Annotated in this window: 47 protein-coding genes (2 of these 47 running past the window's edge); 28 read left to right on the top strand and 19 right to left on the bottom strand. The window is 72.5% G+C overall.

The window, feature by feature from the left end:
- Both V6D49_RS04370 and V6D49_RS04365 read right to left on the bottom strand, forming a co-directional pair.
- On the bottom strand, positions 1 to 692 hold the 5' portion of the coding sequence (locus V6D49_RS04370) for a universal stress protein (RefSeq protein WP_340557274.1). 190 nt of this gene lie to the left of the window's left edge; only the first 692 of its 882 coding nucleotides appear in the window; the start codon lies at positions 690 to 692; the stop codon falls past the left edge of the window.
- A 103-nt stretch (positions 693 to 795) separates the two neighbouring features.
- Positions 796 to 1,548, bottom strand: a complete 753-nt coding sequence (locus tag V6D49_RS04365; protein ID WP_340557273.1) for an SDR family oxidoreductase — start codon at positions 1,546 to 1,548, stop codon at positions 796 to 798.
- A gap of 277 nt (positions 1,549 to 1,825) precedes the next feature.
- Here V6D49_RS04365 and V6D49_RS04360 point away from each other — a divergent pair, with 277 nt between their 5' ends.
- The gene (locus V6D49_RS04360) at positions 1,826 to 2,443 is read left to right on the top strand and encodes a peptidoglycan-binding domain-containing protein (RefSeq protein ID WP_340557271.1); all 618 of its coding nucleotides are present in this window, start codon (positions 1,826 to 1,828) and stop codon (positions 2,441 to 2,443) included.
- Between the two features lie 15 nt (positions 2,444 to 2,458).
- Here the strand turns inward: V6D49_RS04360 and V6D49_RS04355 are convergent, their stop codons facing one another.
- Entirely contained in the window at positions 2,459 to 3,823 is a 1,365-nt protein-coding gene (locus tag V6D49_RS04355) for a sensor histidine kinase (protein WP_340557269.1), read from the bottom strand.
- Positions 3,820 to 4,497, bottom strand: coding sequence for a response regulator transcription factor (locus V6D49_RS04350; protein ID WP_340557267.1), 678 nt, complete (start codon positions 4,495 to 4,497; stop codon positions 3,820 to 3,822). Before V6D49_RS04350 ends, V6D49_RS04355 begins: the two co-directional genes overlap by 4 nt.
- 457 nt (positions 4,498 to 4,954) lie before the next feature.
- Here V6D49_RS04350 and V6D49_RS04345 point away from each other — a divergent pair, with 457 nt between their 5' ends.
- Positions 4,955 to 6,673, top strand: a complete 1,719-nt coding sequence (locus V6D49_RS04345) for a glycoside hydrolase family 6 protein (protein WP_340557265.1) — start codon at positions 4,955 to 4,957, stop codon at positions 6,671 to 6,673.
- A gap of 158 nt (positions 6,674 to 6,831) precedes the next feature.
- On the opposite strand, the gene V6D49_RS04340 is transcribed toward V6D49_RS04345, so the two are convergent.
- Together V6D49_RS04340 and V6D49_RS04335 are read right to left on the bottom strand one after the other, a co-directional pair.
- Positions 6,832 to 7,041 carry a DUF397 domain-containing protein gene (locus tag V6D49_RS04340; protein WP_340557263.1) on the bottom strand — a complete coding sequence of 70 codons (210 nt, stop codon included), beginning with the start codon at positions 7,039 to 7,041 and terminating at the stop codon, positions 6,832 to 6,834.
- Positions 7,038 to 7,889, bottom strand: coding sequence for a helix-turn-helix domain-containing protein (locus tag V6D49_RS04335; protein WP_340563672.1), 852 nt, complete (start codon positions 7,887 to 7,889; stop codon positions 7,038 to 7,040). Before V6D49_RS04335 ends, V6D49_RS04340 begins: the two co-directional genes overlap by 4 nt.
- A 199-nt stretch (positions 7,890 to 8,088) precedes the next feature.
- On the opposite strand from V6D49_RS04335, the gene V6D49_RS04330 reads away from it, so the two are divergent.
- Positions 8,089 to 8,541, top strand: coding sequence for an ATP-binding protein (locus V6D49_RS04330; RefSeq protein WP_340557261.1), 453 nt, complete (start codon positions 8,089 to 8,091; stop codon positions 8,539 to 8,541).
- Between the two features lie 29 nt (positions 8,542 to 8,570).
- Here the strand turns inward: V6D49_RS04330 and V6D49_RS04325 are convergent, their stop codons facing one another.
- From V6D49_RS04325 to pstS, 5 genes are all read right to left on the bottom strand, one after another.
- On the bottom strand, positions 8,571 to 9,335 hold the full coding sequence (locus tag V6D49_RS04325) for a response regulator transcription factor (RefSeq protein WP_340557259.1): 765 nt from the start codon (positions 9,333 to 9,335) through the stop codon (positions 8,571 to 8,573).
- A gap of 103 nt (positions 9,336 to 9,438) precedes the next feature.
- Positions 9,439 to 10,218, bottom strand: coding sequence for a phosphate ABC transporter ATP-binding protein PstB (pstB, locus tag V6D49_RS04320; RefSeq protein ID WP_340557257.1), 780 nt, complete (start codon positions 10,216 to 10,218; stop codon positions 9,439 to 9,441).
- Between the two features lie 49 nt (positions 10,219 to 10,267).
- The gene (gene pstA, locus V6D49_RS04315) at positions 10,268 to 11,356 is read right to left on the bottom strand and encodes a phosphate ABC transporter permease PstA (protein ID WP_340557255.1); all 1,089 of its coding nucleotides are present in this window, start codon (positions 11,354 to 11,356) and stop codon (positions 10,268 to 10,270) included.
- Complete coding sequence (gene pstC / locus V6D49_RS04310) at positions 11,356 to 12,300, bottom strand: phosphate ABC transporter permease subunit PstC (protein WP_340557253.1); 945 nt, start codon at positions 12,298 to 12,300, stop codon at positions 11,356 to 11,358. Before pstC ends, pstA begins: the two co-directional genes overlap by 1 nt.
- Before the next feature lie 113 nt (positions 12,301 to 12,413).
- Complete coding sequence (gene pstS / locus V6D49_RS04305) at positions 12,414 to 13,517, bottom strand: phosphate ABC transporter substrate-binding protein PstS (RefSeq protein WP_340557252.1); 1,104 nt, start codon at positions 13,515 to 13,517, stop codon at positions 12,414 to 12,416.
- A gap of 359 nt (positions 13,518 to 13,876) precedes the next feature.
- Here pstS and V6D49_RS04300 point away from each other — a divergent pair, with 359 nt between their 5' ends.
- The gene (locus tag V6D49_RS04300; RefSeq protein ID WP_340557251.1) at positions 13,877 to 14,329 is read left to right on the top strand and encodes a hypothetical protein; all 453 of its coding nucleotides are present in this window, start codon (positions 13,877 to 13,879) and stop codon (positions 14,327 to 14,329) included.
- 120 nt (positions 14,330 to 14,449) lie between these two features.
- On the top strand, positions 14,450 to 14,866 hold the full coding sequence (panD, locus tag V6D49_RS04295; RefSeq protein ID WP_340557249.1) for an aspartate 1-decarboxylase: 417 nt from the start codon (positions 14,450 to 14,452) through the stop codon (positions 14,864 to 14,866).
- A gap of 110 nt (positions 14,867 to 14,976) precedes the next feature.
- Here the strand turns inward: panD and V6D49_RS04290 are convergent, their stop codons facing one another.
- Both V6D49_RS04290 and V6D49_RS04285 read right to left on the bottom strand, forming a co-directional pair.
- Positions 14,977 to 16,188 carry a trypsin-like serine peptidase gene (locus V6D49_RS04290; RefSeq protein WP_340557247.1) on the bottom strand — a complete coding sequence of 404 codons (1,212 nt, stop codon included), beginning with the start codon at positions 16,186 to 16,188 and terminating at the stop codon, positions 14,977 to 14,979.
- A 161-nt stretch (positions 16,189 to 16,349) separates the two neighbouring features.
- Positions 16,350 to 17,555, bottom strand: a complete 1,206-nt coding sequence (locus V6D49_RS04285) for a trypsin-like serine peptidase (RefSeq protein ID WP_340557246.1) — start codon at positions 17,553 to 17,555, stop codon at positions 16,350 to 16,352.
- 225 nt (positions 17,556 to 17,780) lie between these two features.
- Here V6D49_RS04285 and V6D49_RS04280 point away from each other — a divergent pair, with 225 nt between their 5' ends.
- The 12 genes from V6D49_RS04280 (at position 17,781) to V6D49_RS04225 (ending at position 33,463) form a co-directional block, all read left to right on the top strand.
- Positions 17,781 to 19,736 (top strand): IucA/IucC family protein, encoded by a 1,956-nt coding sequence (locus tag V6D49_RS04280; protein WP_340557245.1) that lies wholly within the window; start codon positions 17,781 to 17,783, stop codon positions 19,734 to 19,736.
- A gap of 23 nt (positions 19,737 to 19,759) precedes the next feature.
- Positions 19,760 to 20,461 (top strand): GNAT family N-acetyltransferase, encoded by a 702-nt coding sequence (locus V6D49_RS04275; RefSeq protein WP_445330463.1) that lies wholly within the window; start codon positions 19,760 to 19,762, stop codon positions 20,459 to 20,461.
- Positions 20,462 to 20,614: 153 nt separating this feature from the next.
- Complete coding sequence (locus tag V6D49_RS04270) at positions 20,615 to 22,408, top strand: IucA/IucC family protein (RefSeq protein WP_340557242.1); 1,794 nt, start codon at positions 20,615 to 20,617, stop codon at positions 22,406 to 22,408.
- Positions 22,409 to 22,461: 53 nt separating this feature from the next.
- Complete coding sequence (locus V6D49_RS04265; RefSeq protein ID WP_340557240.1) at positions 22,462 to 24,501, top strand: ATP-dependent DNA helicase; 2,040 nt, start codon at positions 22,462 to 22,464, stop codon at positions 24,499 to 24,501.
- Positions 24,502 to 24,675: 174 nt separating this feature from the next.
- Entirely contained in the window at positions 24,676 to 25,488 is an 813-nt protein-coding gene (lexA, locus tag V6D49_RS04260; protein WP_340557239.1) for a transcriptional repressor LexA, read from the top strand.
- Positions 25,489 to 26,067: 579 nt separating this feature from the next.
- Positions 26,068 to 26,592 (top strand): transcriptional regulator NrdR, encoded by a 525-nt coding sequence (nrdR, locus tag V6D49_RS04255; protein WP_340557238.1) that lies wholly within the window; start codon positions 26,068 to 26,070, stop codon positions 26,590 to 26,592.
- Positions 26,593 to 26,713: 121 nt separating this feature from the next.
- A complete protein-coding gene (locus V6D49_RS04250; RefSeq protein ID WP_340557236.1) occupies positions 26,714 to 29,605 on the top strand; it encodes a vitamin B12-dependent ribonucleotide reductase in 2,892 nt (963 codons plus the stop codon).
- Between the two features lie 129 nt (positions 29,606 to 29,734).
- A complete protein-coding gene (locus V6D49_RS04245) occupies positions 29,735 to 30,562 on the top strand; it encodes an arylamine N-acetyltransferase family protein (RefSeq protein WP_340557234.1) in 828 nt (275 codons plus the stop codon).
- Between the two features lie 20 nt (positions 30,563 to 30,582).
- Positions 30,583 to 31,191: a DUF4937 domain-containing protein gene (locus V6D49_RS04240; RefSeq protein ID WP_340557233.1), complete on the top strand. Its 609-nt coding sequence runs from the start codon at positions 30,583 to 30,585 to the stop codon at positions 31,189 to 31,191.
- Positions 31,192 to 31,268: 77 nt separating this feature from the next.
- Positions 31,269 to 31,925, top strand: coding sequence for a histidine phosphatase family protein (locus tag V6D49_RS04235; RefSeq protein ID WP_340557232.1), 657 nt, complete (start codon positions 31,269 to 31,271; stop codon positions 31,923 to 31,925).
- Positions 31,926 to 32,033: 108 nt separating this feature from the next.
- Positions 32,034 to 32,744: a ribonuclease HII gene (locus V6D49_RS04230; protein ID WP_340557230.1), complete on the top strand. Its 711-nt coding sequence runs from the start codon at positions 32,034 to 32,036 to the stop codon at positions 32,742 to 32,744.
- A gap of 371 nt (positions 32,745 to 33,115) precedes the next feature.
- A complete protein-coding gene (locus V6D49_RS04225) occupies positions 33,116 to 33,463 on the top strand; it encodes a hypothetical protein (protein WP_340557228.1) in 348 nt (115 codons plus the stop codon).
- Positions 33,464 to 33,543: 80 nt separating this feature from the next.
- Here V6D49_RS04225 and V6D49_RS04220 read toward each other — a convergent pair whose 3' ends face one another.
- Together V6D49_RS04220 and V6D49_RS04215 are read right to left on the bottom strand one after the other, a co-directional pair.
- Positions 33,544 to 34,011 carry a hypothetical protein gene (locus V6D49_RS04220; protein ID WP_340563670.1) on the bottom strand — a complete coding sequence of 156 codons (468 nt, stop codon included), beginning with the start codon at positions 34,009 to 34,011 and terminating at the stop codon, positions 33,544 to 33,546.
- A gap of 259 nt (positions 34,012 to 34,270) precedes the next feature.
- The gene (locus tag V6D49_RS04215) at positions 34,271 to 36,445 is read right to left on the bottom strand and encodes a RecQ family ATP-dependent DNA helicase (RefSeq protein WP_340557226.1); all 2,175 of its coding nucleotides are present in this window, start codon (positions 36,443 to 36,445) and stop codon (positions 34,271 to 34,273) included.
- A 133-nt stretch (positions 36,446 to 36,578) separates the two neighbouring features.
- On the opposite strand from V6D49_RS04215, the gene V6D49_RS04210 reads away from it, so the two are divergent.
- Positions 36,579 to 37,820: a DUF4192 domain-containing protein gene (locus V6D49_RS04210; protein WP_340557224.1), complete on the top strand. Its 1,242-nt coding sequence runs from the start codon at positions 36,579 to 36,581 to the stop codon at positions 37,818 to 37,820.
- Between the two features lie 49 nt (positions 37,821 to 37,869).
- Here V6D49_RS04210 and V6D49_RS04205 read toward each other — a convergent pair whose 3' ends face one another.
- Complete coding sequence (locus V6D49_RS04205) at positions 37,870 to 39,408, bottom strand: fused MFS/spermidine synthase (RefSeq protein ID WP_340557222.1); 1,539 nt, start codon at positions 39,406 to 39,408, stop codon at positions 37,870 to 37,872.
- A 167-nt stretch (positions 39,409 to 39,575) separates the two neighbouring features.
- Between V6D49_RS04205 and V6D49_RS04200 the strand changes: the two genes are divergently transcribed.
- From V6D49_RS04200 to V6D49_RS04180, 5 genes are all read left to right on the top strand, one after another.
- A complete protein-coding gene (locus V6D49_RS04200) occupies positions 39,576 to 40,328 on the top strand; it encodes an NUDIX hydrolase (RefSeq protein ID WP_340557221.1) in 753 nt (250 codons plus the stop codon).
- A 97-nt stretch (positions 40,329 to 40,425) separates the two neighbouring features.
- Positions 40,426 to 42,315, top strand: a complete 1,890-nt coding sequence (locus V6D49_RS04195; protein ID WP_340557219.1) for an ATP-binding cassette domain-containing protein — start codon at positions 40,426 to 40,428, stop codon at positions 42,313 to 42,315.
- Positions 42,316 to 42,492: 177 nt separating this feature from the next.
- Positions 42,493 to 43,374, top strand: coding sequence for a FadR/GntR family transcriptional regulator (locus V6D49_RS04190; protein WP_340557218.1), 882 nt, complete (start codon positions 42,493 to 42,495; stop codon positions 43,372 to 43,374).
- 412 nt (positions 43,375 to 43,786) lie between these two features.
- Positions 43,787 to 45,382, top strand: coding sequence for an RNA polymerase sigma factor (locus V6D49_RS04185; RefSeq protein ID WP_340557216.1), 1,596 nt, complete (start codon positions 43,787 to 43,789; stop codon positions 45,380 to 45,382).
- A gap of 140 nt (positions 45,383 to 45,522) precedes the next feature.
- The gene (locus V6D49_RS04180) at positions 45,523 to 46,359 is read left to right on the top strand and encodes a S1 family peptidase (RefSeq protein ID WP_340557214.1); all 837 of its coding nucleotides are present in this window, start codon (positions 45,523 to 45,525) and stop codon (positions 46,357 to 46,359) included.
- A gap of 136 nt (positions 46,360 to 46,495) precedes the next feature.
- Here V6D49_RS04180 and V6D49_RS04175 read toward each other — a convergent pair whose 3' ends face one another.
- Complete coding sequence (locus V6D49_RS04175) at positions 46,496 to 46,726, bottom strand: DUF7455 domain-containing protein (protein ID WP_340557212.1); 231 nt, start codon at positions 46,724 to 46,726, stop codon at positions 46,496 to 46,498.
- Between the two features lie 423 nt (positions 46,727 to 47,149).
- Between V6D49_RS04175 and V6D49_RS04170 the strand changes: the two genes are divergently transcribed.
- The 3 genes from V6D49_RS04170 to V6D49_RS04160 all read left to right on the top strand — a co-directional run bounded on the left by V6D49_RS04170 (position 47,150) and on the right by V6D49_RS04160 (position 51,705).
- A complete protein-coding gene (locus V6D49_RS04170; protein ID WP_340557211.1) occupies positions 47,150 to 49,273 on the top strand; it encodes a DNA gyrase/topoisomerase IV subunit B in 2,124 nt (707 codons plus the stop codon).
- A gap of 450 nt (positions 49,274 to 49,723) precedes the next feature.
- Positions 49,724 to 50,110, top strand: coding sequence for a DUF485 domain-containing protein (locus V6D49_RS26180; RefSeq protein WP_445330616.1), 387 nt, complete (start codon positions 49,724 to 49,726; stop codon positions 50,108 to 50,110).
- Positions 50,107 to 51,705, top strand: coding sequence for a solute symporter family protein (locus V6D49_RS04160; protein ID WP_340557208.1), 1,599 nt, complete (start codon positions 50,107 to 50,109; stop codon positions 51,703 to 51,705). The genes V6D49_RS26180 and V6D49_RS04160 overlap by 4 nt, the downstream gene beginning before the upstream one ends.
- A 27-nt stretch (positions 51,706 to 51,732) precedes the next feature.
- Here the strand turns inward: V6D49_RS04160 and V6D49_RS04155 are convergent, their stop codons facing one another.
- On the bottom strand, positions 51,733 to 52,635 hold the full coding sequence (locus tag V6D49_RS04155; RefSeq protein WP_340557206.1) for a sucrase ferredoxin: 903 nt from the start codon (positions 52,633 to 52,635) through the stop codon (positions 51,733 to 51,735).
- Between the two features lie 96 nt (positions 52,636 to 52,731).
- On the opposite strand from V6D49_RS04155, the gene V6D49_RS04150 reads away from it, so the two are divergent.
- Positions 52,732 to 53,856 carry a CobW family GTP-binding protein gene (locus tag V6D49_RS04150; RefSeq protein ID WP_340557204.1) on the top strand — a complete coding sequence of 375 codons (1,125 nt, stop codon included), beginning with the start codon at positions 52,732 to 52,734 and terminating at the stop codon, positions 53,854 to 53,856.
- 59 nt (positions 53,857 to 53,915) lie between these two features.
- Here the strand turns inward: V6D49_RS04150 and V6D49_RS04145 are convergent, their stop codons facing one another.
- A complete protein-coding gene (locus V6D49_RS04145; RefSeq protein WP_340557202.1) occupies positions 53,916 to 56,363 on the bottom strand; it encodes a DNA gyrase/topoisomerase IV subunit A in 2,448 nt (815 codons plus the stop codon).
- 315 nt (positions 56,364 to 56,678) lie between these two features.
- On the opposite strand from V6D49_RS04145, the gene V6D49_RS04140 reads away from it, so the two are divergent.
- Positions 56,679 to 57,671 carry the 5' portion of a M16 family metallopeptidase gene (locus tag V6D49_RS04140; RefSeq protein WP_340557200.1) on the top strand. 396 nt of this gene lie beyond the right edge of the window, so only the first 993 of its 1,389 coding nucleotides appear in the window; the start codon lies at positions 56,679 to 56,681; the stop codon falls past the right edge of the window.

The raw sequence follows: 57,671 nt of genomic DNA, 5'->3' as shown, positions 1-57,671 counted from the left end.
GCGGGGTGCTCCTCCGCCCACGGCCGCAGCAGGCCGACCAGCGCCTCCTCCTTCTCCTGGTTCAGCTGGACGCGCGCGTCCTCGGCGGCGACGAGCGGCCGGACGCCGAAGGCGGGCGGGGGCTCCCAGCCGTGCACGGCGTGCAGCGCCGCTCCCCAGCGGGCCGCCGTGTCGAACGCGAAGGCCAGCACCTCCCCCGCCGGGGCGTCGAGATCCACGCCGACGACGACGCGCGCCCGGGGCGCCGTGGTGGCGGTCTCGGGGGGCGACGGCTCCGGCCGTGGGCGGACGAGCACGACCGGACCGTGCGCGCGGGCGACGGTCGGCAGCGCCACCGACCCGACGAGGAAGCCCCGGATCGCGCCCAGACCCCGCGAACCGAGCACCAGCAGCCCGGTGGGGGAGCTCAGCTCGGCCAGCACGTCGGGAGGCGCGCCTTCCCGCACCTCCGTGGTGCTGCGCAGCGTGGCGTGGGTGCGGTGGAGTTCGGCCTGGACGTCCTCGGCGGTGTGTTCGGCCCACTCGTGGGCGGCCGCCTCCCCGGGAACGCGGGCGAGCGGGTCGGGGTCGACGTCCTGCACCTGCACCAGGAGGAGCGGCGCCTCCCGGCTCACGGCCTCGCGGGCCGCCCAGCGCGCGGCGACCCGGCTCTCCAGTGAGCCGTCCAGTCCGACGACGACGTGCTGCGGCATCACGCACCTCCACGGCGGCGTTCGGCGTCACGGTGCGGGCCGCCGCCGTCGGCCGCAGGCCGTGCCGACGGCGGGAGCCCGGGCGTGCGCATCGCGTCCATGGTCATGTCTCCTCGTCGGCGAGGATGCTGCTCCCGGTGGTCGCCCCGCCGTCGACGACGAACTCGCACCCGGTGGAGTAGGTGGCGTCGGCGGCCACGAAGAGCACCATGCGGGCCACCTCCTCCGGGGTGCCGAACCGCGCGATCGGCTGGGCGGCGGCGACGGAGTCGTCCATGTCGGCGGTCATGGGGGTGCGGATGGGGCCCGGATGCACCGAGCACACCCGGACGCCGTCCGCCGCGAGCTCCAGCGCGGCCGACTTCGTCAGCCCCCGCAGGCCCCACTTGCTGGCCACGTAGGCGCCGATCCGCGCGTACCCCATCAGTCCGGCGGTGGAGGACACGTTGACGACCACCCCGCCGCCGGCCCGCCGCAGCGTCGGCACCAGGGTGTGCGTGCCCAGCCACGGCCCGTACAGGTTGACGTCCAGGACGCGCCGGAACTCCTCGGGCGCCGTCTCCTCGACCGTGCCGAAGGCCAGGACGCCCGCGTTGTTGACGAGGACGGACACGGGCCTCCCGGACTCCCCCTCCGCGCGGTCCGCCGCGTCCCGCCACTGCTCCGCGCTCGTGATGTCCAGGTGCAGGAACGTGGCGGCGGAGCCCAGCTCGTCGGCGCGGCGCTCGCCCTCCTCGTCGAGGACGTCGCCGATCAGCACCGACGCCCCTTCGGCGACGAAGAGTGAGGCGATTGCGGCACCGATACCGCGCGCGCCTCCCGTGACCAGGGCCGTGCGGCCCGTCAAACGTCCCATGGGTTTACCGCCTCACTCGGCTTTCGGTCGTCTCGCCGTCCGGCCCGCCCGCGAAGGAGCCGTGCGCCGTGCTGCGGGCTCCCTTCCAGGCTCCTCCGGGCGGGGGCGGTGCGCGAGTTGGCAGTACGCGGGGCGGCGGAACGCAGGGCTGCGGGGGTCGGCGCGAGGCTGCGGGCGCGGAGCGGTGGGAGCTAGACTCGGCCGCGACTCGTTCTGAGAGCGCTCTCAGGAGCCTTGTGGGCTTCAGGGGCTCCCGTGCGGGGAGGGAGGGCCGCCGATGCGGTGGACGGGCGCCCGGCTGGGGGTCGCCACGGCGCTTGCCGCGCTCGGCCTGTTCGCCGCCGCGCTGGTGCACTTCTTCGCACAACCCGTGACGCCCTTCGAGCCACCGCCGATCCCGACACCCGTCGTCGAGCCCCCGACGGCGTCCCCACCCGCCGTCCCCGACGCACCCGCCACCGCCACGTCCGCGCCGACGGACGCCCCGGGCGGCGGGTCCACCGCCCCCGCGCCCCTTTCCTCCCCGGGCCGGGACACGCCCCCCAGGGACGTCGGCGTCGCGGCGGAGGAGCCGACCCCCGAGTCCCCGCCCGCCCCGGCGGCCCCGACATCGCCCCCGCCCCGACCGAGCGCGCCGGAGGACGCCGCACCGGAGCCCGGGGAGACGCCCCGTGAGACCCCGGCCGTGCTGGCGCGGGGGGACCGGGGGAGTGCGGTGCTCGACCTCCAGCGCAGGCTGCGCACCGTCGGCATCCACACGACCCCGGTGGACGGCGTGTACGGACAGCCCACGGAGGCGGCCGTCCAGAACTACCAGGCGCTCAGAGGCGTGCAGGCCGACCCGAAGGGGGTGTACGGGCCGCACACGCGGGCGGCCCTGGAGAGCGAGACCTGACGGCGGCCGACCGCCTCACCCCGCCCCGTCCGGAAGCGAGGACGCGCCCCCGCGCGCGCCGTCCCCTCCCATCCGACGGCGTGCGGGCGGCCGTCCGGCCCCCAACCGCAGGCACACCCGGGCACCGCCGAGCCGGCCCGTACCGATCACCAGCCGCCCGCCCGCCGCCCCGGCCACGCGCGTCGCGATGTCCAGCCCCAGCCCGCTGGAGGCACCGCCGCTGTGCCCGCGCGCCCGCGCCGCCTCACCGGCGGGGATCCCCGGGCCGGCGTCCTCCACGACGAGGGCCGGGACGCCGTCCGACGGCCCGGCGTACACACCGCACCGGGTGCCCGGCGGGGTGTGCCGGAAGACGTTCCCGAGCAGCGCGTCCAGGGCCGCCACGACGTCCTCCTCGGGCACCGCCACCTCGACCGGCCCCGCGTCGACGGTCACCTCGCACCGCCTGCCCTGGGCCTGGGCCAGCGCCGACCAGAACGCCATGCGGGCGCCGACCACACCCGCGAGGTCACCGCAGTGCCCCCGCCCGGCCGGGGGCTCGGCCGAGCCCTTGCGGGTGAGCCCGATCAGCCGCGTCACCTCCTGGTCGAGTGCCTGCACCGCGCCGCGCAACCGCTCCGCGACCTGCCCCTCGACCCGGTCGGCCTCCAGCCTGAGCGCGGTCAGCGGCGTCCGCAGCCGGTGCGAGAGGTCGGCGGCGAACTCCCGCTCGTGCTGCATCAGCTCGGTGATCCGATCGGTCATGGCGTTGAAGGCCGTCGCGACCTCGCGCACCTCGCGCGGCCCTCCGACGCGCACGCGGACGCCGAGTTCCCCCCGGCCGACGGCCGAGGCCGCGTGCACGAGGTCGTCCGACGACCGCACCAGGCGACGGGCGATGCGGTCCGCGCCCAGCACCGCGACCAGCGTCAGCGACGCGACGGCGGCGGCGAGCACCGCCCAGGCGGCGAGCACGCCGTCGGTGCGTTCGTCCTTCCGCACGACCGACTCCACCAGGGCCGTGCCGCCCTCGGGCAGCCGGACCGGAAGCAGGATGACCTCCTCGCCCCCGGCCCGGGCCCGGACCGTGCGCCCGTCCCGCACGGCCCGCCGGGCGGCGTCCCCGGAGGCGTGGCACCGACCCACCGCCGCGGCCCCCGGCAGACGCACACAGGTGGAGGCCGCGTCCTCGCCCGTGCTGCGCCACGCGGCCCGCACCGCGTCCGCGTCGCGGGTCGCCGCGAGCACCGTCACCAGCACCGCCGCCCTGCGCTCCGACCGCTGCTGGGCGCGGTCGGCCGCCTGCTGCCGGGCCGCGTAGCCGAGGGGCAGGGCGAAGGCCAGCGCCGTGAGCAGTGCGACACCGAGGGAGAGGCCCAACTGCCAGGTGCGGAGCGTCATGTCGCGGGTATGGCCAGCCGCAGGCCCACGCCCCGGACGGTCTCCACGTAGCCCGGGTCCCCGCCACACGCGGCCAGCTTGCGCCGGAGCCAGTACACGTGGACGTCGATGGTGCGGTCGTACACGTCGCTGCCCCGCCACACCTCGGTCAGCAGCTCTCTGCGGGTGACCACCGCGCCGTCCCGCCGCGCCAGGTACGCGAGCAGGTCGAACTCCCGTCGGTTCAGGTCCACGCGCGAGCCGCCCAGCGTCACCCGCCGCCGCGCCAGGTCGATGACGAGGTCCCCGGCCGTGAGGGTGTCCGGCGGTGCCTGCCCCGAGCGGCGCAGCACCGCCTGGACGCGGGCCGCGAGCTGCTCCCCGGAGAACGGCTTGGTCACGTAGTCGTCGGCCCCGTCGCGCAGCAGCCGGATGATCTCCGACTCGTCGCTGCGGGCCGTCGCGATGATGACCGGGACCCGGCTGATCGCCCGCATCATCCGCAGGACCTGTCCGCCGTCGAGGTCGGGCAGGCCGAGATCGAGGACGACGAGGTCGGGCAGGGGCGGGACGAGCCGCCGCATCAGCTCCATCGCGGTGCCGACGGAGGTCACGCGGTAGCCGGCCGACGTCAGCGAGCGGGCGAGTGCCTCGCGGACGAGTACGTCGTCCTCGACGACGAGAACCGTGGTCATGCGTGCACGGTAGGTCAGCGAAGCCGGTCACCGGCAGGGGTCGTCGCCAGGGGCCACCGGCAGGGGTCGCCGGCAGGGGTCGCCGTCCGTCGACGGGGCGTCAGGACGCGGGGTGGCCGCGCCGGTCCGCGCGATGCGCCGAGCCCGGGGATAACCCGCGGCTGTCGCGCGGATAACGCTGCCCTAACGGTCGTCCCCGGTACCGACTCTGGCCGCGATGAACAGGCGTGCTCTACCTTTCGATGAGTGGGAGCGCTCTCAAGGCGCATGTTCCACGGTTGCGACGCCCGACAGTCCACAACGTCAAGGGTGGTGCGCCTCCGTGTGCGCTCCCACCGGTGATGCGCCGGAAAGGTCTCCGGAAGGCGTCACCGCTCTCTCCGCGCCACGCACACAGCTCCGTTCAGGCATGTCATCCGTACGGCAACACGCATACACGTAGGGGAGATCCGCACTCATGAACCGCACCAGAACCGCGCTCCTCGCCGCCATGGCGATGGTCGCCGGCGCCACCGGGACGGCGCTCGCCGTCGCCCCATCAGGCCCCGGAACGGCCGCAGTCCCCTGCACCGTCGACTACGAGGTGCAGAACGAGTGGGACACCGGCTTCACCGCCTCGGTGACCCTGACCAACAACGCCGCACCCGTGACGTCCTGGGCGGTCGGGTGGACCTACGCCGGGAACCAGACGATCACGAACGGCTGGAACGCCCGGCTCAGCCAGTCCGGTGCCGAGGTCAGCGCCACCAACGAGTCCTACAACGGCCAACTGGGCACCGGCGGGTCGGTGAGCTTCGGCTTCCAGGCCGGGTACAGCGGCAGCAACGCGATCCCCGACACGTTCACCCTGAACGGGACGACGTGCAACGTCGACTCCGGCGGGCCCACCGACCCGCCGGACCCGACCGACCCGCCCCCGGGCGACCGGGTCGACAACCCGTACAGCGGCGCCAAGGTGTACGTGAACCCCGAGTGGTCCGCCAACGCCGCCGCCGAGCCGGGCGGCGACCGCATCGCCGACCAGCCCACCGGCGTCTGGCTCGACCGCATCGCCGCCATCGACGGCGTGAACGGCGGCATGGGCCTGCGCGACCACCTCGACGCGGCACTGGAGCAGAAGGGCTCGGACGAACTCGTCGTCCAGCTCGTCATCTACAACCTGCCCGGCCGCGACTGCGCCGCACTCGCCTCCAACGGCGAGCTCGGGCCGACCGAGATAGACCGCTACAAGACCGAGTACATCGACCCGATCGCCGCGATACTCGGCGAGGAGAAGTACGCCGACCTGCGCATCGTCACGACGGTGGAGATCGACTCCCTCCCCAACCTCGTCACGAACACGGGCAGCCGGCCCACCGCGACGCCCGAGTGCGACGTGATGAAGGCCAACGGCAACTACGTGAAGGGCGTCGGCTACGCCCTCAACCAGCTCGGTGACGTCCCCCACGTCTACAACTACGTCGACGCGGGCCACCACGGCTGGATCGGCTGGGACGACAACTTCGGCGCCACGGCGGACGTCTTCAAGGAGGCCGCCACCGCCGAGGGCGCGACCGTGGACGACGTGCACGGCTTCATCACCAACACCGCCAACTACAGCGCCCTGCGCGAGGAGAACTTCTCCGTCGACGACCAGGTGGCCGGAACGTCGGTGCGCCAGTCGCAGTGGGTCGACTGGAACCGCTACGTCGACGAGCTCTCGTTCGCCCAGGCCTTCCGCCAGGAACTGGTCTCCGTCGGCTTCGACGCCAACATCGGCATGCTGATCGACACCTCCCGCAACGGCTGGGGCGGCGCCGACCGACCCACCGGCCCCGGCGCGACGACCAGCGTCGACGCCTACGTGGACGGTGGCCGCTACGACCGCCGCATCCACATCGGCAACTGGTGCAACCAGCAGGGAGCCGGACTCGGCGAACGGCCGCAGGCCGCACCGGAGCCCGGCATCGACGCCTACGTGTGGATGAAGCCGCCGGGGGAGTCCGACGGGTCCAGCCGGGAGATCCCGAACGACGAGGGCAAGGGCTTCGACCGCATGTGCGACCCCACGTACACCGGTAACCCCCGCAACGGCGGCAACCTCTCGGGCGCCCTTCCGGACGCTCCCGTCTCCGGGCACTGGTTCTCCGCCCAGTTCCAGGAGCTGATGGGCAACGCGTACCCGCCGCTGCCGTAACGGCTTCGGCCCCCGGCCCGCGTCGCACGTCGGCCGTCCGAGTCGTCGGGACCCGTCGCCCCGCTGCCCGGCGTCTCCCCGGCGTGCGGAGCGGCCCGCTGCGGCCGAACACGACCGCCCCCACCGTCCGGTGGGGGCGGTCGCGCGTGTGCTGAGCCCTATGCGGTCGCCGTGTGGCTCATGAAGGCGGCCCAGGTGTCCTGGCTGACGCGGAGGACGGGTCCGTTCGCCGCCGCCTTGGAGTCACGGACGTAGACGGCGTCGCCGTCAGCCGCGACCTCGACGCAGTCCCCGCCGCCGGAGCCGCTGTAGCTGCTCTTGAACCAGAGAAGCCTGTCGGCGTTCCGGGTTACCCGCTCCACGCTCATGTCTCTCCGATCAGCTGTTGGATGAGCTGCGCTGAATCCCTGCCGTTGAGGGCCTGCGACCGCAGCTTGCCATACCGCATCCCGAAGGCGCTGACCTCTGCCGGATCTCGGATCACACAGCCGACTTCATGCGATTCGATGTATCCGAGGTGCTGATGCTCACTGGTCTCAAGCACGACGAACGGGCCGTTTCTGCCCGGGTGTACTCCTGAACGGCCAGGCATGACCTGCACCTCCACGTTGCGCAGGGCCCCGATGTCCAAGAGCTGCCGCCACTGCCCGCGCATGACGTCCGGTCCACCCACCGGGTCACGCAGCGCCTCCTCGCTGATGATGAACGAGAGTTCCGCCAGCGGGTCGTCGCGGGTGAGGAGCTTCTGTCGGCTGAGGCGGGCCTCGGTGTGCTGGTCGATGGTCTCCTCGCTGAGCGGCGGGCAGTGACCGGCGAAGACGGCGCGCGCGTAGGCCTCGGTCTGCAACAGTCCGGGCACAAGCAGCGGGTCGTAGGAGAAGCGGCTCACGACCTCCGCCTCGATGACCGCGAAGTTGCGGAAGAACCGGGGCAACTTCGCCCGGTCCACCTCGTCCTGGAGCACGTCCAGCACGCCCCGCGCCTCCAGGACGTGCTCAGCCGCCGCCGTGAACGCGGCCTTCGCCGGACGCCGTCCCTGCTCGACCGAGGCGACCAACTCCAGCGAGTACCCGATGGCCTCACCGAACTCCTGCTGGCTGAGGCCCGCCCGCTTCCGCAGATGCTGGAGCAGCCGCCCGTACGCCGACCAGGCCCCCGGCCGCTCGCCTCCCTGGTCCTTCGTCCGCGTCGCGCGACCGTTGCGTGTATCCCGCACTTTCCTCACGCCCTTCCTCCCGGATGCCCGTGGACCCGCCGCACCAGGACCAACGGGCCCCGCCCCGGCAGGGCACGGACACCGACCCGTACAAGACCCGTACAACCACCGGGTCGGCGCCGGGTTTTCGCCGTACCTCCGGTCCGGGTACGGTCGTCGTCCCTGGTCAGGGCATGCACGGATCCCGACGCTGGGCGCTGTGACTCAACGACAGACCACCTCCCGGACCGGCCGCGTCGAACCCCTGCGACTGGGGCTGCGGCTCAGCGGCAGCCGTCGCGGTGTGCGGCTGGCGCGGCGGCTCGCCGTGCAGCAGTTCACCGAGTGGACCGGCCTTCCGCACCACTCCGACGCCGCGTACGCCGTCGCCCTCGTGACGGACGAACTGGCGGCCAACGCCGTCGCCCACGGCACCGTCCCCGGCCGTGACTTCAGGCTGACGCTGCTCCTGCCGACGGAGGGCGTCCTGCGCGTCGAGGTGACCGACACCCGGCCGGAACGCGGCCTCGTCCACCCGGTGAACGCGGCGGCCACACCGGACGCCGAATCGGGACGGGGGCTGCTCCTCGTCGCCGTCTACTCCGCACGCTGGGGGTACGCCTGCCGGGACGCCCTCACGAAGACGGTGTGGGCCGAGATCGCCTACCGGTGATCCGTCTCGTCCGGACGCCGGAGGCCGCGTCAGGCGGGTGGGACGAGGCGGTAGCCGACGCCGCGGACGGTCTGGATGAGTTCCGGGTGGTGCGGGTCGTCGCCCAGCCGTTCCCGCAGCCGCCGGACGTGCACGGTGATGGTGTTCGACCGCTGGGCCTCGTCGCCCCACACCTCGGAGCGGATGCGGGCCCGGGTGATGACCGTGCGGGGGTTGCGCATCAGCAGGTGCAGCAGTTGGAACTCGCGCAGCGGGAGTTGGGCCGTTGGCGTGCCGTGCACGTGGACCTCGTAGGTGCTCGGGTCCAGGGTGATCGGGCCGCAGCTGAGGGGCCGGAGCCGGTCACGGCCGCCCACGTCGGCCAGGCTGAGCAGCCGGGCGACCTCGCGCGGCCGGTACGGGCGGGCGACGCACGCGCTCGCGCCGTCCGCCAGCGCCGAGGCCACCAGGCCGGTGTCGTCCGGGCCGACGCCGAGCACCACCGGGGTTGCCGTGCGCCGCCGGATGACGCGGAGGACGTCCGTGCCGTCCAGCACCGGCAGTCGGGCGGAGACCAGCAGGACGTCCGGCTGCCGCAGCCCGGTCTCCAGCAGCGCGCTCGCCCCGTCGGCGCAGTGGACGACGGACACCCGGTAGTGGGCCAGGTGGGCGGTCAGGCCCTGGCGAATCCTTTCGTCAGCGTCCGCCAGCAGCACGACGGGGTCGGTGCCCAGCGCCAGTCCGCCGGGGCCCGGCCCGGGCTCGGCGGCGGGCTGCGCGCCGTCCACCGCCGGCCCGGTGCGCTTGGCTGTCACGGCACGTTCTCCCCTCGTGTCGATGCCCCGAGGGCGTCCGCCGGGCGCGGGTCAGACGCTCGGTGGACGCCCTCGGACGGACGGCGCCGGCTCGCAACCGGCGTCAGCCGAAGCGGCCGGAGACGTAGTCCTCCGTGGCCTTCTTGGCGGGCCGGGTGAAGAGGGTGGCGGTGTCCGCCATCTCCACCAGAACGCCGGGCTCACCGGCGGCCCGCAGGTTGAAGAAGCCCGTGGTGTCGCTGACGCGCTGGGCCTGCTGCATGTTGTGCGTCACGATGACGATGGTGTAGCTGGACTTGAGCTCCAGGATGAGGTCCTCGATCGCCTGCGTGGAGATGGGGTCGAGCGCCGAGCACGGCTCGTCCATGAGCAGGACGTCCGGCTCGACGGCGATCGCCCGGGCGATGCACAGGCGTTGCTGCTGTCCGCCGGAGAGGCCGGAGCCGGGGCGGTGCAGCCGGTCGCGGACCTCCGTCCACAGGTTGGCCGCCCGCAGGGACCGCTCGACGCGGCCGTCCATCTCCGAGCGCGGCATGCGCCGGTGGTTCAGCCGCAGCCCGGCCGCGACGTTGTCGTACACGGACATCGTCGGGAACGGGTTGGGCCGCTGGAAGACCATGCCCACGTGCCGCCGCACCCGCACCGGGTCCACATCCGGCCCGTAGAGATCCTGGCCGTCCAGCACCACCTTCCCGCTCACCCGGGCGCCGGGGACGAGTTCGTGCATGCGGTTCAGCGCGCGCAGCAACGTGGACTTGCCGCAGCCGGAGGGGCCGATCAGCGCGGTGACCTGCCGGGGCTCGATGTCCATCGACACGTCGTGCACGGCCAGGAAGCGGTCGTAGTGGATGTCGAGGCCGGAGACCTCAATACGTGTGGCCACGGGGGTTCTTCCTTGTCGGTGTGCTGGTGGCGCCGGTCGCGGGGCTGCGTCACGCGCTCTTGGGCGCGAAGAGGCGGGAGATCAACCGGGCCACGAGGTTGAGCGCCATGACGATGAGGATCAGCACGAGGGCCGCCGCCCACGCCCGGTCGAGCGACGCCTCCGGCGGTACGCCGGGCGAGACGTACTCGTAGTACGAGAACACCGAGAGCGTCGCCATGCGCCCGTCGAAGGGGTTGAAGTTGTCGCTCGTCGTGATGCCGACGGTGATCAGCAGGGGAGCCGTCTCCCCGATCACCCGCGCGATGGCCAGCGTGACGCCGGTCGCGATGCCGGCCAGCGCCGTCGGCAGCACGATGCGCAGGATCGTGCGCCACTTCGGCACGCCCAGCGCGTAGGACGCCTCGCGCAGCTCGTTCGGGACGAGCTTCAGCATCTCCTCCGCCGAGCGCACCACGACGGGGATCATCAGCACGCTGAGCGCCACCGCGCCCGCGATGCCCATGCGTACGCCCGGCCCGAAGAACAGCACGAACAGCGCGTAGGCGAACAGCCCGGCCACGATGGAGGGGATGCCCGTCATCACGTCGACGAAGAAGGTGATGGCGCGGGCGAGCCGGCCGCGCCCGTACTCGACGAGGTACACGGCCGTCAGCAGGCCCACCGGGACGGAGATCAGCGTCGTCAGCCCGGTGATGATGAGCGTGCCGAAGATCGCGTGGTGGACGCCGCCGCCCTCGGCGACCACGCCCCGCATCGAGTGCGTGAAGAACTCGCCGTCGAAGCGGGTCAGGCCACGGCTGACGACGGTGGCCAGCACCGAGATCAGCGGCAGCATCGCCAGCAGGAACGCCGAGGAGACGACCGCGGTGATCAGCCGGTCCCGGGCGGCCCGCGCCTCCTCCACCGCGCGGGACCAGGCGTAGACGACGGCGGTGTAGCCGACCGCCGCGACCAGGCCGCTGACCGCCGGGTTCCAGCCCAGCAGCCACAGCACGGCGGCCGCCACGAGGGACCCCAGAAGCACCAGCGGCGGCCCCGCGGCGGGCAGGGTTCCGTGCGTCAACGGCTCGGACGCCGGCGCGTGGCGCTCGTCGGGGTCGGTGGACTTCGTGGAGGTGGAGGTGGGGGTGGGCATCAGTTGGCTCCCGAGAATTCGCGCCGCCGGTTGATCACCGCGCGCGCTGTCATGTTGACCGCGAGGGTCACGGCGAAGAGCACGAGCCCGGACGCGATGAGGGCGTTGACCTTGATGCCCGTCGACTCGGGGAACTGCAGCGCGATGTTGGCGGCGATCGTCGACGGATTGCCGTTGCTGATCAGGTTGAAGGTCACTCCGCCCGAGGTGGACAGGACCATGGCCACGGCCATCGTCTCGCCGAGCGCCCGGCCCAGTCCGAGCATGGAGCCGCCGATGATCGCCGAACGTCCGAACGGCAGCACGGACATGCGGATCATCTCCGAGCGCGTCGCGCCCAGTGCCCAGGACGCCTCCTCGTGCAGCCGCGGCGTCTGCCGGAACGCCTCACGGACCACAGCCGTGTTGATCGGGAGGATCATGATGGCCAGCACCAGCGCGACGGTGAGCATCGTGCGTCCGGTGGAGGACGCCGGCCCTTCGAACAGCGGGATGAAGCCGAGGTTCTCCGCGAGCCAGCCGGTGGGGTCCACGGTCAGCGGTGCCAGCTGGGAGACGCCCCACAGACCGAAGATGATGCTCGGCACGGCGGCCAGCAGGTCGATGACGTAGCCCAGCGTGGTGGCCACGCGGCGGTGCGCGTACTGGGTGATGAACAGCGCGATCGCCACCGACAGCGGTGCGGCGATCGCCAGGGCGAGCAGGGCCGACAGCAGCGTGCCGAACAGCAGCGGCCACACGTACAGCGCGACGCCCTCGCCGCCGGGGATGTCCTCGGCCGGCGCGGTGACGGCGGGCCAGGCCTCGACGAGCAGGAACGCGGCCACCCCCGCCAGCACGACCAGGATCAGCACGCCGGCCCCGGTCGACGCACCGGAGAAGACCCGGTCCCCCAGCCGCAGCGGCGTTCCCCGCCGACCGGTGGTCTCGGTGGTGATGGGCACGGACACGTCCTTCCTCGAACCTTCTTCGCACGTGCGGGTGAACCGGCGGTTGACTCGCCGGTGCCCGGGCGGTCCGCGTCGTGCCGCGGACCGCCCGGGCGGGGTCGGCCGGGTCAGCCCGCCGAGATGGCCTCGATGGCCTTCTCGGCCTGCTCGCGCAGCGTGTCCGACAGCGGCGCGGAGCCCGCCGCCTCGGCGGCGGCCGCCTGGCCCTCCTCGCTGACCATGTAGGCCAGGTACGCCTGCACCAGCTCGGCGGTCTGCTCGTCCTCGTAGGTGGAGCAGGCCATGGCGTAGGAGACCAGGACGATCGGGTAGGTGCCCGCCTCGGTGGTGTCCCGGGCCAGGTCGTAAGCGAAGTCGTACTCGCCGCGGCCCTCGACGCGGTCGGAGACCTCGACCACCTTGGCCGCCGCCTCCGGCGAGTAGCCGACGAACTCCCCGCCCACGCCGACGTTGACGGTGCCCAGGTCACCGGCCTGGCTGGCGTCCGCGTAGCCGATCGTGCCGGTGCCGTTCGTCACCGCCTGGACGACGCCGGAGGTGCCCTGGGCGGCCTCGCCGCCCGCGACCGGCCAGTCACCGCTGACCTCGTGCGGCCAGTCGTCCCCGGCGGTGGCGGACAGGTACTCCACGAAGTTCTCCGTGGTCCCGGACTCGTCGGAGCGGTTCACCGGGGAGATGGCCGTGTCGGGCAGCTCCACGTCCGGGTTGTCCTCGGCGATGGCCGGGTCGTCCCACTTGGTGATCTTCTGGTCGAAGATCTGGGCGATGGTGCCGGGCTTGAGGTTGAGCTCCTCCACACCCTCGACGTTGAAGACGACCGCGATCGGGGAGACGTAGGCCGGGATCTCGATGAGCTCGCCGCACCGCTCCGTGGCCTTCGCCACCTCCTCGTCGTCGAGGTAGGCGTCCGTGCCACCGAAGTCGGAGCCACCGGCGAGGAACTGCTCCCGGCCGCCACCGGAACCGATCGGGTCGTAGTTGACCGTCACGTCCGGATTCGCCTCCTGGAACCCGGCCATCCACGCCTGCTGGGCGGCGTCCTGCGAGCTGGCGCCCGCGCCGGACAGGGTGCCGGAGAGCGACGACTCGCTGCCGCCACCGCCGCCGTTGTCGTCGTCGGACTCGTTCGAGGAGCCGCAGGCCGCGAGGCTCAGAGACAGGACGGCTGCGGTCGACAGAGCGAGGATGCGGCTACGGGTGCTGCGCTTCACGATTGCCTCTTCCGAAACATTCGGTCGGGCCAGCCGACCTGAGGATTACTTGATGCGCTGGACGCTAGGAGCGCGAAGTGACCCGACACGGCACCGATCCTGAACGGTCGATGAACGGCGGGACATCGCGAAGGTGTCATCACGGTTGCGTCACATCGCGATAACCACTGCGCATAGCCGTGCAACCCCCTCCGCCCACTGCGCGGTGTGTCGCCGCCCCGGCCCCTTCTCATCCGAACCACCGGCCGCGCGACAGGAGTTCGGAGGCGGCCCGTGCCGAGGGCCGCACGGTCACGCACACCGGTGATGTGATGCGGTGCGGCAACCGTCGTCGCACCCGCGCCCAGGGGAGGAACGCAGTGTCCACAGGAATCCGCCTGCTGCGGGCCGCGACCGCGCTCGTGCTGCTCGCCCAGAGCACGGTCGTCGCGGTCTTCGCCTTCGTCCTCAACTCCATCGCGGCGTTCGCGCCGCTGGACGAACCGCCGGAGTCCGTGGCGTATCGGGTGCGGATCTCCATGGTCGTCGGAGGTGTCGTCGTCGCGGTCGGCCTGTGGGCCTGCGGCACGCTGCTCCGCTCCTGCGTCCGCGGCACGTCCGCCCGTACGGCGATCGCCGTGGCCGCCGTGCTGGAGCTGGCTCTCGTCGCGAGCGCGCTGGTGCGGACCTCCGGTGAGTCCGTCGTGCTGAGAGGGGCCGCCCTGGTCCTGCTCGTCCTGTGCTTCCTGGCCGATCCGGCGGCACCGTGCCCGCGTCCTCGGCGTCGTCGGCGTGACGGTGATCACGGCGAGCTTTCGAGAGGGGTTGCGTAGGCTGGGAGGGTCGCCGTGGTAACGGGGGGAAGCGCCCGCACGGTGGCGCGCTGTAGGGCAGTGAAACCGCACTTGACCTGCGCCGACGCAGGCAGGGAGCACGAATCCAGGAGTACCTCGATGATGCGTACGATGTTCAAGTCGAAGATCCACCGTGCCACGGTCACCGAGGCCGACCTGCACTACGTCGGGTCCGTCACCGTGGACGCGGACCTGCTGGACGCCGCCGACCTGCTGCCCGGCGAGCTGGTCCACATCGTCGACGTCACCAACGGCGCCCGGCTGGAGACGTACACCATCGCGGGCGAGCGGGGCTCCGGCGTGATCGGGATCAACGGTGCGGCCGCACACCTCGTACACCCCGGTGACCTCGTCATCCTCATCAGCTACGCGCAGCTGGACGACGCCGAGGCCCGCACCTACACGCCCCGCGTCGTCCACGTGGACGTGGACAACCGGATCGTGGAGCTGGGGGAGGACCCCTCGGCTCCGGTGCCCGGCGGGGACACGGTGCGCAGCCCCTTCGCCCACGTCTGACGTCTCCGCCCGCGCGCCGCGCGGGCCGCGTACGCCGACGGTCCCGGCACTCCGTGGAGTGCCGGGACCGTCGTGCTCGGTGCTCGGTGCTCGGTGCTCGGTGCCTCGGCTCAGCCCTGACCGGCGAACTTCTCGCTGATCGCGGAGAAGACGCCCTCGGCCGAGGCACCGAGGTAGGGCCCGGCGAGCCAGGTCGCCGGACGCGGGCCGATCGAGTTGACGGAGACCAGCTCCGCCTTGCCGTCCGGGCCCGCGATGTACATGCCGCCGCCGGAGGTGCCGCCGGTCATCGTGCACCCGATCCGGTACATCGCCGGCTGCTCGGGGTCGACCGTGAGCCGTCCGGGACGGTCGGTGCAGGTGTACATCAGCGCCCCGTCGTAGGGCGGCGCCGCCGGGTAGCCGTAGGAGCTGAGCCCGGCCAGCTCGTCGGGTCCCGGGGCGTCGAAGTTGATCGGCAGGGCGCTTCCGACGGTCTCCTCCAGCGACTTCCCCGAACCGTCCTCGGGCTCGACGTGTAGCACGGCGAAGTCCTGCGAGGCCCCGGCGTCGCCGCGCAGCGCGTCGCCGCGCTCGATCCAGTAGGACGTCGTCTGGGCCCAGTCCGCCCACCACATCTTGTAGGGCGCGACCTCGTGCGACGGCGCGCCGGTCACCTGCTCCGGCGCGCGTCCCCGGTCGTTGTAGGACGGCACGAACATGATGTTGCGGAACCAGCCCGCGTCGCCGCCGCCGTGCACGCAGTGGCCGGCGGTGGCCACGAGGTTGGACCTGCCCGGGTTGTTCGGGTCCTTGACGACCGTCCCGGAACAGACCATCGGACCGCTCGGAGTGTCCATGAACACCTTGCCGACGGGGGCGGCGTGCCGGTGGTAGGGCCGGTCCACCTCGGACGCCTCGACCGCCGCCGGTGCCGGGTCCGTGCCGGTCCGCGCGGAGGAGGAGGCCAGGTCCTCCTCGCTGACCTCCTTGTGGTGGTCCTCCGCCTCCTGCATGCGGCCGGTGTCCCACAGGCCCTCGATGTAGGGGTTGACGAAGTCCTGGGCGTCGCGGAGCCAGCCGTCCTTGTCCCAGTCCTCCCAGCCGCCCTTCTTCCAGCCCTCCAGGTCCCTCAGGGAGTCGGGCAGATCGTCCGGCAGCTCGTCGGGCAGGCCGAGCCCCGGGTCCTTCTCGCCGCCTTCGGCGGCGGGCGACGCGGAGACGCCGGCCTTGGCGTCGGTGTCCGCGTCGTCGGGGCCGCAGGCCGTGGCGGCCAGGGCCAGCGCGGCCAGTGCGGCCGTGAGGGCGAGGGCGGGGCGGCGGGCCGTGCGTGCAGCGGGCATGCGGAGTTCTCCTCGGAACTCGGGAAATCGGCAAATCGGCAAGCGGAACGTGACGTCGGGCGGAGCGCGATGTCAGAAGGCGCGGGCGGGGTGCACGGGAGCGCACCCCGCCCGCGCCGATCGACCTGGCACCGGCACCGCGTCGCGGCGCCGGCGGGAGGCTACGAGCTGAGCGAGTCGAAGACGGCCTTGGCCTCCGGGCCGAGCCGCGGACCGGCCAGCCACGTCGCCGTGAGCGGGCCGATGGACGTCACCGAGTAGAGCTGGTCGTCGCCGTCGGGCCCCGGGGCCACCCAGCCACCGCCGGAGGATCCGCCGGTCATGGTGCAGCCGACGCGGTACATGGTGGGCTGCTCGGGGTCGATCGTGAGCCGGCCGGCCGCGCCCGTGCAGCTGAACATGGAGCTGCCGTCGAACGGCGGTGCGGCGGGGTAGCCGCGCACGGTGAGCTCGGGCAACGTGCTGACCTGCGGAAGGCTGAAGTTGATCGCCACGGCCGAACCGACCGTCTCCTCCAGCGAGGTCTCGCTGCCGCCCTCCTCGGGGCTGACCTTCAGCACGGCGAAGTCCTGCTGGGCACCCGCCCCACCGCGCTCGGCGCCGGCGCTGCGCCAGTACTCGGTCGTGGCGGCCTCGGCGGCCCACCAGATGCCGTGCGGGAGGACGTCCTCCTCGGGGGCGGTCTCCAACTGCTCGGCGGGCAGGCCCTTGTGGTTGAAGCCCGGCACGAAGACGACGTTGCGGAACCAGCCCTTGCCCTCACCGCCGTGCACGCAGTGCCCGGCGGTGGCGACGAGGTCGGACTTCCCGGGGTTCGCCGGGTCCTTGACCACCGTCGCGGAGCAGACCATCTGGCCCTGCGGGGTGTCCATGAACACCTTGCCGTAGGGCGCGGCGCCGTCGGTGTAGGGCGTCGGGACGTCGGCGGCCTCCACGACCGGGGGTTCGGGGTCGGTGGCGCCCTCGTCCTCGGTGGCGCCCTCCCCGTCGCCGTCCGGGGTGCCGTCGATCTCGTCCTCGTCGACCTCGCGCTCCGGTTCCTCCGCGTCCTTCATCCGCTCGCGGTCCCAGAGGTCCTCGATGATCGGGTTGATGAAGTCCTTGGCGTCACCGAGCCAGCCGTCCGGCTCCCAGTTGTCCCACTCGCCCTCCTTCCACCGCTTGAGGTCGTCCAGGGAGAAGGGCAGGTCCTTGGGCAGCCCCAGATCCCGGCTGCCGGAATCGGCGGCCTCGGAAGCGGCCGGCTTCGCGTCGCTGTCCGGTGCCTCGTCGGGACCGCATGCGGTGGCGGTCACCGTCAGAACGGTGACGGCGGCGACCGCTGCCAGCGCCGTACGGCGCCGCGCGGTCGTGCGCGTGGACGACATGGAACGAACTCCCCCTGAACTGGTTCACCTTGCGTGTGGCTTGTCATGCACCCCGCCGAAGGGAGTGCCCCCCAACTATGCAGGTGCCGCCTACGACGGCCGCTGCCGGGTCGGCGGTTCCCCCCGACCGGCTAAGGGATCTTGCCGTCGGCCGTGATCGGACGGCGGTCGCGTCGTTACGCCGTACGGGCTGCGCAGCGGTTCCCGCACGCTCAGGGAGGTTTTGTGAACGCAACGGCCGGTTCCGAGGAATCCCCCGACGGGGGCGGCGCCCCCGTCCCGCAGCGCCTCGCCCGCCTGCTCGACGACCCGACCGTCCCCCGTCAGGCGCGCCGCGCGGCCCGCCCGGGCCCGCCCGACGCCTCGGCCACGGCGGACGCCGACCCCGTCCCCATTCCCGCCGACCCCGCCGACGATCCCCTCGACGCCGCCGACGTCCACCGCGCCGCCGACGCGGCCGGTGCGGAGAACCTCCTCCGCTGCTGGGTACGGGAGACGGGCCAGGCGGCACCGCCCGCCGGCCGCCCGCTGTGCGTCCCCCTGCCGGGCAGCGGCACCGCCCTCCGGGTGCCCGTGCGGTACTGGTCCCCGACGGGGTGGCACCGCTTCGGCCCCGTGCGCCTCGAGTCCGCTCCGGCGGACGCCGCCCCTCTCGACGCCGTCACCCTCGCCGGCCTCCTCGCCCGCGAGGCCGCGCACCAGGCGGGCACGCCGGGGGAGGGCAGCGACCTGTCCGCCCGCGTCGCCGACTCCGTGCGCCAGACGGCACGGTTCCTGGCGGCCCGCCGCGCCCGGCCCGGGCCGCCCGCCGGGGCCGACCCGTTCCTCGCGGCGGAGCAGGCCCTCGTGCTCGGCCACCCGTCGCACCCGGCGCCCAAGAGCCGGGAGGGCTTCGGCGAGGAGGAGACCGAGTGGTACTCCCCCGAGCTCCACGGCAGCTTCCCCCTCCACTGGTTCGCCGTCCACCACACCGCCCTGGCCTCCGACTCGGCCTGGACGGAGAGCGGCCGGGCACGCACGGCGGCCGAGCTCGCCTCCCGGCTCGCACCGGACCTGCCGCTGCCGGCCGGAACCGTCGCCCTGCCGCTGCACCCCTGGCAGGCCCGCACCGTCCGCGGCCGCCCGGCCGTGGCCGCGCTGTTCGACGCGGGCCTCCTCCACGACCTCGGGCCGCACGGCGGGCGGTGGCACCCCACGTCGTCCATCCGCACCGTCGCTCGTCCGGGGACGGCGACGATGCTCAAGCTCTCCCTGGCCGTCCGCGTCACCAACTCCCGGCGGGAGAACCTCCGCAAGGAGCTGCATCGCGGTGTGGAGGTGCACCGGCTGCTGCGCAGCGGGCTCGGTGAGCGCTGGCGGGCCGCCCACCCCGGGTTCGACATCGTGCGCGACCCCGCCTGGCTCGGTGTCGACGACGCCGACGGCACGCCCGTGCCGGGGCTGGACACCGTCTTCCGGCACAACCCCTTCCGGCCCGACGACGACGCCGTCTGCCTCGCCTCGCTCACCTCGCCCCGCCCGTGGCCGGACGTCGCCGGGCACCCGACGCGCTCACGGCTGGCCGACGTCGTGCGGCGCCTGGCCTCGGCCACCGGCCGGCGGACGCGGGCCGTGGCGGCCGAGTGGTTCCTGCGCTACCTGGACGCGGTCGTGGCCCCCGTCCTGTGGCTCGACGCGCACGCGGGTATCGCGCTGGAGGCCCACCAGCAGAACACCGTCGTGCTGCTCGATCCCGAGGGCTGGCCCGTCGGCGGCCGCTACCGGGACAACCAGGGCTACTACTTCCGCGCCTCGCACCGGGCGGCGCTGCAGGCGCTGGTGCCGGGCGTGGGGGAGAAGAGCGACTCCTTCGTGCCCGACGCGGTCACCGACGAGCGCTTCGCCTACTACCTGGGCATCAACCACGTGCTCGGCCTCATCGGCGCCTTCGGCTCGCAGGCCGGCGTGGACGAGGCCCTGCTGCTGGCCGCCTTCCGGCGCTTCCTCGACGCGCACGCCACCCAGGGCGGCGACGTGCCGCCGTCCCCGCTGGCCGGTCTCCTCCTCGACGCGCCGTCGCTGCGCTGCAAGGCCAACCTGCTGACCCGGCTGCACGGGCTCGACGAGCTCGTCGGCCCGGTGGACACCCAGTCCGTCTACGTCAGCGTCCCCAACCCGCTCGCCGTCCACCCGCCGCAGTGACCCACGAGCCGGAAGGAGGCGCCGTGCCGTCCCCCGACCCCGCCACGGACGAGGACGACACCCTCGACCTGGAACTGCCGCCCGAACTCCGCACCGGCCTGGCCGGGCCTCCCGGGCTCACCGGACCCGTGCCGGACACCGCCGCCCCCGGCACCGACCTGGTGGGCGCGGTCGACCGGTGGCAGCCCGCGTACGGCCCCTTCGGCACCTTCCAGCTCGTCCCCGTCCGGCTCGAACGCGACCTGCCGCTCGTCACGGCCTGGATGAACGACCCGGCCGTCGCCGCCTTCTGGGACCTCGCCGGGGACGAGGACGTCACCGCGAAGCACCTGCGTCCGCAACTGGAGGGCGACGGGCGCAGCGTGCCGTGCCTCGGCGTGCTGGACGGCGTCCCGATGAGCTACTGGGAGATCTACCGCGCCGATCTCGACCCGCTGGCCCGGTACTTCCCCACCCTGCCCCACGACACCGGCGTCCACCTGCTGATCGGCCCGGCGGAGCAGCGCGGTCGCGGCCTCGGCGCGGCACTGCTGAGGGCGGTGTCCGAGCTGGTCCTGACGCACCGTCCGGCCTGCCGCCGCGTGCTCGCCGAACCCGACGTCCGCAACGCCGTGTCCGTCAGCGCCTTCCTGCGCGCCGGATACCGGCACGCGGCGGAGGTGGATCTGCCGGACAAGCGTGCGGCTGTCGTCGTCCGCGAGCGGGGAGGGGTCCCGGCGCTCTAAGGTCGGGAGACCTCCCCACCGGCACCTCGGTGCCGGCCGCGACACCGCACGTCGTTCCCAGTGGTCCTGACCGCGCGCCCGCCGTCCCCGGCGGCGTCCGGACCGGACCGGAGAGAACCGTCCCGTTCGGCTCCGCACCTGAGGAGAACGCACTTGCAGACGTCATCCACCGAGCCCGCCACGCCCTGGCACGCCGCGTCCCGGAAGTTGTTCGCCAAGCTGCTCGGCGAGTTCGCCTATGAGGGGATCCTCGTCCCGGAACGCGACGGCGCGGCGTCCGACCGCGCCGCGTCCGACGGCGCGGCGGGGACGGTCGGCCGGTACCGGCTGGTCGTCGCCGACGGCACGGTCCACCGCTTCCACGCCCGGCGCGGTGCCTACGGCCACTGGCGCGTCGACCCCGACAGCATCACCCCGCACGCCGACCCGCTGACGTTCCTCACCGCCGCCCACGACGTGCCGCTCGGGCTCGCGGGAGACACGCTCGGCCACCTGCTACGGGAGCTGACCGCCACGCTCAGCGCCGACGTCCGGCTCGCCGCGACGGCGCTGTCCGTCCCGGAGCTCGCCGACCTCGGCTACGCCGAGCTGGAGGGCCACCTCACCGGCCACCCCTGGCTGGTCGCCAACAAGGGACGGCTCGGCCTGTCCCACGCCGACAGCGACCGCTGGACGCCCGAGGCCCGCGTCGCGACCCGCCTCCCCTGGCTCGCCGTGCACCGCCGCCTCGCCCGCTACCGGGGCACCGCCGCGCTCGGCGACGCCGCGCGGCTCTACGGCCAGGAGCTCTCCACCGCGACCCGGGAGGCCTTCGCCGCCACCGTCGCCGCACGCGGACGACGCCCCGAGGACTACCTGTGGCTCCCCGTGCACCCCTGGCAGTGGGACGAGACGATCGCGCCGCTGTTCGCCCCCCAGCTCGCCGACGGCACCCTCATACCGCTGCCCGAGGACGAGGACCTGCGGCTGCCGCAGCAGTCGGTGCGCACGTTCCTCAACATCAGCCGCCCGCACGCCCGCACGGTGAAACTGCCGCTGTCCGTGCTGAACACGCTCGTGTGGCGCGGGCTGCCCACCGAACGCACCCTCGCCGCCCCGGCCGTCACGTCCTGGATCCACGGCGTGCGCGACGCCGATCCGTTCCTGCGCGACGAGACGCGCGTCGTCCTGCTGGGCGAGGTCGCCTCGGTGACCGTCGAGCACCCGCTCTACGACCGGCTCCCCGGCGTCCCGTACCAGTACCGGGAGCTGCTCGGCTGCATCTGGCGCGAGCCGGTGGGCCCCTACCTCGCGGCCGGGGAACGGGCCCGCAGCCTCGCGGCCCTGCTGCACACCGACCCGGCGGGCCGGGCGCTCACCGCCGAACTGGTCCGCCGGTCCGGGCTCACCCCCCGGGTGTGGCTGCGGCACCTCTTCGAGGCGCTCCTGCCGCCGCTCCTGCACTTCCTCTACCGCTACGGCACGGTCTTCTCCCCGCACGGCGAGAACAGCATCGTCGTCTTCGACGCGCACGACGTGCCGGCGCGGCTGGCCGTGAAGGACTTCGTCGACGACGTCAACCTCACCGACGAACCGCTGCCCGAGCTGGCCGACCTGCCGCGCCCCGTCCGCACCACGCTGCTGACCGAACCGGCGGACTTCCTCACCCAGTTCATCCACAGCGGTCTGTTCGTCGGCGTCTTCCGCTACCTCGCACCCCTCTGCGCGGAGCAGCTCGGCGTGCCGGAGGCGGAGTTCTGGGCCCTCGTCCGCGACACCGTCCTGGCCCACCAGCGGCGCTTCCCGGAGCTGAAACCCCGCTTCGAGTTGTTCGACCTGCTCACGCCGCGCATCGGCCGCCTGTGCCTGAACCGCAACCGGCTGTACGCGGACGGCTACCGCGACCGCGCCGAACGTCCGCACGCCGTGGTGGACGGCACGGTCCCCAACCCGCTCCACGCCGGGTAGCGGCCGAGCGTCCGTGCCCGGGTGTCAGAGGCACCACGTAGGGTTGCTCGCCTATGAGCGAAGCATCCGCCCTCCCCACCCGCCCCGCCCTCACCGACCTCCTGCACGCCGCCGTCACGGCCGTCGGCGGCACCGAGCGGCCCGGCCAGGTCGCCATGGCCGAGGCCGTGGCGGAGGCCGTCGGCGAGGGCACCCACCTGCTGATCCAGGCGGGCACCGGCACGGGGAAGTCGCTCGGCTACCTCGTGCCCGCGCTGGCCCAGGGCGAGCGCGTCGTCGTCGCGACGGCGACGCTCGCGCTCCAGCGCCAGCTCGTCGAGCGGGACCTCCCGCGCACGGTGGAGGCCCTGCATCCGCTGCTGCGCCGCCGCCCGGAGTACGCGATGCTCAAGGGCCGGTCGAACTACCTGTGTCTGCACCGGCTGCACGAGGGCGTTCCGGCGGAGGAGGAGGACGGCCTCTTCGACCCGGTCGAGGCGGCGGCCCGGGCCGCCGGCCCGGCGGGCGCCTCCAGCAAGCTCGGCAAGGACCTGCTCCGGGTGCGGGACTGGTCGGACGAGACGGAGACGGGGGACCGCGACGACCTGCGGCCCGGCGTCTCCGACCGGGCCTGGGGTCAGGTCTCCGTCTCCTCGCGCGAGTGTCTGGGCGCCGCCATGTGTGCCTACGGGGCCGAGTGTTTCGCCGAGGCCGCCCGCGAGCGGGCCAAGCTGGCCGACGTCATCGTGACCAACCACGCGCTGCTGGCGATCGACGCCATCGAGGGCGCGCCGGTGCTGCCCGGCCACGAGGTGCTGATCGTCGACGAGGCGCACGAGCTGGTCTCCCGCGTCACCGGTGTGGCGTCCGGGGAGCTCACGCCCGCCGGGGTGAGCCGGGCCGTGCGCCGCTCGGCGAAGCTCGTCGACGAGAAGGCGGCCGACCGGCTGCTGACGGCCTCGGAGGGCTTCGAGCGGGTCATGGAGCTGGCGCTGCCCGGCCGTCTGGAGGAGGTCCCCGAGGACCTCGGCCACGCGCTCGCCGCCCTGCGGGACGCCGCCCGGAACTGCCTGACGGCGCTCGGCAACACCCGCGACCGCTCCGTGCAGGACGAGGACGCCGTGCGCAAGCAGGCGGTCGCCTCGCTGGAGAACGTCCACGCCGTCGCCGACCGGATCGCCCAGGGCTCGGAGTACGACGTCATCTGGTACGAGCGCCACGACCGGTTCGGCGCCTCGCTGCGCGTCGCGCCGCTGAACGTCTCCGGTCTGCTGCGGGAGAAGCTCTTCCACGACCGCTCCGTCGTCCTGACGTCCGCGACCCTCCGGCTCGGTGGCGACTTCAACGGCGTCGCGGCCTCGCTGGGGCTGGCTCCCGAAGGCCGGCAGGAGCAGGCCGGGGAGGAACAGGCCGGGGAGACCGTCGGAGACGAGGAATCCCCCAGGTGGCAGGGGCTGGACGTCGGTTCCCCGTTCGACTACCGCAAGCAGGGCATTCTGTACGTCGCCCGACACCTGTCCCCGCCCGGCCGCGAGGGCAGCCGCAGCGACATGCTGGACGAGCTGTCCGGTCTGGTCGAGGCGGCGGGTGGGCGCACGCTCGGCCTCTTCTCGTCGATGCGGGGGGCGCAGGCGGCGGCCGAGGAGCTGCGCGGCCGGCTGGACGTGCCCGTCCTCCTCCAGGGCGAGGAGACGCTGGGCGAGCTGATCCGCCGCTTCGCCGAGGACGCGCGGACGTGCCTGTTCGGCACGCTGTCGCTGTGGCAGGGCGTCGACGTGCCGGGGGCCAGCTGCCAGCTCGTCGTCATGGACCGCATCCCCTTCCCGCGCCCCGACGACCCGCTCATGAGCGCGCGGCAGAAGGCCGTCGAACAGGGCGGCGGCAACGGCTTCATGGCGGTCGCCGCCACGCACGCGGCCCTCCTGATGGCCCAGGGCGCCGGGCGGCTGGTCAGGGCCACGGGGGATCGCGGCGTCGTCGCCGTGCTGGACCCGCGGCTGGCGAAGGCCCGCTACGGCGGCTTCCTCCGCTCCTCCATGCCGGACTTCTGGTACACCACCGACCCCACCCAGGTCCGCCGCTCGCTCGCCGCGATCGACGTCGCCGACTCCTGAGGCCGCGCGGCGGGCGGCACGTTGGGTGGCGCGGAGGTGTGGCCCATACACCGCACAGTGTGATCACGTCATGCTTTCGGCGATATTTCACTCGAACGTGTGTTTGGCGCAACCTTTCGAAACCAACTACCGTTGTGCCACAGGGAGAACAGTTCGAAAGGGGTGCCGACCACCGTGACGACCACCGCAGACAGCGTGACGCTCACTGCCCAGGACACCGTCGAGGGCGGTGCCGACCGGGTCCATCCGGTCGGTGAGACCGCCGAGGTGCCCCTCGGCGCCGCAGGGGCCGGCGGCCGGGGGGCGCCCAGGGGCGCCCGCGCGCTGCCGGGCAGGCCACCCGGTATCCGGGCGGACAGCACCGGTCTGACCGACCGGCAGCGTCGCGTCATCGAGGTGATCAGGGACTCGGTGCAGCGCCGTGGCTATCCGCCCTCCATGCGGGAGATCGGCCAGGCGGTCGGTCTCTCCAGCACGTCCTCCGTCGCCCACCAGCTCATGGCGCTGGAGCGCAAGGGATTCCTGCGGCGCGACCCGCACCGGCCGCGGGCCTACGAGGTGCGCGGCTCCGACACCCCGAGCACGCAGACGACGGACACCACCGGCAAGCCGGCCGCGTCCTACGTCCCGCTCCTCGGTCGCATCGCCGCCGGCGGGCCGATCCTCGCCGAGGAGTCCGTGGAGGACGTCTTCCCCCTGCCCCGGCAGCTCGTGGGAGACGGCGAGCTTTTCGTGCTCAAGGTCGTCGGGGACTCGATGGTCGAGGCCGCGATCTGTGACGGCGACTGGGTGACCGTGCGCCGTCAGCCCGTCGCGGAGAACGGCGACATCGTGGCCGCGATGCTGGACGGCGAGGCCACGGTGAAGCGCTTCAAGCGCGAGGACGGCCACGTCTGGCTCCTCCCGCACAACTCCGCCTACCAGCCGATCGCCGGGGACGAGGCGACGATCCTCGGGAAGGTCGTCGCGGTGATGCGGCGCATCTGAGCACCCCCGCCTCCCTGCGGCGCAGTCGCGCGTCCGGACCCGAGGTCGTCCTCCCGGGGACCGGGCCCCGCGTCCGGCGCCTCCCGCGCCCTCTGCGGCCCTTCGCCCGACCCCGGCGGTCGGGCGAAGGGCCGCCGCGCGTGCCCGCCCCGGACCGCCTCGGGGCGCGCGCATCGTCACCTGAGGTAGTCTCTCGCGGGCGCGTTCTCCGCGTGCCATCGGCACCGCCGTGCCCGGCCGAGGTCGGTCCGTCCGGCCGCCTGCTCGGTGTGGGGCCGCCCTTCGGCGGTCGTCGGGCCAGGGCGGTGCGGCGCGCCGGGCGGGTCCCGTCCGCCGCTACCGCCCACGCTCCGCGGCCCCCGTTCCCGGCCTTCCCGGGTGTTTCTCCGCTGTGCCTCCCCGCTGTGGAGAGCTACCACATCTAGTGGTTGTATGAGGCACGGCCCCAACAGCTTGTGTCCCGGTGCTTCCCGGCCGACCGGCATCGCCTATGCTGGGGTCCGTTCCGAGGGGGCGTTTGCCGCCCCCGAGGGACTGTTTCGCCATGTCGCACATCAAGGGTGAGGAAGGTGGTTCCCGATGCATTGCCCCTTCTGTCGGCACCCTGACAGCCGCGTCGTCGACAGCAGGACGACGGACGACGGAGCCGCCATCCGGCGACGCCGCCAGTGCCCGCACTGCTCCCGTCGCTTCACGACGCTGGAGAACGCGTCACTCATGGTGATCAAGCGCAGTGGCGTCACCGAACCCTTCAGCCGGGACAAGGTGATCGCCGGAGTGCGTAAGGCGTGCCAGGGGAGACCGGTCGGTGAGGACGCCCTCGCCCAACTCGGCCAGCGCGTCGAGGAGGCGGTGCGGGCCACCGGCAGCGCGGAGCTCTCCACGCACGACGTGGGGCTCGCCATACTCGGCCCGCTGCGCGAACTCGACGTGGTCGCCTACCTCCGCTTCGCGTCCGTCTACCGGGCGTTCGACTCGCTGGAGGACTTCGAGGCCGCCATCGCGGAACTGCGGCACCCTGTGCCGCAACCCGCCGGGCCGGACCCGGCGCCGCGTGCCGTCGACCGGGCCGAGAGCCCGGCCTCGGCGAGCGCCGGCGACTGACCGGCAACACAGCCAAGACCTCACCGGACGGCGCCCAGCGGCGCCGCCCGGTGGTAGCCAGACATCGTGGCCCGGAAGAAACGGGACACATAGGGCGTTATGCCCGTACCAGGGAGGCGGAATGACAGAGACGACGAGCGGCCCGGCACGAGGCTCTCGAGCCAAGGCCGGCAAGCCGGAGAAGGCTGAGAAGGCCGGTCGTCCGGCCGGGGGCCTGCGGGTCGAGCGCATCCACACCACCCCCGGGGTGCACCCTTACGACGAGGTGGTCTGGGAGCGCCGTGACGTCGTCATGACGAACTGGCGGGACGGCTCGGTCAACTTCGAGCAGCGGGGTGTCGAGTTCCCCGAGTTCTGGTCGGTCAACGCCGCCAACATCGTCACCAGCAAGTACTTCCGCGGGGCCGTCGGTACCCCGCAGCGCGAGACCAGCCTCAAGCAGCTGATCGACCGGGTGGTGAAGACCTACCGCGCCGCAGGCGAGGAGCACGGCTACTTCGCCTCGCCCGCCGACGCCGAGATCTTCGAGCACGAGCTGGCCTACGCGGTGCTGCACCAGGTCTTCTCCTTCAACTCCCCGGTGTGGTTCAACGTCGGCACCCAGCAGCCCCAGCAGGTCTCCGCCTGCTTCATCCTCTCCGTCGACGACTCCATGGAGTCGATCCTCGACTGGTACAAGGAAGAGGGGATGATCTTCAAGGGAGGCTCCGGCGCCGGTCTGAACCTCTCCCGCATCCGTTCCTCCAAGGAGCTCCTCTCCTCCGGCGGCAACGCCTCAGGACCGGTCTCCTTCATGCGCGGTGCCGACGCCTCCGCCGGCACCATCAAGTCCGGTGGCGCGACGCGCCGGGCCGCCAAGATGGTCGTCCTCGACGTGGACCACCCGGACATCGAGGCCTTCATCGAGACGAAGGTGAAGGAGGAGGAGAAGATCCGCGCCCTGCGCGACGCGGGCTTCGACATGGACCTGGGCGGGGACGACATCACCTCCGTCCAGTACCAGAACGCCAACAACTCCGTCCGGGTCAACGACGCTTTCATGAAGGCCGTCGAGTCCGGGTCGACGTTCGGGCTGCGGGCCCGCATGACCGGCGAGGTCCTGGAGGAGGTCGACGCTCGCGCCCTGTTCCGCAAGATGGCCGAGGCCGCCCACGTCTGCGCCGACCCGGGCATCCAGTACGACGACACGATCAACCACTGGCACACCTCCCCGGAGTCGGGCCGTATCAGCGCCTCGAACCCGTGCAGCGAGTACATGCACCTGGACAACTCCTCGTGCAACCTCGCCTCGCTCAACCTCATGAAGTTCCTGCGGGACGACGCCGAGGGCAACCAGGCCTTCGACGCCGAGCGCTTCGCCAAGGTCGTCGAGCTCGTCATCACGGCGATGGACATCTCCATCTGCTTCGCCGACTTCCCCACCGCCAAGATCGGGGAGACCACCCGGGCCTTCCGCCAGCTCGGCATCGGGTACGCCAACCTCGGCGCCCTCCTGATGGCGACCGGCCACGCCTACGACTCCGACGGCGGCCGAGCCCTCGCCGGAGCGATCACCTCCCTGATGACGGGCACCTCCTACCGGCGCTCCGCCGAGCTCGCCGGGACCGTCGGCCCGTACGAGGGCTACGCCCGCAACTCCAGCGCGCACAACCGCGTCATGAAGCAGCACGCCGAGGCCAACGACTCCGCGCGGCGCATGGACGACCTGGACACGCCGGTCTGGGCCGCCGCCACCGAGGCGTGGCAGGACGTGCTCCGCCTGGGCAAGAAGAACGGCTTCCGCAACGCCCAGGCCAGTGTGCTCGCTCCCACGGGCACCATCGGGCTGATGATGGACTGCGACACCACGGGCGTCGAGCCGGACCTCGCCCTGGTGAAGTTCAAGAAGCTCGTCGGTGGCGGCTCCATGCAGATCGTCAACAACACGGTGCCCAAGGCCCTCAAGCGCCTGGGCTACCAGGACGAGCAGGTCGAGGCGATCGTGGCCCACATCGCCGACCACGGCAACGTCGTCGACGCGCCCGGCCTCAAGCCGGAGCACTACGAGGTCTTCGACTGCGCCATGGGGGAGCGGGCCATCTCCCCGATGGGCCACGTGCGGATGATGGCCGCCGCGCAGCCCTTCCTCTCCGGCGCCATCAGCAAGACCGTCAACATGCCGAGCTCCAGCACGGTCGAGGACGTCGAGGAGATCTACCTCCAGGGCTGGAAGCTGGGCACCAAGGCACTCGCCGTCTACGTGGAGAACAGCAAGGTCGGCCAGCCGCTGTCGGCCAAGAAGAAGGACGACGCGAAGGCCGTCCCCACCGAGGAGAAGCCGGTGGAGAAGGTCGTCGAGTACCGGCCGGTGCGCCGTCGCCTGCCCAAGGGCCGTCCGGGCATCACCACGTCCTTCACCGTGGGCGGCGCCGAGGGGTACATGACGGCGAACTCCTACCCCGACGACGGCCTGGGCGAGGTCTTCCTGAAGATGTCCAAGCAGGGCTCGACCCTCGCGGGCATGATGGACGCCTTCTCGATCGCCGTCTCCGTCGGCCTCCAGTACGGCGTCCCGCTGGAGACCTATGTCTCGAAGTTCACCAACATGCGCTTCGAGCCGGCCGGCATGACCGACGACCCGGACGTGCGGATGGCGCAGTCGATCGTCGACTACATCTTCCGCCGCCTGGCGTTGGACTTCCTGCCCTTCGAGACGCGCTCTGCGCTCGGCATCCACTCGGCGGCCGAACGGGAGCGCCACCTGGAGACGGGCTCCTACGAGCCCGACGACGACCTCGACGTCGAGTCGCTGGCCCAGTCGGCTCCCCGGCGCGCCGAGCAGCCTCCTGCGGCGCAGTCGCCGGAGGCCGAGGCTCCGGCCCCGGCAGCGGCGCACAACTCCACCGAGCTCGCGGAGATGCAGTTCGGCCTCAACGCCGACGCACCCCTGTGCTTCTCGTGCGGCACGAAGATGCGCCGTGCCGGCAGCTGCTACCTCTGCGAGGGATGCGGCTCCACGAGCGGCTGCAGCTGACCCTCCGGCGCCCGGCCGACCGGCCGGGCGCCATCGGCACAGGCGGGGCCCCGGTCGACGACCGGGGCCCCGCCTCGTCGCCTCGTCCGGGGCGGGAATGGCCCACGACCGGGCCGCGTTGTCGCGATCATGTGGAGTTCCGAGAAGCTGGACCTGAACGCCTACCTGGCCCGTATCGGGTACACCGGTGACACCCCCGAACCCGACCTGGCCACCCTCCGGGAACTGCACCGGGCCCACGTGCAGCGGTTGCCGTTCGAGAACCTGGAGATCATGCTCGGCCGGCCGGTGCTGCTCGACCTGGATTCCCTCCAGGACAAGATGATCACCCGGCGTCGCGGCGGCTACTGCCACGAGCAGAACTCGCTGTTCGCCGCCGTGCTCGAGCGCATCGGGTACACCTTCACGGGGCGTGCCGGACGCGTCGTCCAGGGCGAGCCGGGCAAGATCCTTCCGCCCACCCACATGCTTCTGATCGTCGAGGTCGACGGCGAGCGGTGGCTGGCGGACGTCGGCTTCGGCAGTGAGGGCCCGCGCCTGCCGATCCGGCTGCGGGCGGGCGAGGAGGTGCGCCACGGGGAGTGGTCGTACTCCCTCGGCCGGGACGCGGACGGTGTCTGGATGCTGCGCGCCCTGCGCCCCGAGGGCTGGGTGGACCTCTACTCCTTCACCGAGGATCCCGCCTTCCCGCCGGACTACTTCGTCTACAACTACTACGTCTCCACCCACGCCGGCTCTCCGTTCACCCGCCGCCCGGTCGTGCAGGTGTCGGGCATGAAGGACCGGACGGCCCTCCTCGGCTCCCGGCTCGCCGTCATCCGCCCCGACGGCACGACCGACGAACGCGAGGTCCCCGAGAGCGAACTGGGCTCCGTCCTTGACCAGGTGTTCGGACTCGCCTTGAGCGAGGAGGAGTTGGCGGTGTTGGGGGAGCGCAATCGGACGATCAGCGGCTGAGATGCCCGTACGATGGCGCGGTGCTGGTCAAGTGGGTGCGGTGCACCGTGGTCGATCGCCGCGGATTCGAGCGCGGACAGCGGAAGTGGGCGGGCCTCCTCGGCGAGCCCGGTTTCCGTGGGCAGGGAGGTGGCTGGAGCCGCTCCAGCAGCGGTGTCGCACACCTCTTCGGCTTCTGGGAGAGCCGCGCCTTCTACGACTCCTTCATGGCGCGCTCGCACGACCGGCTGCACGCGGCGCAGGTCGGCACCTACCGGGACATGCGCGCCCTCCTCTTCGAATACCGGTTCGACGTGAAGACCGGCTTCCGTCCGGAGTTCACCGACGCCGACCTGCTGCGCGTCGCTCACTGCCGGGTGCGCAGTGAGCGGGTCGACCACTACGTGCTCATGCAGGAGAAGGTCTGGAACCCCGCCATGGCCGGGTCGCCGGGCATGTTGCGCGGCGTGTTCGCGGAGGCTCCGGGCCTGGCAGAGTTCCTCGTCCTCTCCATGTGGGACTCGGCCGCCGAACACGGCAAGTACCGGGTCGAACGCGTCGAGCGGCTGTCGCTGCGGGCCCAGACCGGTGCTGACATCGCCGCCATCGACGGGGACGTCATCGATCTCCAGCCGTCGTGGACGGTCTGACGCGCGCCGTCCGGTCCGGTTCGCGAGCCGATGTCGCCAAGTCCGCTCCCCGGGTGTGCGGGGCTTACGCTGTCTCTATGGCACGACCTCGTCGCATCGTCCTCCTCCGGCACGGCGAGTCCGAGGGAAACGCCGACGACTCCGTGTACTCCCGGGTACCCGATCACGCCCTCCGGCTGACGCCCGAAGGGCGCCGTCAGGCCGCCCGGGCCGGAGCCGAGCTGCGCGCCCTGTTCGGCGACGAACGGGTGTCGGCGTATGTGTCCCCCTACCGCCGCACCCACGAGACGTTCCGTGAACTGCGACTCGACCCCACGCTCGTGCGGGTACGGGAAGAGCCGCGCCTGCGTGAACAGGACTGGGGCAACTGGCAGGATCGGGACGACGTGCGCGGCCAGAAGGCCGCACGGAACGCCTACGGCCACTTCTTCTACCGCTTCTCCCAGGGCGAGTCCGGCGCCGACGTCTACGACCGCGTCGACGCCTTCCTGGAGAGCCTGTGGCGGAGTTTCCAGGCCGCCGACCACCCCCCGAACGTCCTGCTCGTCACCCACGGGCTGACCATGCGGCTGTTCTGCATGCGCTGGATGCACTGGACCGTCGCCGAGTTCGAGTCCTTGTCGAACCCGGACAACGGCGAGACACGGGCCCTCGTCCTCGGTCCGGAAGGCCGCTACCACCTGGACCGGCCCTTCGAGAGGTGGTGCACCCCGGAGCCCTACGAGGTGCTCTGAGGAGCGTCGGCGTCCGCCGCCGGAGGAGAGGAGCCGGCGACCGCCTCGGTCGCCGGGACCGGGGCCCTGCCCGCTCGGGCGCCGCCACCGGCCGAGTAGGCTGGAAGCGTGCCGTACGACCCACCCACACACCGCGTCGAACGTTCGCTGCGGGCGACGACCTCCGCCCGGCTCGTCGCCGGGGTGGACGAGGTGGGACGCGGCGCGTGGGCCGGGCCGGTCACCGTGTGCGCCGCCGTCACCGGCCTGCGCCGTCCCCCGGAGGGCCTGACGGACTCCAAGTTGCTCACCCGAGGTCGGCGCACCGAACTGGCCGAGGTGCTGCGCGGCTGGGTCACGGCACACGGCTTCGGCCACGCCTGGCCCGAGGAGATCGACCTCCTCGGCATGACGGCGGCACTGCGACTGGCCGCCGAGCGCGCGTTGCAGGCGCTGCCGCAGCGACCCGACGCCGTGATCCTGGACGGGTCCCACGACTATCTCGGAGCACCCTGGCACGTCCGGACCGTGGTCAAGGGTGACCGGTCCTGCGTCTCGGTGGCCGCCGCGTCCGTCCTCGCGAAGGTCCAGCGCGACACCCTGATGGCCGAACTGGGCTCCGCCCACGCCGCGTTCGACTTCCAGGGCAACGCCGGGTACCCCGCCCCCGCCCACCGGGCGGCGCTCGCGGACCTCGGGCCCACCCCGCACCACCGGCTCACCTGGGCGTACCTGGACGCCCTGCCGCGCTGGAAGCACCTGAGAAAACCTCATCCCTTGGCGGCTGTTCCGGGCCCGGCCGTCGCGGAGGCCGAGGGGGAACAGGCCCAACTGTTCTGACGCTTCACCGTTCTGACTCTTCCCGTTCGCGCGCCGCCCCGGCGGGACGACCCGCCGACACGGCCCCGCGCCCTGTTTGATAGACAACATCCATGCCGCACAGCTCCGAGGAGCCCCAGATCCGCCCCAGCGTTCCCGGTCCCCGCACTTCTGCGGGTACCGCCCGTGTTCCCCAGCCCCCTCGCCCCGCCGTCCCGGGGCCACGCCCCGGCCCCCGGCCCGCGCCGCCGCGCGCCGACCGCAGCCGTCCCGGCCCCGGGTCGTCAGGTTCCACGAGGCCCGCCCGTGGCCCCTCGCCGTCGTCCCCGGGCACCTCGACGGCGGCACCGGTCACGGCGCCCACCGCCCGCATCCGGCTGGAGGCCGCCACGGTGGCGACCGCCGTGTCCGTCGCGGACGATGCGGTCGACGCCCTGCTTGACGAAGGCCGTTCGCCCGGCGACATCCTCGTCCTCACCACCGGAGGCCCGCACCCGTGGGCCGAGCACGAGCTCACCTTCGGCGAGGACGCCTACTGGCGGCAGCAGACGGAGGGCGGCGACGTGTTCTACGCGCACACCTCCGCGCTCGCCCGGGCCACGGACCGGCCCGTCGTCGTCGTGGCCGTCAACGGCGGCACCGACGCGGCGATCGCCGAGACCCTGCCTCGCGCACTGGGCAAGGCCGGCTCGGACCTCGTCGTCTGCGGTGACCCCGACCAGTTGCGCAGCCTCCTCTGACCCCTTCCGGTCGGTTCCCCTCGGTACCGACCGGGCCGGACGACCGGAGCCGGTGGTCCGTTTCCTCGGCACGCTGCCCTTCAGGGGCGCGGGCCGCCGATCCGTGCCGCCGGACGGCGCCCTCGCCGCTCCTCCCCGTGCACCCGCCAGCCTCGCGGTGTGAGCGTCACGTAGGCGCCACACCGCAGGCCGTGCAGCGTGCAGGCGTCCCGCAGGGCCCACATCCAGGCGCCGTCCTCCTCCGTCCACGCCTCTTCGCCCTCCCGGCAGTACAGGAGCATCGCGGTCCGCACCGGACGGCGCAGCCGTAGGTCGTGGGGTATGACGCGGCGCAGTTGGTTCAGAAGCGCGTTCCGGAACTCCCAGCCGTCGGGCGGATCTGTGCCCCGGCCGAAGGAGGCGCTGGCGGAGAGTCGGTCGTCCGGGCCGAGCACCGCCACGATCGCGGTGAGCGGCAGCGGCCGGTGACGGGCGTGCAACCCGGTCACGACCTCCCGGGGGTTGCGCAGCAGCGGTACACCCGCTGCTGCCCACTCGGCCGGTTCCATGGTGCGCGCCAGCCGGGAGGTGGCGTCGGTGGTCGGAGCCTTCGGAGCTGCGACGGTCACGGTTCTCCCTTCTCTGCGCCCGTGGGAGCGGAGCCGTCGGGCAGGGGCGCACGCCACGACAGGCACGGGTACCTCTCGGTCCGTTGCGGGAGTGAGGTCAATTGTCGCTGGCCGGTTGACGTGGGGCAACGCACAATCGCGTCCAACTGGCCGGAACGGTTCCGCAGCCCGACGCGGGGAGGCGCTGGGGCAGCCGAGGTCAGCCCTGGACCGCCAGGACGAGAGGCAGCACCCCCCTCGCCCCCGCCTGCCTCAGCCGGCCGGCCACCACGGCCAGGGTCCATCCCGTGTCCGTGTAGTCGTCCACCAGGAGCACCGGGCCCGCCGCGTCGGCCACCGCCCGGGCGAGGGCGGGCGGCACGGTGACGGTGGTGTGGAGGGCCCGTACGCGCTGCGCGCTGTTGGTGTGCGAGGCGGCCCGGCCCGCCTCCTCCCCGGCCATCTCCACCGCGCCGAGCAGAGGTATACGGCCGACCGAGGCGATCCGCTCTCCCAACGACCGCACCAACTGCGGCCTGGACCGCGAAGCCACGGTCACCACGCCGACAGGCCGGGGCCCTGCCGTCGGCTCGCCCGAGGCCCATCCGCCCGGGCCCTTCGCCCAGTCGGCCAGTACGGCGACGACGGCGCCCACGACGTCTTCCGGTACCGGACCGTCGGGCGCCTGCGGCTCCAGGAGCGGCCGGAGGCGACTGCCCCAGCCGATGTCGGTCAGTCGGCCCAGCGCCCTGCCGGGAGACGCCTGCTGGTCGGCGGGAATGCGGCCGCGCAGGTCCACCCCGACGGCTGGCAGCCCGGTCGGCCACATTCTGCGCGGCTCGATCTCCGTGCCCGGACGGTCGAGCTGCCCCTGTGCGGCTGCCAGCGCGTCAGCAGGGGCGTCCTCACCGAACCGCGCTCCGGCGCAGTTGTCGCAGCGGCCGCACGGCGCCGCCTCGGGATCGTCCAGTTGCCGGCGCAGGAACTCCAGCCGGCACTGCCCGGTGCCCGCGTACTCCCGCATCGCCTGCTGCTCCGCCGCACGCTGTCGCGCCACCCAGGCGTACCGCTCGGTGTCGTACCGCCAAGGCTCACCGGTGGCGGTCCAGCCCCCGCGGACACGGCGCACCGCGCCGTCCACGTCCAGGACCTTGAGCATCATCTCCAGCCGGGACCTGCGGAGTTCGACCAGGGGCTCCAACGCCGGAAGGGACAGGGGACGGTCGGCCGTGGCCAGGACGTCGAGCGTTCGCCGCACCTGCTCCTCGGGTGGAAAGGCCAGCGAGGCGAAGTACTTCCAGATGGCCTCGTCCTCCGGGCCCGGCAGCAGGAGCACCTCGGCGTGCTCCACGCCGCGTCCGGCTCGGCCGACCTGTTGGTAGTAGGCGATGGGGGAGGACGGGGAGCCGAGATGCACGACGAAGCCGAGATCCGGCTTGTCGAACCCCATGCCGAGGGCTGACGTGGCGACGAGGGCCTTCACCCGGTTGGCCAGGAGGTCGCCCTCCGCGGCCTCCCGGTCGGCGTTCTCCGTCCGCCCGGTGTAGGAGGCCACCGTGTGCCCGCGCTGCCGCAGGTAGGCCGCGACCTCCTCGGCCGCCGCGACGGTCAGCGTGTAGATGATCCCCGAGCCGGGGAGCTGGTTGAGATGGCCGTCCAGCCAGGCGAGCCGATGTGCCGCGTCGCGCAGCCGCAGCACCGACAGGCTGAGCGACTCCCGGTCCAGCGGGCCGCGCAGCACCAGGGCGTTGGACGTGCCGACCTCCTGCCCGCCGGTGCCGAGCTGTTCGGCGACGTCGGAGGTGACCCGCGCGTTGGCCGTCGCCGTCGTGGCGAGCACGGGCACGTCGGGGCGCAGCGCGGCCAGCATGCTCCGCAGCCGACGGTAATCGGGGCGGAAGTCGTGTCCCCAGTCGGAGATGCAGTGCGCCTCGTCGACGACGAGCAGCCCGGTGGTCTGCGCCAGGCTGGGCAGGACCTGGTCCCGGAAGTCCGGATTGTTCAGCCGCTCCGGGCTGACGAGCAGGACGTCGACCTCTTCGGCGCGCACGGCCTCGCGCACGGCGTCCCACTCCTCGACGTTGGCCGAGTTGATGGTGCGGGCCCGGATGCCGGCCCGGGCGGCCGCCTCGATCTGGTTCCGCATGAGGGCCAGCAGTGGCGAGACGATCACCGTCGGGCCGCTGCCGCGCTGCCGTAGCAGGGCGGTCGCGACGAAGTACACGGCTGACTTGCCCCAGCCGGTGCGCTGGACGACGAGCACGCGCCGGCGGTCGGCGACGAGCGCCTCGACGGCCTTCCACTGGTCTTCCCGGAGGCGTGCCGTCCCCGTGTCGTCTCCCACCAGGCGGGCGAGGACGCCATCAGCTGCGCTGCGCAGGTCGTTGGCTGTCATGGCGACCATGCAACCCGACACTCGGCCGGTACGGCGAATCCGGCGTTGTGGACAACGCGCCGATGGTGCGTTGATCGGATCGTCGCACTGCGGGTGTGGATGACGCGGGAGGCCGATGCGGCAAGGTCGAGCCATGACACAGAGTGATCGTCGCTTCACCCCCCAGCCCTTCTCCTCCGATGTCGCCTCGGGTCTCGCCTCCGAGCCCGAGCAGCGCGTGACGCTGCGTGGCCCTGCCGAACTCGCGGACGCGCTTCCGTACCTTCTCGGGTACCACCCGGACGATTCGATCGTCGTGATCGCCGTGCACGGGGAACACGGCAGGTTCGGCGGCCGTATCCGGCTCGGCATCCCCTCCGTCCCGCAGGAGTGGCCGGAGGCCGCTCGCCAGGTCGCCGAGTGCCTCCTCGCCGGCAGTGAGGCGGAGGGGGACCGGCCCACCGGTGCGGTCCTCTACCTCTGCCAGGACGCGCGGTCCGGCGAGGAGCCCTCCGCCGTGCCCGTCCGCCTCCGGCCCCTCGCCCAGGAGCTGCGCGCCGCCTGTGTGGCGCTGGACATGCCGGTGTTCGAGGCCCTGTGTCTCTCGGGCGGGCGGTTCTGGTCGTTCTGCTGCGACGACCCCCGCTGCTGCCCGCCGGAAGGCATCGAGCTGAGGCCGCCGGGATCCTCACCGATGGCGGCGGCAGCCACCTACGCGGGCATCCGGGTCCAGGGGACACTCAAGGAGCTGGCCGCCAGACTGGCTCCGCTCGCGCCTCACCGGGCCCCTCTCCAGGAGCAGGCGCTGGACACGGCGGCGGCTGACCTGCTGCCGCGGATGCTGGACGTCTCGGCCAAGGAGATCGTGCGGGCGCGGACGCTGGAGCTCGCCGCGCACCTTCTGGGGCGGTTCTCGTCCTCACCGCCCGCCGCAGGCCGCTGTCCCTCGGAGGTCGACGTCAGCGACGACGCCCGGATCTCGGAGGCCGAGGCGGCCGCACTCATCGTCGGGCTTCAGGACAGGATCACGCGGGACCGCGCCGCCGAGTGGATGGAGGGGGTCGACGCCCAGCCGGCACTGCGGCTGTGGCGGGCCCTCGGCCGCCGTTGCGTCGGTGCCTTCACGGAGTACGCGGCGGCACCGCTGACCCTGGCCGGCTGGGTCTCCTGGTCCACCGGGGACGAGACGAACGCGCGCGTCGCCCTGAGCGCCGCGCTTGAGGCCGATCCCGAGTGCGTCTTCGCCAGGCTGCTGCACTCCGCGTGCAACAGCGGACTCGACCCGGAGCCCCTGCGGGGCACCTTGCGAGGTCAGCGTGCGGCACACGGGGGCCGCCCCGAAGCCTGCCGGGGCGCTGGGGCCGGTCCGGGGCCGCGCCCGGGCCCGGAGGCGTGACGTGACGGCCGGGGTGGTCTCCGTGGCCGGGTATCGGGTGGGCGCCCTCTCACCTGCCGCTCGGCGTCCGGTAGGGCTGGAAGAGCTGGTCCACGGGCGCGTAGTCGTCCGTGAGCGCGGGTGCGTCGCCGACCCAGGAGACGAGGTCGTCGCCCGTGGCGATCCTCCAGCCGGTCTGCCGGGTGTCCAGTGCCTCCTGTACCGCGCGCAGGTCGACCGGGCGGTCGGAGGCGAGCACCACCAGATTGCCGCCCTCGGGCTCGGCGGTCGGGTCAAGCCCGATGTCCCCGGCATCACCGAGGAGCGCGACGTGCTCGAACGCCGCGCCGAGGGTGGCCACTTCGGCCCGGGCGAAGGCCAGTTCACCGTAGTCGATCAGGTTGACCACGTAGACGCCGTCCTCGTTGAGCACCCGCCGGACGTCCGTCATCGCCTCCACCGTGGTGAGATGCCACGGCACGCTCACGCCCCCGAAGGCGTCACCGACGACGAGGTCACGGCTGTCGGTGTCCAGCCGCCGCAGCCCGAGCCTGCCGTCCTCCGCGCGGACGTCGACGCCGGTGTCCGACGTCAGGCCGAGGCGGTCGCGGTCGACCCGCACGACACCGCTGTCGATCTCCGAGACGAGGCTGCGTGTCCCGGGCCGCGTGGCCGCGAGGTATCGGGGGATGGTGAGTCCCCCGCCGCCCAGGTGGTGGGCGTCGAGCGGTTCCCCTGGGGGAAAGGCGGAATCGATCACCGAGGCGATGGCGCGCACGTACGTGAACTTCAGAAAGGTCGGGTCCTCCATGTCGACGTAGGAGTGCCGCACACCGTCCAGAACGAGAGTGCGGCCGCTGTCCCGGTCAGGGTCCGTGACCACCCGTACGCAGTGGTATCTGGTCTCCGCGTCGCAGCCCCCTGGCGCGACCGCGGTGGCCAGGCCGCCGGCGATGACCACGAGCGTGAGGCCGGAGGCTCCCCTCCACCCGCGCGTGCGCCATTCCACCACCGCCGAGCCGAGCACCAACAGCGTTCCGAGGCCGATCAGGATGCTGCTGACGGGCAACCGCGATACGAGGACGAAGCCGGTGAGGACGGTGCCGACGATGGCACCGACCGTCCCGACACCGGACAGCCGGCCCACGACCGTTCCCGTCTCGGCGAGGCTGGTCAGGCGCAGTTTGGTCGCGATCGGAGTCACCGCGGAGAGCAGGGCGCCCGGAACCAGGATGGTCAGTGCCGCGATGAGCAGGAGCAAGGCCGGTGCCCACTCCGCGGTCGTGCGGAGCACTGCGGGAGTGAGCGCCACGACCGCTCCGGACACCCCGAGCGAGGGGCCTATGAGCCGGCGCGGGTCGACCCGGTCGGCCAGGCGCCCGCCGAGCCAGGAGCCGAGGGCGATCGCGGTGAGGGCGATGCCGATCACCATCGTGCTGGTCTCGAGGGTGAGGCCGAGGTAGGGGGCCAACAGCCGCAGGGCGACGATCTCGACCACCAGGACCGCGGCGGAGGATCCGAACACCAGCACGGCCGCTGCCCGGGGGCCCAGGCCGTACCGGCGGGGAGTGGTGTCCTCGTCGACGGGCGAGGAAGACGATGTGGTCACGGGCGTCATCCTCGCACGCGGTGCGGCACGGCGAAGGCCGTGAAGGAGGAGCCACCTGAGGGCCCGGACCCGCTCTCCCCGGCCGCTTCCGAGAGCGCGGAACGTGGAATCCGCACGCGGTTGGCCGAGCCCCTGTTTATCGTCAGGGAGACGACTAAGATCATGTCATGCCCTACGACCCGTCGGCCTACCCGCCCTTCGCCGTCACTGTCGATCTGGTCGTTCTCACCGTGCGCAAGCACGCTCTGTGTGCCCTGGCGGTACGGCGGGGCGAGCCCCCCTTCCAGGGCCAGTGGGCGCTGCCCGGTGGGTTCGTCCTGCCGGACGAGGACCTGGGCGAAGCCGCGGCACGGGAGTTGGCCGAGGAGACCGGGCTCCAGGTGGAGGAGCCGGGCGGGCACAGCGCTCACCTGGAACAGCTGGCCACCTATGGTGATCCCGGCCGCGACCCCCGGATGCGAGTGGTCAGCGTGGCTCATCTGGTGCTTGCTCCCGATCTGCCGGCGCCTGTCTCCGGAGGTGACGCGAAGACGGCTCGCTGGACGCCGGTCGAGCGCCTCCTGGCCCCTGAGGAAGGCCGGGGGGAGGCGGCGCACAGTACGACCGGACGACTCGCCTTCGACCACGACCGCATCCTCGCGGACGGCGTGGAGCGGGCCCGGTCGAAGATCGAGTACTCCTCGCTCGCCGCCGCCTTCTGCCCTCCGGAGTTCACGGTGGGCGAGTTGCGGCGGGTCTACGAGGCGGTGTGGGGTGTCGCTCTCGACCCGCGGAACTTCCACCGCAAAGTCACCGGTACTCCGGGCTTCCTCGTGCCGACGGGAGGAACGACGACCCGTCAGGGCGGACGTCCGGCCCAGTTGTTCCGGGCCGGTGGCGCCACGGTTCTGAACCCCCCGATGCTGCGTCCGGAGGTTTGACTCCTCCGACACCCCGGCGGGGACCCTGACTGACCTTAATGTCGGATATGTCGAGTTATCGTGCTGTGCGTTGTTCATGCGCTCAGCGGGAGAAGCGATGATTCAGGCGATCGGGCTCACCAGCGATCCCCGCCGTGGGCGGCCGCCGGCCGTCGACGACCTCACCTTCGAGGCCCGACCCGGTCGCATCACGGCCCTCCTCGGACCTACGCGGGCCGGCAAGTCGACGGCGCTGCGGCTCATGCTCCAGTTGCAGGGCGGTCGCGGGGTGGCCCTCTTCCGGGGGCGTGCCCTGCATCAGCTGCCGCAGCCCGCCCGTGAGGTGGGAGTGCTGCTCGGCGACGTGCCGGGCCACCCCGGACGCACGGCCCGTGGCCACCTGCGCATGCTGAGCTCGGCGGTGGGGGTGCCTGTCGAGCGGGCCGACGAGCTTCTGGACGTCGTCGGGCTCAGCGGGCTCGCCGATCAGCGGCTCGCAGCCTTCTCCCTCGGGATGGACCGTCGGCTCGGGCTTGCGGCCGCCCTGCTCGGCGACCCGCACACCCTCGTCCTCGACGATCCCGCCCAGGGCCTGACGGCGCGGGAAGCGGCCTGGCTGTACAACCTGCTGCGTGGTTTCGCCGATCAGGGCGGCCTCGTGCTCACGACCACGCGGGACCCGAAGGAGGCGGCCCGGCTGGCCGATCGGATCGTGACCGTGGACGGCGGTCGCCTCATGGCGGACCAGGAGTCGGCGGACTTCGCCCGGACCCGGCTGCGTCCACGCGTCGTGGTGGCGTCGCCGCACGCCCGTCGGCTGGCCGCCGTCCTCGCCCAGGAGGTGCGCAGCGCCGAGCGGGGAGAGCTCTTCACGCCCGCTCGGCCCGCTTCCGTCGACGGACGAGCCGGTCCTCAGGGTGTGCGGGTCCGGGGGGAGGTGGCGCAGCCCGTCGAGATCGTGGAGGAGAGCGGCGGGAGGATCTCCGTGTACGGCAGCACCTGCGCCGTCGTCGGCGAGACCGCGTACCGGCACGGAATCCTCGTGCACCGGCTTGCCGAGGAGGTCGGCGACACCGCTGCGGGCTCCGCGCCGCCGCTGGACCGTGCGGACGGCCGGAGCGGCGCGCCGACCGCCCGAGCGCAGCGCTCGACCCCGCGCCGCTCACCGAAGGGTGCTCCGGCAGGGGACACCGGTACCGACGGGACGGCCGCGTGGCCACGGCTGCCGGCCGTCGCCTCCGCCGGCCCTTCCCGGCCCCTGCGCTACGAGCTGCGGCGGCTGGCCGGCGTGCGGGGCACCTGGCTGCTGTGCGTCGCGGCCCTCGCGGCCGGGCTCGCCGCAGCCCTCGTGCTCGGGCGCGGGGCCGAGGGGCATGCCGTGCGAGCGCTCGCGGGCTGGCCGTCCGTACTGCCGCTGCCGTTCGTGGCGGCGGCGGCCGGGCTGCTCGGCGCCCTGTCCTTCGGCCACGAGTTCCGCTATCCCGCACTCGCACCGGCCCATGCCCCGGTGCCGCGTCGGCTGGGCATGCTCGTCGCGAAACTCCTCGTCGCCGCCGCTGTGGCGCTCCTGCTCACCCTCGGAACCGTCCTCCTCAACGCCGTGGCGTTGACCCTCTGCTACGGGACCGGCCTTCTCGACCTGCCCCGGCACTGGCTCCCAGGGCTCATCGCGGCCGCCGCGCTGGCGGTGGGCTGCGCCTGGGCCGGCGCACTGGCTGCCGCGGTCCTGCGTTCCACCGTGCTCGGGCTCGCCGCCGTGTTCGCGGTGCCGGTGGCGCTGGCTCCCGCGGTCCGGCACGTCCTGACCCAGGAGGACGCCGGCGGTCTCACCGCTCTCGCGCAGCGCGTCGAGCCGCTCTTCCTCGTGCGCTGGCCGGGCGGCGCGGACGCCTGGGCCCCTGCCGCCGCGCACCTGGTGTCGCAGCCGATGAGCAGCGCGCTCGCGATTTCCCTCATCGCACTGTTCTGCGCCTACGCCTGCACCACCCTGTACGGGAGGCTCCGCTGAGAAAAGCCTGCCGCACCGCTCTGACCTGCGACGAACGGCTCTGTCGCGGTGCTCCTCGGCCGACGTCAATCGGGAACAGGCCGACGATCACCCTTTCGTGTGCTTTTCACCAAAGCCCTCAAGCCGGTCGGGTGAGCGGCCGACAAAGGATGCGTGACTACCCTTGCGCACTCCACGATGACCTCCTCCCGTACCGCCGACTCGGCCCGAGTCGAGCTGGACCGCTACTCGTACGCCGAGTCCACCGGTGTTCCCCGGGCGACCACGAGCGTTCCCGCCTGGGACGGGGGCGACGCCGACATGGCCCGGGCGGGACGCCGGACGGCCGGCAGTCGCGGGCGCGGCCTGCACGGCCAGCTGGTCCAGCAGCTCGGCCAGATGATCGTCTCCGGGGATCTCGGCGCGGACCGGCCGCTCGTCCCCGAGGAGATCGGTCAGCGGTTCGAGGTGTCCCGCACGGTGGTCCGGGAGTCGCTGCGGGTCCTGGAGGCCAAGGGGCTCGTCAGCGCCAGGCCGAACGTCGGCACCCGCGTCCGTCCCGTGAGTGACTGGAACCTGCTCGACCCCGACATCATCGAGTGGCGGGCCTTCGGCCCCCAGCGCGACGACCAGCGCCGTGAGCTCCGGGAGCTGCGCTGGGCGATCGAGCCGCTCGCCGCCCGTCTCGCCGTCGGTCACGGACGGGACGAACTCCAGCAGCGCCTCGCGGACATGGTGGAGATCATGGGGCGCGCCCTCGCCCAGGGGGACGCGCTGACCTTCTCCCGGGCCGACACCGAGTTCCACACGCTCCTGCTCCAGGCGGCCGGCAACCGCATGCTGGAGCACCTCTCGGGCATCGTCTGCGCGGCGCTGCACGTCTCCGGCGGACCGGCGACGGGCTGTGAGCGTCCCACGGAGTCCGCGATCACCCAGCACCAGCGGATCGCTGACGCCCTGGACGCGGGTGAGCCCGCGGCGGCCGAGGCGGCCATGCGCGAGCTTCTCGCCGTGCACCCCGAGACGGCGGGCGCTGCGGCGGGGGACGGGCACGTCGTGCCCGCGCCGCGGGAGCACTGAGGACGTCCGCGAACCGTCGCGCCTCTGCGTCGCCGGGCCCCGCACGGCGGAGTCCGGCGACGGCTGTCGGTCGACGTGCCCCCGGCCGCGCCGACGGGCACCCCGTTGCGCCCTCCGAGCGTCGGCGGGTAACCGTCGGCCCGCACCTCACCGGCCGTTACTCCTCATATGCTCTTGTATGTCCCGATAAGCTCTGTGACTCGCGACACGCGGAACGGGCGTAACGCTTTGCGCGGGCAGCGCGATGGTTCAAGAGGTAGTGGCCACAGCGGGAACAGCGCTCACGACATCGGCGTTGTACCTCCTCCCTGCACTGCCCGCCCGGGCAGCCGGTTCATCCCCGCCGGCGTCCCTCGGCTCGGCCCCCTGTGGGCGGGGTCGTAGCCGTTCCCATCGTTCCGAGAGGTTGTTCGTGTCGGCCAGCACATCCCGTACGCTCCCCGCGGAGATCGCCGAGTCCGAGTCTGTGATGGCGCTCATCGAGCGGGGAAAGACTGAGGGGCAGATCGCCGGCGACGACGTGCGTCGGGCCTTCGAGGCTGACCAGATTCCGCCAACCCAGTGGAAGAACGTCCTGCGCAGCCTCAACCAGATCCTCGACGAGGAGGGTGTGACGCTGATGGTGAGTGCCGCCGAGGCGCCCAAGCGCACCCGCAAGAGCGCCGCAGCGAAGGCACCGGCCCGGCGTGCCGCCGCCAAACCGGCGGCACCCAAGAGCCCTGCCAAGAAGGCCGCCCCCGCTCCGCCCCCCGCCGCCGCGGAGCCCGCGGACCCCCCTGTGACCGACGAGCCCGCGGCCGAGGTCGCGGAGGACGGGCCCGCCAAGAAGGCCGTCGCCAAGAAGGCCGTCGCCAAGAAGGCGACGGCGAAGAAGACCGCGGCCAAGAAGACGGCCGCCAAGAAGACGGCGGCCAAGAAGTCCGTCGTCGACGAGCTCCTCGAAGGCGACGAGGAGAACGTGGAGGAGCCCACCGCGAAGCGCGGCAAGGGCGGTCCCGAGGACGCCGCCGAGCCCAAGGAGGGCGAGAGCGGCGAGGGCTTCGTGCTGTCCGACGAGGACGAGGACGACGCCCCTGCCCAGCAGGTCGCCGCCGCCGGTGCGACCGCCGACCCGGTCAAGGACTACCTCAAGCAGATCGGCAAGGTCCCGCTGCTCAACGCCGAGCAGGAGGTGGAACTGGCCAAGCGCATCGAGGCTGGTCTGTTCGCCGAGGACAAGCTGGCGAACTCCGACAAGCTGGCACCCAAGCTCAAGCGCGAGCTGGAGATCATCGCGGAGGACGGCCGTCGGGCCAAGAACCACCTCCTGGAGGCCAACCTCCGCCTCGTGGTGTCCCTCGCCAAGCGCTACACGGGCCGCGGCATGCTGTTCCTGGACCTGATCCAGGAGGGGAACCTCGGTCTGATCCGTGCGGTCGAGAAGTTCGACTACACCAAGGGGTACAAGTTCTCGACGTACGCCACGTGGTGGATCCGGCAGGCGATCACCCGCGCCATGGCCGACCAGGCCCGCACCATCCGCATTCCGGTGCACATGGTCGAGGTCATCAACAAGCTGGCGCGCGTCCAGCGCCAGATGCTCCAGGACCTGGGCCGCGAGCCCACGCCGGAGGAGCTGGCCAAGGAGCTGGACATGACGCCCGAGAAGGTCGTCGAGGTTCAGAAGTACGGGCGTGAGCCGATCTCCCTGCACACGCCGCTGGGCGAGGACGGCGACAGCGAGTTCGGTGACCTCATCGAGGACTCCGAGGCCGTCGTGCCCGCCGACGCCGTCAGCTTCACGCTCCTGCAGGAACAGCTGCACTCGGTGCTCGACACGCTCAGCGAGCGTGAGGCGGGCGTCGTGTCGATGCGTTTCGGTCTCACCGACGGCCAGCCCAAGACGCTGGACGAGATCGGCAAGGTCTACGGCGTGACGCGCGAGCGCATCCGTCAGATCGAGTCCAAGACGATGTCCAAGCTGCGGCACCCGTCCCGCTCGCAGGTCCTTCGGGACTACCTGGACTGACGAGCGTTCTCCGCCGAGGGCCGGCACCCTTCCCCGGGTGTCGGCCCTCGGCGCGTCCGGAACCGGGCCGGGAGTGCCGCGAAACGCCGATCGGGTTACTCCTGCGGTGACGCCCTGACTGCGTAGAGTCAGGAAGCCGTATGAGAAACTTTCCGCGCCTGCTGCTCGGCGCCCTCGCGCTCGCCCTGCCCCTCGGTCACCTGGCGGCGGTGGGGCCGCCGTCCGCCACCGCCGCCGCCCGAGTGATCGGCGGCAGTGAAGTGACCGCCGAGGACCACCCCTGGGTGGTCGCCGTGGCGAGCCGGGAGTACTTCGGCAGCGGCAGATCGGGTCAGTTCTGCGGTGGCGTGCTCGTGAGCCGGAGCACCGTGGCCACGGCGGCGCACTGCTTCAGCTCGGAGGTCCTGGGCACCGACGTGTCACGTGTGGACGACCTGCGGGTGGTCGTCGGCCGGACCGACCTGCGGACGGACGAGGGGCGGGAGATCGAGGTGGCGCGCGTCTGGGTCAACCCGGCGTGGGACAGCCGTACGAACGGCGGTGACCTCGCGGTGCTCACACTGGCGAGTCCGTTGCCAGCCGGGACCGTGCTCCCCATGGCGGAGAAGGAGGACCCGGCGTATGCGCCCGGCACCTCGGCCGGTGTGTTCGGTTGGGGGGACGTGCGGGGCGACGGCAGCTACGCCACCACCCTGCGGAAGGCCCGGGTGAGCGTCCTGGAGGACGCCCGCTGCGCCGATGCCTATCCGGGGGGCCCTGCGGGCACGTACCAGCCGGAGAGCATGGTCTGCGCAGGTCTCCCGCAAGGCGGTCCGGACGCCTGCCAGGGCGACAGTGGGGGGCCTCTGGTGGCCCGTGGGCGGCTGGTGGGCCTGGTCTCCTGGGGGGTCGGCTGCGGTGAACGCGATCTGCCTGGGGTCTACACCCGGGTGGGGTCCGTGCGGGACCTGATCGCGCAGTCCGGTGGTGGGGCGTAAGAAAGGACGGCGGGCGGCCACCCCGTGGTGGGGTGGCCGCCCGCCGTTGTCCGGCGTAGGGCCGGCGCATCGCTCTTGTCCGCAGCACCCGGCCTCCCGACGACTGGGTCGGGGCCGGGGCTGTCAGACCCGCAGGTCAGCGTTCGTCGTTGGACGCGTTCGCGGGAGGGGCGGTGAGCCGCTCCGTCTCGTCCTGTATCTCGGCGGCGATCTTCTTGAGTTCCGGCTCGAACTTACGGCCGTGGTGCGCGCAGAACAGCAGCTCGCCACCGCTGACCAGCACGACGCGCAGGTATGCCTGGGCGCCGCAACGGTCGCAGCGGTCCGCCGCCGTCAGCGGGCTCGCGGGTGTCAGAACAGTAGTCACGTCGCCTCTTCTCTAGCTCGACGAGCTGTCGTACCAGGGTCAACATCCAACCAGCCCGAGAATGTTCCCGCCCGGAGCATTGCCCCGAAGTTTTTCCTTCCGAGGGGTTGGCTGTTGCCGGTTGGCGGCGAAAGAGCCGTATTGCAGGGTTACTGGTCGCTTGCGGGTCTCATGCGGTTTGTCCTGTCGTCGGTCCCGGTTGTCAACCGGTTCGTATCGGAGGACGTGCCCGGAGCCTAAATGGTTCATGCCTCAAAGTGAACGTGATGTACACGTCACCCTCCCGAGTTATCGAACGCATATGCGATCCTCCTCTAGCATAGGTTTACCCGTGGGTGGCTGCTCACCAGGGCTCCTGGGCCTCGGTACCCTCTGACCGGCAAGCAAGCCACCCCCAGTTGGATTCAGCGAGGAGCGAACCGCGTGACCGCCGAGACGTCTGTGCCGTCGTCCACAGCGCTGCTGACCGGAGCGGACCGGGACGGTTCCAACTACACCGCGCGGCATCTCCTCGTCCTCGAGGGCCTTGAGGCGGTACGGAAACGACCCGGCATGTACATCGGCTCCACCGACAGCCGGGGCCTGATGCACTGCCTCTGGGAGATCATCGACAACTCGGTCGACGAGGCCCTGGGCGGCCACTGCGACCGGATCCACGTCGTCCTCCACGCGGACGGCTCCGTCGAGGTGCGCGACAACGGTCGCGGCATCCCGGTGGACGTCGAGCCGAAGACGGGGCTCTCGGGCGTCGAGGTCGTCATGACGAAGCTGCACGCCGGAGGCAAGTTCGGCGGCGGCTCGTACGCCGCCTCCGGCGGTCTGCACGGCGTGGGCGCCTCCGTGGTGAACGCGCTGTCCGCCCGGCTGGACGTCGAGGTGGACCGCAGCGGGAAGACGCACGCCATCAGCTTCCGGCGCGGTGTGCCGGGAATCTTCACCGAGTCCGGCCCCGACGCCCCGTTCGACCCCTCCGGCGGGCTGCTGGCCGGAAAGAAGATCCCCAAGACCCGGACCGGCACCCGCGTGCGGTACTGGGCGGACCGCCAGATCTTCCTCAAGGACGCCCGTCTGTCCCTGGAGACGCTCCACGCGCGCGCCCGGCAGACGGCCTTCCTCGTGCCCGGGCTGACGATCACCGTGCGCGACGAGCGCGGGATAGACGACAGCGCGGTGACGGAGGAGGTGTTCCGCTACGACGGCGGGATCAGCGAGTTCTGCGAGTACCTGGCGCAGGACAGGCCGCTGAACGACGTCGTCCGGCTGGAGGGGCAGGGCACCTTCAAGGAGACCGTGCCGGTCCTCGACGACCGTGGGCACATGATGCCCAAGGAGGTCACCCGGGAGCTGGGTGTGGATGTCGCCCTGCGCTGGGGCACCGGGTACGACACGACGGTCCGGTCGTTCGTGAACATCATCGCCACGCCCAAGGGCGGCACGCACGTCGCGGGCTTCGAGCGGGCCGTCACCCGCACGATGAACGAGGTGCTGAGGGCGTCGAAGCTGCTGCGCGTGGCCGAGGACGACATCGTCAAGGACGACGCCCTGGAGGGCCTCACCGCCGTCGTCACGGTCCGGCTGGCCGAACCGCAGTTCGAGGGCCAGACGAAGGAGGTGCTGGGCACCTCGGCCGCGTCGCGGATCGTGGGCCAGGTCGTCGCGAAGGAGCTGAAGGCCTTCCTGACGTCCGGGAAGCGGGACGCGAAGCAGCAGGCGCGAGCCGTGCTGGAGAAGGCCGTCGCCGCCGCCCGCACCCGCATCGCCGCCCGGCAGCACAAGGAGGCGCAGCGCCGCAAGACGGCCCTGGAGTCCTCGGCCCTGCCCGCGAAGCTCGCGGACTGCCGCAGTGACGACGTCGAGCGCAGCGAGCTGTTCATCGTCGAGGGGGACTCGGCCCTCGGCACCGCCAAGCTCGCACGGAACTCGGAGTTCCAGGCCCTGCTGCCCATCCGCGGGAAGATCCTGAACGTCCAGAAGTCCTCCGTGTCCGACATGCTGAAGAACGCCGAGTGCGGGGCCATCATCCAGGTCATAGGAGCCGGGTCGGGGCGCACGTTCGACATCGACCAGGCCCGGTACGGCAAGGTGATCTTCCTGGCGGACGCCGACGTCGACGGTGCTCACATCCGCTGCCTGCTGCTGACGCTCTTCCAGCGCTACATGCGGCCGATGGTCGAGCAGGGCCGGGTCTTCTCGGCGGTGCCGCCGCTGCACCGCATCGAGCTGATCAACCCGAAGAAGGGCCAGGAGAAGTACCGGTACACGTACTCGGACAACGAACTGCGTCAGACGCTGCTCGAGCTGCAGAGCAAGAACATCCGCTTCAAGGACTCCATCCAGCGCTACAAGGGCCTCGGCGAGATGGACGCCGACCAGCTCGCGGAGACCACCATGGATCCGCGGCACCGCACGCTGCGCCGCATCAACATCGGCGACCTGGAGGCGGCGGAGAAGGCGTTCGACCTGCTCATGGGGAACGAGGTCGCGCCGCGCAAGGAGTTCATCACGACGTCGGCCGCCACGCTGGACCGCTCCCGCATCGACGTGTGACGACCGGGGCCCGGTGACGACCGGCGTGCAGTGTGCTGTCCGCCCGCCGTCCCCGACGCGGTTCGGGCCTCGTGTCACCTGAAACGGTGAAGGTCGCCCGAACCCCCGGCCCGGGTGCCGCCCCGCTCGCCATCCTGGGTCTCCCGGGGGAGCGAGGAGAGTGCGGTGACACAGCAGGACGGTCCGGACGGGCGCGGGACGGGCGGCGTCCTCGGGTACGAGGACGACCCCTGGTACGACGCGGTGGCCTCGGGGCGGCGGCAGCCGGCGGCCGGCGCCGTGCCGTGGCACGCCCAGCCCCTCCCGCCCAGCAGCCCCGATCCGTCCCGGCCGGCGCCGCCGCAGGCCCCCGTGAGCGGCCCGGAGGGTGCATGGCCGGGCCCCGGGCGGCGAGAGGGTCCCCCGGGCGCCCGGCGGGCGCCCGGGCCGCGAGAGGGGCACCGGAGGGCCGTGGCGGCCCGGGCGCGGCCCGTGGCGGCCCCCGGAGCGCCGCTACCGGCCGATGACGCGCGGGCCGCGGTGTACGTCGCGGTCCATCGCAGCGCCGCCTTCCGGGAGGTCCGCCGTCGGCACCGGCGTTTCGTGTTCCCCGCCACGGCGCTGTTCCTCGCGTGGTATCTGGCCTACCTCGTCGCCGCCACGTCCGCGCCCGAGCTGATGAGCACCCCCGTGGGCGGTGGCCCGGTCAACGTGGGGCTGCTCGCCGGGCTCGGCCAGTTCCTCACGACGGCCCTGCTGACGTGCGCGTACGCCTGGCACGCGCGCCTGCGCCGGGACCGGGCCGCCCTGGACCTGCGGTGGGAGACGCAGCAGCTCACCCGGGAGGCCGTCCGGTGAACTGGCACGACGACCGCCTGCCCGCACTCGTCCTCGTCACCGTCTTCGTCGCCGTCACCCTGGCGGTCACGACCTGGGCGGCCCACCGCCGTCAGGGGACGCCGGAGGAGTTCTACGCCGGCGGCCGGTTGTTCTCCCCCGTGGAGAACGGTTTCGCCATCGCGGGCGACTACATGTCCGCCGCGTCCTTCCTCGGCATCTCGGGGCTCATCGCGCTCTACGGGTACGACGGCATGGTCTACGCGGTCGGATTCCTGGTGGCCTGGCTCCTCGTGCTCTTCCTCGTCGCGGAGCTCGTGCGGAACTGCGGACGCTTCACCCTCGCCGACGTGCTGGTCTCGCGGCTGCGCGAGCGCCCGGTCCGGGTCGCGTCCGGCACCGCGTCGGTGCTGGTCTCGCTGCTCTACCTGGTGGCCCAGATGGTCGGCGCGGGGACGCTCGTGGCCCTGCTCCTCGGCGACACCGGACCCGACGTGCGGACGTGGACGGTCGTCGGCGTGGGCGCGCTGATGATCGTGTACGTCGCCTTCGGCGGTATGCGGGGCACCACCTGGATCCAGATCATCAAGGCCGTACTCCTCATGGGCGGTGCCCTCACCCTGACCGCCCTCGTCCTGCTGCGCTTCGGCGGCGACCCGGCTTCCCTCCTCACCGGGGCCGCCGAACGCAGCGGGTACGGCGACGCGTTCCTGGGCCCGGGGCTGCTCTTCGGGGAGTCCTGGGTATCCCGAGCCGACCTCATCAGCCTCGGGCTGGCGCTCGTCCTCGGCACGGCCGGGCTGCCGCACATCCTCGCCCGCTTCTACACGGTGCCCACGGCCCGGGCCGCTCGCCGCTCGGTGATGTGGGCCGTCGGTCTCATCGGGGGCTTCTACCTGATGACGATCGTGCTCGGCTTCGGCGCGGCGGCGCTGCTGGGGCCGGACACGGTCCGGGCGGACAACGCCGCGGGCAACACGGCCGTGCCGCTCCTCGCCCGGTTCCTGGGCGGTGGCGTGGGCACGACCGGCGGCACGGTGCTGTTCGCGGTCGTCGCGGCGATCGCGTTCGCCACGATCCTCGCCGTCGTCGCGGGCATCACGCTCGCCTCCTCGGCGGCCATCGCCCACGACCTGTACGGTTCGCTCGCCCGGCGGCGCGGGCGGCGCCGGCTCGGGGAGGTGACCGTGGCGCGGCTGGCGGCCATCGGGATCGGAGCGCTGGCCATCGGGCTCGGTCTCCTCGCCCGCAACCTGAACGTGGCGTTCCTCGTGGGCCTGGCGTTCGCTGTGGCCGCCTCGGCCAACCTGCCGGTGCTGCTCTACACGCTCTTCTGGCGCCGCTTCACCACCCGTGGCGCCCTGTGGGCGGTGTACGGGGGCCTGCTCCCGGCCATCGCCCTGGTGACGCTCTCCCCGGTGGTCTCGGGCAGCCCGGACGCCCTTCTCCCGGGCCTGAACTTCGCCTGGTTCCCGCTCCAGAACCCCGGGATCGTCTCGATCCCGCTCGGTTTCCTCGCGGGGTGGCTCGGCACCGTCTCCGGACGGGGGCGGCCGGACCCGTACCGGCACGCGGAGACGGAGGTGCGGGCGCTGACCGGGGCGGGCGCGGTGTGAGCTGCGCCGCAGCCCCTGACCGGACCCTCAGCCCAGCCGCGAGACGGCGAGGACGTGTTCCCGGGGCTGGGGGCCGGGCACGGCTCCGCAGCTCGCGGCGACCTCGGCGCCCGCCTCCGTGACGCCGTCCACGCGCCAGGTGCGCCCGTCCCGGTGGGTCACGACGACGGACCACCGTGGACCGGGTTCCACCGGGTCCACGAGCGTCAGTGCCTCCGCGTCGTCCTCACCGGTCAGTTCGCGCACGGCCAGCTCCGCGGCCTGCCCCGCACGCCCCCAGGCGGAGCGCCCCCGGCAGCGCTCGGTGACGACCCGGCCCCGGCGGACGGAGGCCAGCACGTCCTTGACCGAGGGGGCGTCCGCGCGGCCGTAGGCGTAGCCGTACGGCAGCACCAGCAGGGTGGGGGAGAAGCGGTGACCGCCGATATGCGTGATCTCCCAGACGCCGACGCCGCCGGAGGCCGCCAACTCGTCCGCCAGGGGGCGGCCGAGCAGGGCGCAGCAGCGGTCGCGCCGTCCGTTGGTGCACACCAGCGCCAGCGGGTCGCCCCGGTACGGTTCCCCGACACCGCCGTGCTCGCCGCGCCCGAGCGCCGCGAAGTCCAGCCCGGCGCAGGCGGCCGGGTCCGTGGTCCACCAGGTCCGTATCCAGGAGCGGCCCGGCACGGTGTGGGCGGCGAACACGCGCAGCCGCGGAGCGCCACCGAGATCCGCGTGCCGTCCGGGGCGCCGGATGAGGGCCACGCGGACCCCCGTGCCCGCGCCGGCGGCGGCCAGCGCGCGCCCGGCCTTCCGGTCCAGTCGGCTGGCGGTCAGCGCGTCAGCCCCCCACGGCCCCGGCTGCTCCAGGAGCAACCAGGTCCGCGCGGTCGCGGCGGTGGCCGCGAGCGGTTCGGCCCGCTCCCGGGAGGCGATCGCACACGTTCTCACAGAGGTGAGCCTAACCTCCGCTACGATCGGCTGCCGTTTCCCCCGGACCCGGCCGTCGGACGTCGGTGCCGTGGTCCCGTACGAGAAAGGGCACCGGTGGCCCCACGTCGCATCCCCGTCATCGTCCTCGCGGGCTTCCTCGGCTCCGGCAAGACGACGTTGCTGAACCACCTGCTCCGCAACCGCCGCGGCGTTCGCATCGGTGCGGTCGTCAACGACTTCGGCTCCATCGAGATCGACGCGATGACGGTATCCGGACAGGTCGACTCGATGGTCTCGCTCGGCGACGGTTGCCTGTGCTGCGCGGTGGACACCGAGGACCTGGACGGTGTGCTGGACGCCCTGGCCCGCCCGGCGGCCGGTATCGACCTCATCGTCATCGAGGCGAGCGGGCTGGCGGAGCCGCAGACGCTGATCCGCATGCTCCTGGCCAGCTCCGATCCGCGCATCGTCTACGGCGGGCTAATCGAGGTCGTGGACGCCGCCGAGTTCGACGCGGTGCGCCGCCGCCACCCGGAGCTGGAGCGGCACGTGCGCGTGGCCGACCTCGTCGTGCTGAACAAGACCGACCGCGTGTCGGCGCGGGACCGCGAGGGGCTGCTGGCCACCCTGACGTCGCTGGCCGACGGCACGCCCGTCGTCGCCGCCTCCCACGGACGGATCGACCCCGCGCTCCTCTTCGACCCGGACGACGCCCGTGACGAGGGAGTGCGCCAGCTCTCCTTCGAGGACCTGTACGCCGAGGATCCGGACCACCCGGACCACCCCGGCCGGGCCGCCGCCGATCACACGCACCTGCACGAGGCCTACCAGACGCTGTCCTTCACCTGCGAGGAGCCGCTCGGCCCGCGCCGCCTCCTCGCCTTCCTCGACGCGCGCCCGGCCGGGCTCTACCGGATGAAGGGCCACGTCCACCTCGGGGGCGAGGGCGCGGGGCAGCGCTGGACCGTCCACGCGGTCGGCGCGTTTCTGCGCTTCTTCCCGGAGCCCTGGCCGGCGGGGGAGCCGCGCCGCACCCAGCTCGTCCTGATCGGCTCGGGGCTGGACACGCGGGCTCTGCGGCAGGGCCTTGAGGCCTGCGCCGGGCCGGGGCCCGGGGACGACGACCCCAGCGCCCTGTGGGGCGTCCTGCGCTATGTGGACGCTCCGGACGAGGGCGCCCCGGAGACCGAGGAGCCCGCCGCGTACGGCGAACCCGAGCCCCGCGAAGAACCCGTCTGAGGCCGCCCCCGCCCGGCCCGGGGGCCGGGCGGGGGCGCCCTGGGCCCGGACGGCTCGGATCAGACGGGACCGCCGATCACCGCGACGGGGCCGGGCAGCGGTACCCCGGATCCGTCCCGGCGCGGATCGATCTCGGGAAGCTCCGCCGGAGCGCCGGTCTTCGTGGCGGCCCGGGCGGGCGCGTGGCCGGCCCAGGCCAGCACCAGCCGTTCCTCGCCCTTCAGGAACCGCTGGCAGCGGACGCCGCCGGTGGCCCGGCCCTTGCGCGGGTACTGGTCGAAGGGCGTCAGCTTGGCCGTGCCCAGGGTGTCGTCCAAGGTGCCCTCCGCCCCCGCCGCCGTGAAGACGACGGCGTCGGCGGCCGGATCGACGGCGGTGAACGAGATGACCTGCGCGCCGGCGCCGAGTTTGACGCCGCTCATGCCGCCCGCGGCCCGGCCCTGCGGGCGGACCTGCCCGGCCGGATACCGCAGCAGTTGGGCCTCGTCGGTGATGAACACCAGGTCCTCGTCCCCCGTGCGCAGTTCGACGGCTCCGACGACCCGGTCGCCCTCCCGGAGCGAGATGACCTCCAACTCGTCCTTGTTCGCCGGGTAGTCCGGCACGACGCGTTTCACCACCCCGTGCCGGGTGCCGAGGGCGAGGCCCGGGGAGGACTCGTCCAGCGTCGTCAGGCACAGCAGCGACTCGCCGTCCTCCAGCGTCAGGAACTCCGTCAGCTTCGCGCCGCCGGCCAGGTTGGGCGTGGTCGCGGAGGCGGGCAGTTGGGGCAGGTCGATGACGGACAGCCGCAGCAGCCGGCCGGCGGACGTCACGGCTCCGACCTCGCCCCGCGCGGTCGCGGGGACGGCGGAGACGATGACGTCGTGCTTGGTGCGCTTGGCGTCCTGGTCGAAGACGGCGTCCACGGAGGCGGTGCGCGCGAGCAGCCCCGTGGAGGAGAGCAGCACGCGGCACGGGTCGTCTGCGACCTCCAGCGGGACGGTGGCCACGGGCGCACCGGCCGACTCCAGCAGGACGGTCCGCCGGGGGGTGCCGTACGTCTTCGCGACGGCGGCCAGCTCCGTGGAGACGAGCTTGCGCAGCTCGGCGTCGGACTCCAGGATGCGGGTCAGCTCCTCGATCTCCTGCCCCAGCCGGTCCCGCTCGCTCTCCAGCTCCAGCCGGTCGAAGCGGGTGAGGCGGCGCAGCGGCGTGTCGAGGATGTACTGGGTCTGGACGTCCGAGAGGCCGAAGCGCGCGATCAGCCCCTCCTTGGCCTGCGCCGCGTTGTCACTCGACCGGATGATGCCGATGACCTCGTCGATGTCGACGAGCGCGACGAGCAGACCCTCCACGAGGTGCAGCCGGTCCTGCCGCTTGCCGCGCCGGAAGGCGCTGCGCCGCCGTACGACCTCGAACCGGTGGTCGACGTAGACCTCCAGCAGCTCCTTCAGCCCGAGCGTGAGCGGCTGGCCGTCCACCAGGGCCACGTTGTTGATGCCGAAGGACTCCTCCATCGGCGTCAGCTTGTAGAGCTGCTCCAGGACGGCCTCGGGGTGGAAGCCGTTCTTGATCTCGATGACGAGCCGCAGCCCGTGCTGGCGGTCGGTGAGGTCCTTGACGTCGGCGATGCCCTGCAGCCGCTTGGCGTTGACCAGGTCCTTGATCTTGGAGATGACCTTCTCCGGGCCGACGGTGAAGGGCAGTTCCGTGACGATCAGGCCCTTGCGCCGTGCCGTGACCTGCTCCACCTCGGCGGTGGCCCGGATGCGGAAGGTGCCGCGGCCCTTGGCGTAGGCGTCCTTGACGCCGTCGAGCCCCACGATCCGTCCACCCGTGGGCAGATCGGGACCGGGCACGTACCGCATCAGGGTCTCCAGGTCCGCGCCCGGATGCTTGATGAGGTGCCGCGCCGCCGCGATGATCTCGCTCAGGTTGTGCGGCGGCATGTTGGTGGCCATGCCCACCGCGATGCCGGACGCCCCGTTGACCAGGAGGTTCGGGTAGGCGGCCGGCAGGGCGACCGGCTCCTGTTCGCTTCCGTCGTAGTTGGGGGCGAAGTCGACGGTCTCCTCGTCGATCGACTCGGTCATCAGACCGGCGGCCGAGGCGCTGCGGCACTCGGTGTACCGCATGGCGGCGGGCGGGTCGTCGTTGCCGAGCGAGCCGAAGTTCCCGTGGCCGTCCACCAGGGGCAGGCGCATGGAGAACGGCTGCGCCATGCGCACGAGCGCGTCGTAGATGGCGGAGTCCCCGTGTGGGTGGAGCTTGCCCATCACCTCACCCACCACGCGCGCGCACTTGACGTACGAGCGCTCCGGGCGGAGCCCCATCTCGTGCATCTGGTAGAGGATGCGCCGGTGAACCGGCTTCAGCCCGTCCCGCGCGTCGGGAAGGGCGCGCGAGTAGATCACCGAGTAGGCGTACTCCAGGAAGGAGCCCTGCATCTCGTCGACGACGTCGATGTCGAGGATGCGCTCCTCGAAATCCTCCGGCGGCGGGGTCTTCGTGCTGCGGCGGGCCATCGCGGCTGCTGCTCCTTCGCAAAACGTACGGTCGCGCCGCCGCGTACGGGCTGGTACGGCCGGGCGCTGAAGCGGATGTGCTGGCACTGACGCGGACCATTGTGGACCCCGGCGCCGACAGGGCGCCGTCCACCCCGCCCGGCAGGGAACTTCACATGGGCCCGCCACGCTTGCATAGAGTGACAGGACTGAGCGGGCCGACCACCCCGGCCAGCCCGGCCGCTCCGCCGGGCGAGGACCGACCGGCGGCACCCGACGACCGTCCGCCGGCCCGCAGACGTCCACCAGCCGCCGTATCGAAGGGACACTTCGCGCATGGGTCACACGGCCACGCCCCCTCCCCCCCAGGGAGTGCTCACAGCAACCGAACACCGGCTTGCGAACGGCCTGCGGGTGGTGCTCTCCGAGGACCACCTGACCCCCGTCGCCGCCGTCTGCCTCTGGTACGACGTCGGTTCCCGGCACGAGGTGAAGGGCCGCACCGGTCTCGCCCACCTCTTCGAGCACCTGATGTTCCAGGGGTCGGCGCAGGTTCCGGGCAACGGGCACTTCGAACTCGTCCAGGGCGTCGGCGGTTCGCTGAACGGCACGACCAGCTTCGAGCGCACCAACTACTTCGAGACCATGCCCGCCCACCAGCTGGAGCTGGCGCTGTGGCTGGAGGCGGACCGCATGGGTTCGCTGCTCGCCGCCCTGGACGAGGAGTCCATGGAGAACCAGCGTGACGTCGTCAAGAACGAACGGCGCCAGCGCTACGACAACGTCCCCTACGGCACGGCCTTCGAGACGCTGGTCGCCATGGCCTACCCCGAGGGCCACCCGTACCACCACACGCCGATCGGCTCCATGGCCGACCTCGACGCCGCCTCGCTGGAGGACGCCCGGCAGTTCTTCCGCACGTACTACGCGCCCAACAACGCCGTGCTGTCCGTCGTCGGCGACATCGATCCCGAGCAGACGCTCGCCTGGATCGAGAAGTACTTCGGCTCGATCCCCGGGCACGACGGCAAACAGCCGCCGCGCGACGGCACGTTGCCCGACGTCATGGGGGAGGAGCCGCGGCGCACGATGCACGAGGACGTGCCCTCCCGCGCCCTGCTCCACGCCTACCGGCTGCCGCACGACGGCACCCGTGAGGCGGACGCCGCCGACCTGGCCTTGACGGCGCTCGGCGGCGGTGAGTCCTCCCGGCTGTACAACCGGCTGGTGCGCAGGGACCGCTCGGCGGTCACGGCGGGCTTCGGCATGCTGCGGCTCGCCGGGGCGCCCTCGCTCGGCTGGCTCGACATCAAGGCGTCGGGGGAGGCG

Origin of the sequence: Streptomyces sp. GSL17-111 (assembly GCF_037911585.1) — a bacterium.
In the GTDB taxonomy this organism is placed as follows: domain Bacteria; phylum Actinomycetota; class Actinomycetes; order Streptomycetales; family Streptomycetaceae; genus Streptomyces.
Note: the sequence above shows the minus strand (reverse complement) of the source record. Positions and strands in the feature narration are given on the sequence as shown.

What these genes read in the sequence shown, in the direction of transcription:
- V6D49_RS04235 (WP_340557232.1), top strand. Translation starts at nt 31,269, where the DNA reads ATGGCACGACCTCGTCGCATCGTCCTCCTCCGGCACGGCGAGTCCGAG.
- V6D49_RS04145 (WP_340557202.1), bottom strand. Translation starts at nt 56,363, where the DNA reads ATGGCCCGCCGCAGCACGAAGACCCCGCCGCCGGAGGATTTCGAGGAG.
- V6D49_RS04365 (WP_340557273.1), bottom strand. Translation starts at nt 1,548, where the DNA reads ATGGGACGTTTGACGGGCCGCACGGCCCTGGTCACGGGAGGCGCGCGC.
- panD (WP_340557249.1), top strand. Translation starts at nt 14,450, where the DNA reads ATGATGCGTACGATGTTCAAGTCGAAGATCCACCGTGCCACGGTCACC.
- V6D49_RS04360 (WP_340557271.1), top strand. Translation starts at nt 1,826, where the DNA reads ATGCGGTGGACGGGCGCCCGGCTGGGGGTCGCCACGGCGCTTGCCGCG.
- V6D49_RS04250 (WP_340557236.1), top strand. Translation starts at nt 26,714, where the DNA reads ATGACAGAGACGACGAGCGGCCCGGCACGAGGCTCTCGAGCCAAGGCC.
- V6D49_RS04245 (WP_340557234.1), top strand. Translation starts at nt 29,735, where the DNA reads ATGTGGAGTTCCGAGAAGCTGGACCTGAACGCCTACCTGGCCCGTATC.
- V6D49_RS04285 (WP_340557246.1), bottom strand. Translation starts at nt 17,555, where the DNA reads ATGTCGTCCACGCGCACGACCGCGCGGCGCCGTACGGCGCTGGCAGCG.
- V6D49_RS04350 (WP_340557267.1), bottom strand. Translation starts at nt 4,497, where the DNA reads ATGACCACGGTTCTCGTCGTCGAGGACGACGTACTCGTCCGCGAGGCA.
- V6D49_RS04290 (WP_340557247.1), bottom strand. Translation starts at nt 16,188, where the DNA reads ATGCCCGCTGCACGCACGGCCCGCCGCCCCGCCCTCGCCCTCACGGCC.
- V6D49_RS04180 (WP_340557214.1), top strand. Translation starts at nt 45,523, where the DNA reads ATGAGAAACTTTCCGCGCCTGCTGCTCGGCGCCCTCGCGCTCGCCCTG.
- pstA (WP_340557255.1), bottom strand. Translation starts at nt 11,356, where the DNA reads ATGCCCACCCCCACCTCCACCTCCACGAAGTCCACCGACCCCGACGAG.
- V6D49_RS04195 (WP_340557219.1), top strand. Translation starts at nt 40,426, where the DNA reads ATGATTCAGGCGATCGGGCTCACCAGCGATCCCCGCCGTGGGCGGCCG.
- V6D49_RS04220 (WP_340563670.1), bottom strand. Translation starts at nt 34,011, where the DNA reads ATGGAACCGGCCGAGTGGGCAGCAGCGGGTGTACCGCTGCTGCGCAAC.
- V6D49_RS04190 (WP_340557218.1), top strand. Translation starts at nt 42,493, where the DNA reads ATGACCTCCTCCCGTACCGCCGACTCGGCCCGAGTCGAGCTGGACCGC.
- nrdR (WP_340557238.1), top strand. Translation starts at nt 26,068, where the DNA reads ATGCATTGCCCCTTCTGTCGGCACCCTGACAGCCGCGTCGTCGACAGC.
- V6D49_RS04210 (WP_340557224.1), top strand. Translation starts at nt 36,579, where the DNA reads ATGACACAGAGTGATCGTCGCTTCACCCCCCAGCCCTTCTCCTCCGAT.
- V6D49_RS04215 (WP_340557226.1), bottom strand. Translation starts at nt 36,445, where the DNA reads ATGACAGCCAACGACCTGCGCAGCGCAGCTGATGGCGTCCTCGCCCGC.
- V6D49_RS04265 (WP_340557240.1), top strand. Translation starts at nt 22,462, where the DNA reads ATGAGCGAAGCATCCGCCCTCCCCACCCGCCCCGCCCTCACCGACCTC.
- V6D49_RS04355 (WP_340557269.1), bottom strand. Translation starts at nt 3,823, where the DNA reads ATGACGCTCCGCACCTGGCAGTTGGGCCTCTCCCTCGGTGTCGCACTG.
- V6D49_RS04340 (WP_340557263.1), bottom strand. Translation starts at nt 7,041, where the DNA reads ATGAGCGTGGAGCGGGTAACCCGGAACGCCGACAGGCTTCTCTGGTTC.
- V6D49_RS04345 (WP_340557265.1), top strand. Translation starts at nt 4,955, where the DNA reads ATGAACCGCACCAGAACCGCGCTCCTCGCCGCCATGGCGATGGTCGCC.
- V6D49_RS04200 (WP_340557221.1), top strand. Translation starts at nt 39,576, where the DNA reads ATGCCCTACGACCCGTCGGCCTACCCGCCCTTCGCCGTCACTGTCGAT.